We start from the raw sequence: 53,424 nt of genomic DNA, 5'->3' as shown, positions 1-53,424 counted from the left end.
GCTCTCGGACGATGGCTTCTTCCCCGGGGGCGAGGCCGGCTCGCTCGCGCTGGTCGATCCGCTGCCGATCTCGACGGCCCCGGACGCCACGCTCTACGAGGGCGCGGCGGTCAACGAGGGCAACCCGGTCCGCATCGGCCCGGTCATCGTGATCCGCGAATACGGAGCCGACGGCGTGGAGGTCGTGCGCGTCTTCACCGGGTCGGAGCCGATGCAGGAACGCCGGGTCTGCCCGGGCTAGAGAACTGACGGCCCCGCCCAAGGCGCGGGCCGGAACCAACGACAAGCGCGCGGACGGCGCGGAGGGACGACGCAATGCTTTTCGGACTGGACGGGGTCGAGATCGGCCTGATCATCGTCTTTCTCTGCCTCTTCGGCGGGATCATGTCGGGCTTCCCGGTGGCCTTCGCCATCGCGGGCGCGGGCACGATCAGCTTCGCGATCATCGCGGCGCTCGACAGCGCGGGCATCCTGATCCATCAGGCGATCGACACCTCCTCGGCCGAATATGCGGCGCTCATCGCGGAGGGCGTGGCCCGAGAAAGCATATCCACCTTCCGATACCCCGAACTTCCACGGGTCGAGGAGGCGCTTTTCCCGCAGGGCTGGGAGACGGCGCTCGACCGCAACATCGGTTTCATCGTCAACCGCATGAACGAGCGCGTCATTGCCGGGGCCTCGATCGAGACTCTGCTCGCCGTCCTCATGTTCGTGATGATGGGCATCACGCTGGAACGCTCCAAGATCGCCAACGACCTGCTCACGACCATGGCGCGGGTCTTCGGGCCCCTGCCGGGCGGCCTGGCCGTCTCCATCGTTATCGTGGGGGCCTTCCTCGCCGCATCGACCGGCATCGTCGGTGCGACCGTGGTGACCATGGGCCTCCTCGCGCTGCCGACGATGCTGCGCAACAACTATTCGCCCGAGCTCGCGACCGGCGTTATCGCCGCCTCCGGAACGCTCGGGCAGATCATCCCGCCTTCCATCGTGATCGTCCTCCTCGGGACGCTCGCGGGCGACATCTACTCAACGGCACAGGAAAGCCGCGCGGCCTCCGTCGGCTGCTCGGACGCGCTGACCTATCTGGGTGAGCCGGCCGTCGTCTCCGTCGGCACGCTCTTCCAGGCCGCGCTCTTGCCGGGGATCTTCCTCGCCTTCCTCTACGGCGCCTACGCCTTTGGCTTCGCACTCCTGAACCCCGGCAAGGCCCCGGCCGTCCAACTCGACGACGGCACCGTCTCGACGACCACGCGCAACGACGCGCTCATCTGGTTCCTCGCGGTGCCGGTCGCGCTCGTCGGCGGGGCGATCGTGCTGGGCCTCTTCGGGATCATCGGCGCGCAGGACGTGGCCATCAGCGGCTACAGCCAGGCGGGCGAGGGGGCGAGCCTGCGCACCAACGTCTCCGAGATGTGCCAGGCCGCGATGATCGAGCTGCACGGACAGGCCGCCTGGGACGCTGCCGTCGCGCAGCAGGCCGCCATCGACGCCGCCGGCGGCGTGCAGTCGGCGCGCCAGCTGACGGCGGAAGAGCTGATCGAGGCACGCAACAGCGCCATCGCCGGTGCCGCGCCCATCGGGACGGGCGTGACCGTGCTCTTCGTCGGCATGGCGCTCGTCCTCGCCGCCGCGCGGGGCGTCAACCCGCTGGCCGAGGAGAAGCCGCTCCTGATCGGGGCCGCGGGTGTCGTGCTGGCCTTCGTCCTCGATATCTTCCTGATCCGCCCGACCACCTCCGCGGGCACGACCTTCGTTATTATGGCCGTTCCGCTTGCCATCACGCTCGTCGGCGTCTGGCCGGCCTTCCGGCGGCTGGCGCAGAACGAGCTGATCCGCGTGGTCTTCCCGCCACTCGTGCTGATCGTGGCAGTTCTGGGCTCGATCCTCGGGGGCATCACCAACCCCACGCCGGCCGCCGCCCTTGGGGCCGCGGGGGCGATCATGCTGGCTGCCTACCGCAAGCTGCAGGAGGAGGGCCGCTCCGGCGCGCCGATCCTGCTCGCGTCGCTCGCCATCGTGGTGATGCTTCTTTTCGGGGTGAACTTCGACCTGCGGACGGGCGTCGGCACGACCTCGGCGGCTGACTGGATTGCCCTCGTCATCGCGCAGCTCGCCTACCACGGCGCCTTCCTCGGCCTTCTCTTCGCGTCCTGGGTGCTTCTGCGCTCGGGCGTCCTCGGCCCGGTCGTGCGCGAGACGGCCAAGGTGACCTCGATGGTCTTCACCATCCTGATCGGGTCACAGCTTCTGAACCTCGTGCTCATCTCCTTTGGGGGCGAGCACTACATCCAGCAGTTCCTCCAGAGCTTCGACAGTGAGCTCAAGGTCTTCCTGATCGTGATGCTGGTGCTCTTCATCCTGGGCTTCGTGCTCGACTTCCTGGAGATCATCTACATCGTGATCCCAATCGTCGGCCCCGTCATCTACGGCGGCACCTTCGATCCGAAGTGGGTGACGATCATGATCGCGGTGAACCTGCAGACCTCGTTCCTGACGCCGCCCTTCGGTTTCGCGCTCTTCTACCTGCGGGGCGTCGCGCCCAAGCAGGTGACGACGGGCCACATCTATCGCGGGGTCATTCCCTTCGTCCTGATCCAGGTGCTGGGCCTCGCCATCCTCTGGCTCTTCCCGTCGATCGTCACGATCGTGCCGAACCTGCTTCCGGCCGGGTAGGGGGTAGTATCGGCCCGGCGCGATACTACCTCTTCGGGTGTTACAACACCGGGAGAGAGCAGATGTCACTCAAGCGCATGGCCATGAAGATGGCCTTGGCCTTCGCGGCGGCGAAGGGCTACCAGGCGTTTCGCAACAATGGCGGCATGTCCGGCCTGAAGCAGACGCTGGCCCGGTCGAGCGCGGGCGGTGGCGGCGGCGGGCTCGGGGGGCTGCTCTCGGGCCTTGCATCGGGTAGCGGTACCGGCGGCAGATCCGGAGGGGGTCTCGGTGGTCTCCTCGGTGGCCTTTCCGGCGGGCGCGGAGCAGGCGCGGGCGGGCTGCTCGGCGGGCTTGCGGCCATGGCCGGCGGAACCGCGATGGCCGGTCAGAGCGAGGACGTCATGATGGCCCGGGCCGAGGAAGGCCCAACCGACGAAGAAACGGCGGCGGCCATGATCCGCGCCATCGGCCAGGCCGTCCGCGCCGACGGCCGGATCGACGACAAGGAGCGCGCGGCGCTGCACGACATCATGGGCGACGCGGAGACCGAAGAGGATCGGCAGGTCATCGATGCCGCTTTGAACGAGCCGATCGACCCCGAGGGCCTCGCCCGCGACGTACCGGTCGGCTCCGAGGGCCAGGTCTATGCCGCGGCGCTGACGGCGATCGACCCGGATCACCCGTCGGAACAGGCGTTCCTCGCCGATTTCGCCCGCGCGCTGCGCCTCTCGGATGACACCCGCACGCAGCTTCATGCCACCGCGGGCAAGCCCCTCTGACGGGCTTTCCCTCCGCCGCCCGATGCCCTAGCTCTGTCGGCGAAGACAGTCAGAGGAAGACCCATGGCCGAGATCAAGGATCCCGAGAACACGATCATCATCGAGCTGAAGGACGGCCCCGTCCATATCGAGCTTCTGCCCGACGTGGCCCCCGGCCACTGCGAGCGCATGAAGGAGCTGGCGCGGGAAGGGGCCTACGATGACGTGGTGTTCCACCGCGTCATCGACGGCTTCATGGCGCAGACCGGTGACGTCGAGCACGGCAAGGAGGGTGGCAACACCGCGCGCGCCGGCACCGGCGGTTCGGACAAGCCGGATCTGAAGGCGGAATTCTCGGGCGTGCCGCACGACCGCGGAACGCTCGGCGCGGCGCGCTCGGCCAACCCGGATTCGGCCAACAGCCAGTTCTTCATCAACTTCACCGACAACCATTTCCTGAACCGGCAGTATACGGTCTATGGCCGCGTCACGGCGGGTATGGAGCACGTCGACAAGATCACGCGCGGCGAGCCGCCCGCGAACCCCGACAAGATGATCTCCGTCAAGGTGGCCGCCGATGCGTAGGGCACTCGGCGGTCTCGCCCTCGCGCTTCTGGCCGGCCCCGTCGCCGCCGCCGGCCTCGAAATCGACGTCGCGGGCGAGGCGAACGGGACCGTGACCATCGACCTCTTCGAGGACGTGGCCCCGGCCCATGTCGCGCAGATCACCGCGCTGGCCGAGGCCGGAGCCTACGACGGCGTCGTCTTCCATCGCGTCATCGACGGGTTCATGGCGCAGACTGGCGACGTGCAGCATGGCCGTCTCGGCGGCGACATGTCGCTTGCCGGCACCGGCGGCAGCGACCGTCCCGACCTTCCGGCCGAGTTCTCGGAGCGCAGCTTCGAGACAGGCGTCGTCGGGATGGCCCGTTCGTCCGATCCGAATTCGGCGAACAGCCAGTTCTTCATCATGTTCGCGCCCGCGCCGCATCTGAACGGTCAATACACCGTCGTCGGCGAGGTGACCGACGGCATGGGCGTGATCGAGGAGATCAAGCGCGGGACCGGCCGCAACGGGGCCGTGGTCGGCGCACCGGACGTCATGTCCGCCGTTCGGGTGACCGAGTGACCGGCCCCGCATGACGTGCAAGAGGCCGCCCCTCGGGGCGGCCTTTTTGTCTTCAGCGAGAGGGAGAGGCCGTGGTCCCCGAAGATGTCATCGAGACCCTGAAATCCGCGACGGTCGGGGCCGACGGCATCCGTGCACTCTTCCTCGGCGGCAGCCACGGGGCGGGGCGGGCGGATGACTGGAGCGACCTCGATTTCGTCCTCGTCGCGGAGGACGGGGCCTGCGATGCCACCGCGGCCATCTGGCGGACGGCGGTCGAACAGGTGGGCGAGATCATCCTCTGGTGGGACCGCACGACCGTGCCGGTGCTCATCAACGCGATCACGGCGGACTGGACGCGCATCGACGTGCTTATGCTGACGCCCGATCAACTCGGCGGACAGACGCAGGACCGCCTGATACCGCTCTTCGACCATGACGACTTGTTCGCGGGGCTCGCCGCCGCCGCCGCGGCATCGCGTCCCGATCCGAAGAGGCTGCGTCGCAACGTGGAGGAGTTCATCCGCATCCTCGGATTGCTGCCGCTTTCGGTCGGGCGCGCGGAATACATCAACGGCGTGCTTGGCGTGTTCCACCTGCGCAATCAGCTTGTCGATTTAATGATCGCCGAGACGGCGGTGCCGGACCGGGGCGGAATGCTGACCCTCAACCGCCTTTTGACCGAGGAGCAGCGAGCGGCTCTGACGGCCATGCCGGCACCCGAAGCTACGCGCGAGGCGATGATCGCGGGCCACATGACCTACGCGGCGGAATTCCTGCCGCGGGCCCGTCGTCTTGCCCGGACGCTGCGTGTCGACTGGCCGGAGCGTTTCGAAGCCTGCACCTGGGCGCGACTGAACGAGATGCTTGCGTTGGAAAAACCGTACTCGGCCGACTAGGAGGTCGGGTGTGATGGTCGGGCTCGCCCCGACCATCCCTTACCTCCGCATGGCATGAGATCGCTGGGTCTAGCCCGGCGATGACGCGGCGAGGGTCTGAAGGGCCAGATTGCGGCTGGCGTGTCGAGGTCAGGCCGCCCCGCGTCATGCTGCGATCAGTTGCTGCTCGGGTTCTGATCCGTCTCGGCGTCTTCCTCGGTGATCGTCGCATTGCCGTCGGTCTGCACCGCTTCGCCCGTCGGCGTGGCGTCCGGGCTGTCGTCCTCGGGGGTGGCGATGAAGAAGAGGTAGGCGACGAGCATGATGCCAGCGAAGACGAGGCCGGCGGTGATGCCGATGATCGGGCCGTAGTGGTTCTTGGCTTGCTTCTCGACGTTGGTATCGGGGGCACTCATGGCGGTGATCTCCTGATGTGGCTGTGGTTGCCGGAAAAACCCGCGACCACAGACCGGAGTTCCGTCATCCCTCGATTTTCACCATCGCATGGCGCTTGCGCCCCGCCGAGAGCTTCACGGGAACGGCGAGCGTGCCCGCATCCACGACGAGGCCCGCGTCCGTCACCGCCGCATCGTTCATCCGTGCGCCACCCTCGGCGATGAGGCGTTTCGCCTCCTTGCCCGATTTGGCGAGCCCCGTTCGCACGAAGAGCTGCACGATCGAGAGCCCCTCCGCCGCCTCCACGGGGTCGAGATGCACCGTCGGCAGGTCGTCGCCCGCGCCGCCCCGCTCGAAGACCTCGCGCGCGGTGGCTTCCGCTGCCGCCGCCGCCTCGGCCCCGTGCAGGAGGGTCGTCACTTCGCTTGCGAGCCGGATCTTGGCCGCATTGATCTCCTGACCCTCGAGCGCGCCGAGCCGCTCGCATTCCTCGATCGGAAGCTCGGTATAGAGCTTCAGGAAGCGACCGACGTCGGCATCGGTCGTGTTGCGCCAGAACTGCCAGAACTCGTAGGGGCTGAGCAGGTCGGCATTGAGCCAGATGGCACCGGTCTGCGACTTGCCCATCTTCTTGCCGTCCGAGGTCGTCAGGAGCGGCGAGGTCAGGCCGAAGACCTGATCGTCGAGGATCCGCCGTGTCAGGTCGATGCCGTTGACGATGTTCCCCCACTGGTCCGAGCCGCCCATCTGCAGGAGGCACCCGTAGCGGCGATGCAGCTCCATGAAATCGTAGGCCTGCAGGATCATGTAGTTGAACTCGAGGAAGGAGAGCGACTGCTCCCGGTCGAGGCGCGACTTGACGCTCTCGAACGACAGCATCCGGTTCACCGAGAAGTGCCGTCCCACGTCGCGCAGGAACGCGAGGTAGTTGAGCCCGTCGAGCCACTCGGCATTGTTGACCATCACCGCGTCGGTCGATGCTTCGCCGAAGCTCACGTAGGGTGAGAAGGCCGCCTTGATCCCCTCGATGTTCGCGTCGATCTGCGCGGGCGTCAGCAGGGGGCGCTCGTCGGCGCGGAAGCTCGGGTCGCCCACCTTGGTCGTCCCGCCGCCCATCAGGACGATCGGCTTGTGCCCCGTCTTTTGAAGCCAGCGCAGCATCATGATCTGGATGAGCGAGCCGACATGCAGGGACGTCGCCGTCGCGTCGAAGCCGATATACCCCGGCACCACGCCGGCAATCAGCGCCTCGTCCAGCGCCTGGTAATCGGTGCAGTCGGCCAGGAAGCCGCGCTCGATCATCACGCGCATGAAGTCTGATTTGGGGTGGTAGGTCATGGGTCTTTCGGTCCATTTCTAGGGGAGTGACCCGCCTTAGCGCGGGCAGGGACCAAGGGGAACCCGCATGGAGCCGATCCGCGCACTCGGAGCGATGTCCGGCACGTCGATGGATGGCGTGGACGCGGCCGAGCTTCTGACCGACGGAGAGTCGATCGCGGGCTTCGGAACCTTTGACTACCTTGCCTATTCCGACGCCGACCGCGCCGCGATAGCCCGCGCCATGGGGCAGTGGCAGGACGGGGCTGACGTGCCCGCCGCGGCCGAGGTCGTGGAGACGGCGCACGCGCGCCTGCTGTCGCGGTTCGAGGCGCAGGTCGTGGGGTTCCACGGTCAGACGCTCGCCCACGACCCGTCGACCCGGCGCACACATCAGGCGGGGGATGGCGCGCTTCTGGCCGAGGTGCTGCAGGTGCCCGTGGTCTGGGATTTCCGCACCGCCGACGTTCGTCTCGGCGGGGAAGGGGCCCCGCTCGCCCCCGCTTATCATCACGCCTGCGCGCGCTGGATCGGGGCAACCGAGCCCTTGGCGTTCCTCAACCTCGGCGGGGTCGGCAATCTGACCTGGATCGACCCGTCGAAGCCCATGGAGGCGGCTGGCGCGCTGCTGGCGTTCGACACGGGGCCCGCGAATGCGCCGATCAACGATCTCTGCCTCGATTGGCTCGGGCAGCCCTATGATCGCGATGGCGCGCTGGCACGGGAGGGCGAGGTCCATGCCGACCTCGTGGCGCAGGTGATGAACCATCCGTATTTCTACCGGATGCCGCCGAAGTCCCTCGACCGGGACGCCTTCCGGCAGGTCGGCGCGGCGATCGACGCGCTGCCGCCGAGCCATGCCGCAGCCACCTGGGTCGCCGTGATCGCCGCGAGCGTGGCGCATGGGCTCACCCATTGCCCCGAACCGCCGGCGCGCCTTCTGGTGACGGGCGGCGGCCGGCACAACCCGGCGATCATGGCGGCCCTGGCCGATCTGCCGGTGCCCGTCGCCCCGGTGGAGGACGCGGGCCTCGACGGCGACATGCTCGAAGCGCAGGCTTTCGCATTCCTTGCCGTGCGTGTGCTACGCGGCCTGCCCACCAGCTTCCCTGGTACGACAGGTGTCTCCGCCAGCGTGGGCGGCGGCGAAATCTCGCGCCCCGGCGGCGCGTTGGACAGCCTCCCGAACAGCGCTAGACACATGGACGCGCGCCGGGTAACGAAGGCCCGTTAGCGGTAACATGAACCGAAGGAGCGACGATGGTCTCCCGCACGATTCCCACCGATCCCTTTGATCTGGTCCTCTTCGGAGCCACGGGCGACCTCGCCCGGCGCAAGATCCTGCCGTCGCTTTACCGCCGCTTCGTGGCCGGGCAGATGCCGGAGGACGCGCGCGTTATCGGGGCCGCCCGGTCGGAGTTGAGCGACGATGACTTCCGCGACCTCGTGCGCGGGGCGCTCGACGAATTCGTGAGCGATGCCAAGAAGGATGCGGGCACCATCGACGCCTTCGTCGCGCAATGCTCCTATATCGCGATAGACGCCAAGGGCGAAGGTGGCTGGAAGGAGCTGAAGAAGAGCGTGCGCGATGAGGTGGTCAAGGCGTTCTACTTCTCGGTCGCTCCCTCGATCTTCGGCGCGCTGGCCGAGAAGCTGCGCAGCCACGGCATCGCCTGCGACAACTCGCGTCTCGTCGTGGAAAAGCCCTTCGGTACCGACCTCGAGACGGCCAAGAAGCTCAACGCCGACCTCGCCGCCTCCTTCCATGAGGATCAGATCTACCGCATCGACCATTTCCTCGGGAAGGAGACGGTGCAGAACCTGATGGCCGTGCGTTTCTCGAACGTGCTCTTCGAGCCGCTCTGGAACGAGCGCTTCATCGACCACGTGCAGATCACCGTGGCCGAGACCGTGGGCGTCGGCGGGCGCGGTTCCTACTACGATACCTCGGGCGCGATGCGCGACATGGTGCAGAACCATCTGATGCAGCTTCTATGCCTCACCGCGATGGAGCCGCCCGCCGCCTTCGATCCGGACCGGCTGCGCGACGAGAAGCTCAAGGTCATCCGCGCGCTCGACCCGGTGCCGCCGTCGGACGTGGTGCGCGGGCAGTACAAGGCCGGTCCCGAGCCGTCCTACGTCGAGGACGCGGAGAACCCGGATTCGAAGACCGAATCCTACATCGCGCTCAAGATTGGCATCTCCAACTGGCGCTGGAAGCATACGCCCTTTTACCTGCGCACGGGCAAGCGGATGACCGAGCGGATGTCCGAGATCGTGGTCCAGTTCAAGGAAACGCCCCACTCGATCTTCGAGCGCGACGAGGGCTCGACCGCGAACCGCCTGACCATCCGGCTGCAACCGGACGAGGGGATGGACCTCTCGGTCACCATCAAGGAGCCAGGGCCCGGGGGCATGCGCCTCGTCAACGTACCACTCGACATGACCTTCGCCGAGGCGCTCGGCCCCGACGGGGAGGAGATGCCGGATGCCTACGAGCGGCTCATCATGGACGTGATCCGCGGCAACCAGACGCTCTTCATGCGCGGCGACGAGGTGGAGGCCGCCTGGGCCTGGACCGACCCGATCATCCGCGCCTGGGAGGAGCGGGGCGATACGCCGAAGCAATACGCGCAGGGCTCCTCCGGGCCCGAGGAGGCGTTGGCGCTGATGCTGCGTGACGGCCGCCGCTGGCGCGATCTGGAGGATTGAGCATGGACTTCCGCAGCTATCCCGACCGCGAAATGCTGGCGATGGGCCTGGCCGACGAGCTGGGCAGTCTCCTGCGCAAATGCCTGCTCGTGCACGACCATGCGAGCTTCTGCGTCCCCGGCGGCTCCTCCCCGGGCGAGACGTTCCACACGCTCTCGGGCGTCGATCTCGACTGGGGCCGGGTGCATGTCTTCCTCAACGACGAACGCTGGGTGCCCGAGGGGCACGCGCGGTCTAACACGACGCTCCTGAAATCCACGCTTCTGACCGACCGGGCCGAAAGAGCGGTGCTCGTGCCCATGGTCAACGACGCGGAGACGCCGGAGGCCGGTATTCCGGACCTCGAACCGGCTTTCTCGCCCGAGCTGCCGATCTCGCTCCTGCTGCTCGGCATGGGCACCGACATGCACACGGCAAGCCTGTTCCCCGGCGCGGACAAGCTGGAGCTTGCCATGTCCGCCGATGCGCCCACGCTGGTGCCCATGCGCGCCGACGGGGCGGGGGAGCCACGGGTGACCCTGTCGCGCCGGGTTCTGGCGACCGCGATGGACACCCATATCCTGATCATGGGCGACGAGAAACGCGCGATCCTCGAAGGCGCGCGCGGACGCGACCCGATGGAGGCCCCGATCGCCGCTTTCCTGAAAGACGCCGTGGTCCACTGGGCCCCCTGAGGAGAGAGAAGATGGACTTCTGGACCGAGATAGAGGCCCTGCGCGCCATGGCCCGGCCACGCATCACCGACGTCCTCGGCGATGGCGCGCGCAACGCTCGCCTGCGCGTCGCGACCGGTCCGTTTCTCTTCGACGCCTCGAAGACCGCGCTGACCGAAGAGACCCTCGACCGCCTCCTCGCGCTGGCCGTCGAGGTGCCCGAACGGCGCGATGCGATGTTCGAGGGCGCGAAGATCAATGAGACCGAAGGCCGCGCCGTTCTCCATACGGCATTGCGCGGCACCCGGCCGGTGACGGTCGACGGCAAAGACGTGATGCCCGGCGTGCAGCAGACGCTCGACCGGATGCGCGCCTTCGCCACCGAGGTCCGCGACGGCACGTTTCAAGGCGCAGGCGGGCGGATTACGGATGTCGTCAACATCGGCATCGGCGGTTCCGACCTCGGCCCGGCGATGGCCGTCCGGGCGCTCGCCCCGTTCCACGACGGGCCGCGCTGCCATTTCGTGTCGAACGTCGACGCGGCCGATTGGGCCGACACCGCGCGGCACCTCGACCCGGCGCGCACGCTCGTCATCGTCGCCTCCAAGACCTTCACCACGATCGAAACCCTGACCAACGCGAAGACGGCGCGCGACTGGATGGGCGAGACGCTGGCCGACCCGGCGGCGCAGTTCGCCGCGCTCTCGACCGCCGAGGACAAGACCTCCGACTTCGGCATCGACCCCGCCCGCGTCTTCGGCTTCGAGGACTGGGTGGGCGGCCGCTACTCCGTCTGGGGGCCAATCGGCCTCAGCCTGATGATCGCCATCGGACCGCGCAATTTCGACGCGTTCCTGAAGGGCGCGCGCGAGATGGACGATCACTTCCGCGAGGCACCACTCCGGGCCAACATGCCCGTCCTGCTCGCGCTCATTGGGATCTGGCACCATCAGGTCTGCGGCTTCCCGACCCGCGCGGTTCTGCCCTACGACGACCGCCTCGCCCGGCTGCCGGCCTATCTGCAGCAGCTGGAGATGGAGTCGAACGGCAAGGGCGTGACGATGGCGGGCGACCCGCTCGAAGGACCGGCCGGGCCGGTCGTCTGGGGCGAGCCCGGCACGAACGGCCAGCACGCCTTCTACCAGCTCATCCACCAGGGCAGGACGCCAGTGCCGTGCGAGTTCATGGTGGCCGCCGAAGGGGCCGACCCCGCGCTCGACCATCACCACCGGCTGCTCATCGCGAACTGCCTCGCGCAATCGGAGGCGCTCCTGAAGGGGCGCAGCCACGCGGAGGCGCGCGCGATGATCGCGGACCGCTTCACCGGCGCGGAGCTCGAACGGCAGGCGGCCCACCGCGTCTTCGAGGGCAATCGCCCGTCCTGCACGCTCGTGTACCCGCGGCTGACGCCCGAGGTCCTGGGTGGCATCATCGCGCTCTACGAACACCGGGTCTTCGTCGAGGGCGTCATGCTCGGCATCAACAGCTTTGACCAGTGGGGCGTGGAGCTCGGCAAGGAGCTTGCGACGTCGCTCGGGCCGCTCGTCGAGGGCGGGGATGCAAGCGACAAGGATGCCTCGACCCGCGCGCTTCTTGGGCAGCTTCTCGACTGGCGGACCTGAGCACTTCAGCCCTCGTAGACGGCCCCGTCACGGGTGCGGAAGGCTTCGACATAGCTCTCGGGCAGGGCCTTGCGGGTCGTGAAGTCGTTTTCCATCAGCACGATGACGGCCTCGCCGCTGGCGCAGTGCCGCCCGTCGGACCAGACGCCGTATTCCATCGTCCAGGACCGGTTGCGGTAGGCCCGCGTGCGCCCGGCCACGACGTACACCTCCTCGAGGTGCAGCGGCACCTTGTAGTCCACCGAGACGGACTTCAGCACGAGCACGGGCCTGTCCGCCGTGCCCTCGTAGGCGCTGATCCCGTAGGCGCGCAGATAGGCGATGCGCAGCGTCTCGAACCAGCTCAGGTAGCAGGCGTTGTTGACGTGATCGAGGACGTCGAGTTCGTGAAACCGCACACGGTCGGCCTGCCCGAAGGCGAACGGCTCGGGCACGCCCGCGGCGCGCAGATCATCGGTCGAGAGCGGGGCGAGGAGGGGCAGCGTCATGCCACAGGTCTACCGCGCTGACAGGACAACGCAAGTACCTGAAGTTCGGGTCGTAAGATATTGTATTTACTGGAGCGGGTAACGGGAATCGAACCCGTAACTGAAGCTTGGGAAGCTTTCGTGATACCTTTTCACCATACCCGCCAGGCCCTTGCGGGCTTTCCCCCGACTGTCTCGCGCTAGGGGATGTTGGCTCCGGCGGTAGGGATCGAACCTACGACCAATTGATTAACAGTCAACTGCTCTACCGCTGAGCTACGCCGGAACAACGAAGGCGGGATTAGCCAAGCCCGCCGGTTCGCGCAAGGGGGCAGCGCGGGTTTTTTACATTTGGACGTAACGCGCGTCGGGTCTCGGATGGGGGTCGGCGCGGACACGACCCGTCTCGACCAGATGCACGAGATGCGCCAGCACGTTGCGCGCCGCCGCCGGGTGCAGGGCGGGGGGCGTGTCGACGTATATCCGGGCGACGAGGGCGGGAATCGTCGGGGCATCGGGCAGCGCGGCAAAGATCGCCGCCTCCCGCGCAAGCCGATGCGCCCGCAGGTCGCGGCAGCGCGCGCCCGGATCGTCGACCGAAGGTCCGTGGCCCGGATGGAAGCGCCGCGCGTCGAGGTTTTCGAGCCGGTCGAGCGAGGCCATGAACTGTCCGAGGTCGCCGTCGGGCGGGGAGATCATGGTGCTGGCCCAGCCCATCACCGTATCGCCGGTGAAGACGGCGCGCGCCTCCATCCATTCGAAGCTCAGGTGGTTCGCCATGTGCCCTGGCGTGTGGTGGGCGCGGAGCGTCCAGCCGTCGCCCGCGACTGTGTCACCGGTAACGAGACGACGATCGGGGATGAAATCCGCGTCCACACCCTCGCCACCGCCCAGCCCGGCGAGGCGGCGCATCGTTCCCGAGCGTCCGGCGTCCGGGGAGCCGAAGGCAAGCACCTCGACGCCGCCCAGCCGGTCGGCGAGGTGCCGTGCCGCCGGCGAATGGTCGAGATGGGAGTGGGTGACGAGGATCGCGCGCACCGGCCGTCCCGCGACGGCCGCCAGCAGCGCGTCGAGATGCGCGGGGATCGCCGGGCCCGGGTCGATCACGGCCACGTCGCCGTGCCCCACGACGAAGCTGTTGGTTCCGGCCCCGGTCATCGGCGACGGATTCGGCGCGAGGACGCGGATCAGGCCGCTTTCCTCCGGCCGCGGCGGCGGATAGCCTTCGTCCATGTCCGTCTCCCCCGATCCGGCCCGCAGGGTGCTTGCCCGCCGCTGGCTGCCGCGCAGTTTCTACGCGCGGGCGGCGCTCATCCTGATTCTGCCCATCATCACGCTGCAGCTTGCCGTCGCGGTGATGTTCCTGCAACGGCACTACGAGGACGTGACGGTGCAGATGACACGCAACATGTCGCGCGAGATTGCCCTCGTGCGCGCCGAGCCGGAGCTCGCGTCGCGCCTCGACATCGAGATCGTCGCGCCGCCCGCGGGGATGCGCCTGCGTCCGTGGGACCTATCGGGCCGGGCCATGCGCGAGGAGCTGATGGACCGCTTTCCCGATCTCGTCCGGGTCGACACGGTGTCGCTGCGCAAGACCGTGCAACTGGGCTTCGAAGACGGCACCGGCCTGCGCTTCGACCGCGGCAACGTCTCGGCGGCCAATCCGCATCAGCTGCTCGTGCTGATGGTCGCGACGGCGCTCATCATGACCGCGGTGTCGGCGCTCTTCATGCGCGGGCAGATCCGGCCCATTCGGCGGCTGGCCCGTGCGGCGCAGGCCTTTGGACGGGGGCACGTCGCCGACTATCGCCCCTCGGGCGCGACCGAGGTGCGCGCCGCGGGGACGGCCTTTCTCGAGATGCGCGCCCGGATCGAACGCCACATCGAGCAGCGCACGCTCCTCCTGTCGGGGGTGAGCCATGACCTGCGCACGCCGCTCACGCGCATGAAGCTGGAGCTGTCGATGATGGACGTCCCCGAGGCGACGGCCCTGGCCGAGGACGTGGCCTCGATGGAGCGGATCATCGATACCTTCCTCGAGTTCTCCCGCGAGAACGCCAACGACGTTCGGCAGGCGACGGAGCTCGGCCCGCTCCTGCGAGGGGCGGTGGACATGGCCGCGCCGGGCCGGGGCATCGCCGTCGACGGGCCCGAGGTGACGGCCGACGTCTATCCCGACGGGTTGAGCCGCGCGGTTGCGAACCTCGTGAAGAACGCCTTGCGCTATGGCGAGGAGGTGCGCGTCGGGCTGCAGGTGGCGGCCTCCGCGCTCGTCATTTCGGTCGAGGACGACGGCCCCGGCATTCCCGAGACCGACCGGGAGGAGGCGATGCGCCCCTTCGCGCGCCTCGACAGCGCGCGCTCCAACACGGCAGGCAACGTCGGCCTGGGCCTCGCCATCGTGCGGGACGTCGCCCGCGCCCACGGCGGAACGCTGCGGCTCGGCGAGTCGGGGCTCGGCGGCCTCAGCGCGCAGATCGTGTTACCGCGATAGGGGAATGGTAGGCCCGGCAGGACTTGAACCCGCAACCAAAGCGTTATGAGCGCTCTGCTCTAACCAATTGAGCTACAGGCCCCCGTGGAAGACGGCCTAGCAGACCGCCCGCGCCCGTCAAGCGAGGAGCGTGCGATCGGGCTTGCCGCGCGACCCGTCGCGGTCGATGGTGCGGCGATGACAGAAGGACCGATGGACGTGACCGAGACACCCGAGCCGCCCGTGCCGTACCTGGGGCGCTACACAATGATCCTCGTCGCGGGGGTGGCCGGCCTCATCGTGCTCAACATCGTGCTGGGGATCCTGGCGCAGGTGAGCCTGCCGGCCGGGGCCGCGGCCGTGATTCCCCCGATGATCGCGGGCCTCGTCACCGGGCAGACCTGGGGACGCGAACGCGGGGCCTTGCCCGAGGGCGCGCCAGCCTGGCGTCTCTCGGTCTTCGGGGCTCTGATCTATGCCGGTCTCCAGCTTCTCCTCGCGCTCGGCGGGCTTGCCGCAACAGGGGCGGCCGGGCCGACGGCGGTGGGCATCTCGCTCGGGATCGTCCTCGTCGTCTCCGTGATCGTCGTCTTCATCAACCGCTGGTTCCTGACGGTCGGCGCGAAGGGCATCCTCAAGCAGCGTTGAAGCGCGACGGGCGGCCTGCTAGGGCGCGCGCGACGGTACAGGATCGGGGGTGAGAGCAGATGAGCGACAAGAGCGGGGGCCTGACCTACAGCGGCGCAGGCGTGGACATCGACGCGGGCAACGCGCTCATCGAGCGGATCAAACCCGCAGCCCGGGCAACGCAGAGGCCGGGTACGATGGCGGGGCTCGGCGGCTTCGGTGCGCTCTTCGACCTCAAGGCCGCCGGCTACGCCGATCCGATCCTCGTGGGTGCCACCGACGGCGTGGGCACCAAGCTGCGGCTCGCCATCGACACCGGCAAGCTCGACACGGTAGGCGTCGACCTCGTGGCGATGTGTGTCAACGACCTCGTCTGCCAGGGGGCAGAGCCGCTCTTCTTCCTCGACTACTTCGCGACGGGCAAGCTCGTGACCGAGGAGGCGGCGCAGGTGATCGAGGGCATCGCGGCGGGCTGCAGCGCCTCTGGCTGCGCCCTGATCGGGGGTGAGACGGCGGAGATGCCGGGCATGTACCACGCCGGCGACTTCGACCTCGCGGGCTTCGCCGTCGGCGCGATGGAGCGCGGCGCGGACCTGCCGGCGGGTGTCGCGGCGGGCGACGTGCTGCTGGGCCTCGGGTCGAACGGCGTCCATTCGAACGGCTATTCGCTCGTGCGCCGCGTGGTCGAGCACGCGGGCCTCGGCTGGACCGACGCCGCCCCCTTCGAGGAGGGTCCGCTGGGCGAGGCCCTACTTGCGCCGACCCGGCTCTACGTGCTGCCGGCGCTGGCGGCGGTGCGCGCGGGCGGCGTCCACGCGCTCGCCCATATCACCGGCGGGGGGCTGACCGAGAACCTGCCGCGCATCCTGCCCGAGGGGCTCGGCTGCGACATCGACCTCACCGCCTGGACCCCGCCGCCCGTCTTCGGCTGGCTGGCCGAGACGGGTGGCATCGCACGGGACGAGATGCTCAAGACATTCAATTGCGGGATCGGCATGGTCGTCGTCTGCGCGGCCGACCGGGCCGAGGCGCTGACCGAGCTGCTGGCGGGCGAGGGCGAGACCGTCAGCCGTATCGGCACCGTGACCGAGGGTGCTGGCGTCCGCTACGCTGGAACGCCGAATTGGTAATGCGTGTCGCCATCCTGATCTCGGGGAGCGGCAGCAACATGGTCACGCTCGCGCGGAGCATGACCGGCGATCACCCCGCGCGCCCGTGCCTCGTGCTCTCGAACCGGCCCGACGCAGGGGGGCTCGCGCGGGCCGCCGATCTCGGCCTTCCGACGGCCGTGGTCGATCACCGCGCCTACCCGGACCGCGCAGCCTTCGAGGCCGCGCTGCAGGAGGCGCTTCTGCCCGCGGCGCCCGACCTCCTGGCGCTCGCGGGGTTCATGCGCATTCTGACACCCGGTTTTACCGGGGCCTGGTCCGGGCGGATGCTCAACATCCATCCCTCGCTTCTGCCGAAATATCCCGGTCTCGACACCCATGCGCGGGCGATCGAGGCCGGCGATGCCGAGGCGGGATGCAGCGTTCACGAGGTGACCGCCGATCTCGATGCCGGACCGATCCTCGGGCAGGCGCGCGTTCCCGTTCTGCCGGACGACAGTGCCGAGACGCTCGCCGCCCGCGTCCTCGAACAGGAACACAGGCTCTATCCGGCGGTCCTCCGTCGCGTCGCCGCGGGCGACCGGAGCCGGCTGGATCTTCCCCCGGTGCTGCAAATCGACTAGAACCGCCCGAGTTTCACGAAGGATCACCGCCATTTCCGCCCCGACCATCAAGACGATCACCACGACCGAAGATCTGGCCGCCTTCTGCGCCGACGCCGCCCGGGCCGACTACGTCACCGTCGACACCGAGTTCCTGCGCGAGCGCACCTACTACTCCAAGCTCTGCCTGATCCAGCTGGCCTATCGCGGGGACGGCACCGACGATGCCGTGCTCGTCGACCCGCTGGCCGAAGGGATCGACCTCGCGCCGCTCTACGATCTCTTCCGCGACGCCGGCGTCGTGAAGGTCTTTCACGCCGCGCGGCAGGATCTGGAGATCTTCGCGGTCGAGGGCGATACGATCCCCGCGCCGCTCTTCGATACGCAGGTCGCGGCGATGGTCTGCGGCTTCGGCGAGCAGGTGGGCTACGAGACGCTCGTGCGCCGGGTCGCGAAGGCGCAGGTCGACAAGTCGTCGCGCTTCACCGATTGGTCGCGCCGCCCGCTGACCGATGCGCAGAAGAAATACGCGCTGGCCGACGTGACGCACCTGCGCGACATCTACGAGCACCTCGCCGCCGAGCTTGCGAAGACGGGCCGCACCCCATGGGTCGAGGAGGAGATGGACGTGCTGCGCGACCCGGCGACGTACCGGGTGGAGCCGCGCGACGCGTGGCGACGGCTCAAGATGCGCAACCCTTCGCCCCGTTACGCCGCCATCGCGCGGGAGCTTGCCGCCTTCCGCGAGGACTACGCGCAGACGAACAACGTGCCCCGCAGTCGCGTCTTCAAGGACGATGCGCTGCTGGAGCTTGCCTCGATGAAGCCCAAGACGCCCGCCGAGCTTGGCAAGGCCCGGCTTCTCCTGCGCGAGGCCCGCAAGGGCGCGATCGCCGATGGCATCCTCGCGGCGGTGGCCGCCGGACTTGCGGTCGACAAGGCGGACCTGCCGGATCTGCCGAGCCAGAAGAACCGCGATCAGATCAACGCGGCCCTCGCGGATCTGCTGCGCGTCCTCCTGAAGGCCAAGGCCGAGAAGGCCGGCGTCGCCGCCAAGCTGATCGCCACGGCCTCCGATCTCGACGACATCGCTTCGGGCACCCGCGACGGTGACTGGGCCAAGGGGTGGCGCAAGACGGTCTTCGGCACGGATGCGTTGCGCCTCTGCGAGGGCGAGATCGCGCTCGCCTGCAAGGGCCATGCCGTGCGGGTCATTGAGCTGCCGCGCGATTGATTACTTGCGACGGTCGACCACCCGGATGTCCTCTAGGGACAGCATCGTGTTTACCCCATATTCGTTCTGAACTGTGAGGTTGCACTCTAGGGTTTTAAATCTGTTGGTGTCGATGTCGGCTGTGAGCGCTCCGTAGTAAACAACCGAAATCTCTCTTTCGGATCGTCCCGAATAAAGATGCCGATTCCGCTTGGGTAGATCGAAGGAGATGTCGTCCGTGGCTGTCTCAAAATCGTTCGGAGTTGTCTTACAGGTGACGTTATCGGGAAAACGAAGGGCATTCCGGCTTCGCCCGACGTAGAGCAGGTTGAGCGCCAGGGATACATCGTCTGTGTCGCCCGACTTTACCTCGATGCTCTGCGCCCGAAGATCGAAATCCATGTCGTTCCGGGCTTCGTAGTCAGTCCATTCTCCAAAGGCAGCGAACCCCGCCGCTGCCAGAGCGGCCATGGCCGCGATCCCGACATTTGCTGCGCCCAGAAGGCGCGTGCGGCCGCTTAGCCAGATATGGCAGTTGTGGCAACGCTCCTGTTTCTCCGTTCGCATAGGCTCCGCGCATGCCCAGCAGGTCACCTGTTTCTTGGGAGGCGGTTTGATCTCCGGCATGAGCTCAGCGCGTCAGATAGGCGTCGTAGGCCCAGCCCACGGCGCCCGAGACGTGGCGCACCTGCACCCATCGGCCCTGACGGCCGAGCGCATCCAGCCGGTCGCCGGGATACATCCGACGCAGGATCTCGTGATCGGTGCCGGGGCCGGCGCGCAGGTTGAGATAGCCGTCGTCGCTGCGCGCCACGAAGAGCAGGCCCGTGGCCTCCTGGCCCCGCTCCAGGAAGTTGCCCGAGACCCAGCCCCGCGCGCCCGAAGGCAGGCGGACGTAGTACCAGCTGCCCTCCGTCTCCTGCACGTCGACGCGGTCGCCCGGCGAGAGCCGGCGCAGGACGTCGAACCGCGTGCCGGGACCGGACCGCATGTTGAGGTACCCGTCGCTCGTCTGCGCCACATAGAGCGTCTGCGCCGGCACCGGGCCGGGCAGGGCGGTGGCGAGGAGCGCGGTCAGAAAAAGAGTGGAGAAGATCGGTCGCATCGGTGCCTCGTGTTTTTCGGCGCAGGGTGGCCCGATCCGGTCGGTCGATCAAGCCGGTCGCGGAGCCGTCATCCTCGGGCTCGACCCGAGGATCTCCCGGCTACCGCCGCGCGGCTCCCGCCAGAGATGGTCGGGTCGCGCCTGACCATGACGCTTCGCCACTACCGGAACAGCGTCAGCGCACCCGGCGACCAGGCGAGCCGGGCCTCGGCACCGATGTCGAGCACGGGGCGACCGAAGACGTTGCGCATCGAAATGCGCACGGGCCGCTCGCAGCCGTCGAGGCGCACGTCATAGTAGGTCATGTCGCCATAGTAGACCACCTCGCTCACCGTCCCCCGCGCCACGCGGCCCTCGCTGTCCTGCCCGGGGAAGAGGAGGGTTGCGGTCTCCGGGCGAAACCCGACCATCGTCTCGCCGTCGGTCGTCGCTTCGGACTGCAGGTCCTCGACCACGATCTTGCCCAGCCCCTGCGCGTCCACGACGCCGTCGGCCACGGTCGCGGGCAGGAAGTTCATCACCCCGATGAACTCCGCGACGCGGCGCGAGACGGGGCGACGGTAGAGTGCCTCGGCTTCGGCCAGCTGCGCGATCTTTCCGTCGAACATCACCGCGATGCGGTCCGACATGACGAGCGCCTCCTCCTGATCGTGGGTGACGAGGATGAAGGTGATGCCGACCTGCCGCTGCAGGCGGATGAGCTCCACCTGCATCTGTTCGCGCATCTTCTTGTCGAGCGCCGAGAGCGGCTCGTCGAGCAGGAGAACCTTGGGCCGCAGCACCAGCGCCCGCGCAAGCGCCACCCGCTGCCGCTGCCCCCCCGAGAGCGCGGTCGAGGCGCGCGCCCCGAAGCCGCCGAGGCCGACCATGTCGAGCGCCTCCTCCACGAGCGTGTCCTTCGCCTGCCGGTTCAGATCGGACCGCCTGCGCAGCCCGAAGGCCACGTTCTGCGCCACCGTCAGATGCGGGAAGATGGCGTAGGACTGGAACACCATGTTCGTCGGCCGCTTGTTCGGCGGCACGCGGGTCATGTCCCGGTCCGATATCGTGACGGTTCCCTCCGAGACGCCCTCGAACCCGGCGATGACGCGCAGAAGCGTGGTCTTGCCGCAGCCCGACGGCCCGAGGAGCGAGAAGAACTCGCCCGCGCCGATGTCGAGGTCGATGCCGCGCAGGGCATGGTAGGTGCCGTAGTACTTCTCGATGCCGCGCAGGCTGATGAGGCTCACAGGAACCCTCCGCTATCGCTGCCGCCCGCCCGCGCGATGCCGCGGCGGCGGTTCCATTCGGCCAGTGTCAGGATGAGGATCGACGCGAGCACCAGAAGCGTGCCGAGCGCCATGATGATCGGCAGTTGCTTCGGGAAGCGCAGGAGCGACCAGATGTAGACGGGCAGGGTGGTGTCGCTTCCGGTCAGGAAGAAGGCGATGATGAACTCGTCGAGCGAGATCGTGAAGCAGATCAGGAGCGAGGCGATGATCCCCGGCATGACGAGCGGCAGGGTGACGAGCCGGAAGGTCGAGGCCCGTGTCTCGCCGAGGTCGATGGCCGCCTCTTCGAGCGCGGGATCGAGCGATTGGAAGCTGGCGTTCAGAATGGCGACAGCGAAGGGCGTGCAGATGAGGACATGCGCCGCGACGACGGTGACGAGCGAGAGCGACCAGCCGAAGAACTGCACGACGACGACGAGGAGCGAGGTGGCGACGATGATCTCGGGCAGGACCAGCGGGATCATCACGAGGCCCATCGCCGCCGCCTTGGCCGGGAAGCGGTAGCGTACGTTCGCCCGCGCGGCCATGAGCCCGAGGAGCACGGAGATCACCGCCGTCGTTCCGGCGACCGTGAGCGAATTGGCGAGCGCGGAATGCAGCTCCCGGTTGGTGCGCAGGGCGGCGAACCATTCGAGCGTGAAGCCGTCGAGCGGAAAGGCGATCACCGTGCCGGAATTGAACGCGAAGACGGGCAGGAGCGTGATCGGCGCATAGAGGAAGATCAGGAAGGCGATCACGTAGGTCCGCAGCATCAGGGGCGTACCCCGCTCAGCCGCCGGGCGAGCCAGATGGTCGCCAGCGCGATCACCGTGACGACCAGCATCGCGAGGACGGCCAGCGTCGCGCCCATGGGCGCGTTGTTGAGGCCGAGGAACTGCGTCTGGATCATGTTGGCGATCATCAGGCCGCCCGGCCCGCCCACCTGTGCCGGGGTCACGTAGTCGCCCACGGTGGGGATGAAGACGATGAGGAGCGCGGCGACGACGCCGGGGGCCGCAAGCGGCAGCGTCACGCGCAGGAAGGTCGTCACCGCCGTCTCGCCGAGATCACGCGCGGCTTCGAGGAGGCTGCGGTCGATCTTCTCGAGCGCGACGAAGATCGGCAGGATCGCGAAGGGCGCGAAGGCATGGCTGAGCGTCAGGACGACGGCGGAGGCCGAGTAGAGCGGCGCGCTCAGTCCCTCTTGCAGCCAGGCTATTCCGGTTGCGTTTCCAAGGGCTTCGAGCGGGATGTTGATGTAAGCGAAGATCGAATTGAGCACCCCGTTGAAGCCGAGCATCACCTTCCAGAGGAAGATGCGCAGAAGGTAGCTTGTCCAGAACGGGATGGTGATGAGGAAGAGCCAGAGCGATTTCTTCGACGGATCGACATGGAAGCTGACGAAATAGGCGACCGGGAAGGCGAGCGCGACGGTGATGAGTGTCACGAGCCCCGAGATCCAGAGGCTGCGCAGCAGGATGGCGCGGTAGATCGGATCGGAGAGCGCCTCGCGGTAGTTGGCGAGGGTCAGCGTGCGGTCGATCGTGAGGTAGTCCTGCGTCCAGAAGCTGAAGACGACGATCGCGAGGAGCGGCCCGGCCATGAGCGCCACCGCATAGAGGAGCGGCGGCGCGATGAGCGTCAGCCCGCGTGTCGTCTCCTGCTGCAACGGCACCCCCTCGTGTCGGTCCGTTCGACACTGCGCGAGGGGTCGGACCTTGGCAAGGGTCTCAGCGCCGGGTGAACGTGGGCGCGATCCGGGTGTCCGTCTTCGGGGATGCCGGCTTGACCGGCGCGTCTGTGCCCCGCTTTTCGAGGTGCGCGAGGATTGCCTGCGTCGTCTCGGCCGTGGTCACCTGCACCCGCGCGGCGAGCGTGAGCGCGACGACGAGGAGCCCCCCGATCGCAAGGCCCCCGCCCGTGCCCATCAGCACCGGGTCGGCGGCATAGAGCACGAGGCCGCGCCAGCCGATCCAGGCCCCGAACCCCACGATCCCCCAGCCGCAAACGGCGATCAGAAACAGCAGGATGCGGGTAAACAGAAAACGGATCATGGGCGCAGGCTAGCCCGATGCATCCGGTCTGTCCTTGGCACCGGCTCCCCCTGCGGCAAACACGCGGCAACCCGCCCGCGCAAAAGAAAAGGCCCGCCGGGGCGCAGGGTCGTTTTACCCAAAGCCGACTTGGCAAAAGCCGTCCCAGACCGTTGAGCCGTCTTCTGTTCTGGATACCATTTTACCAAGAACGCCTGCATCACTGCCTGCGATGTATATCTTGCCCTTTCTATGCTCCGACACGAAAAACGGTTTGCCAGTATCCAGTTGTGCAAGAAGACTGTTGTCGAGTTCGACCGACAGTTCTTCAGACATAAGGGAGAACATCGCGTTATCGGAGGGTACGCCGACCCAATTTAGCTCGGAATCAAATACGGCTCCTTCGAAGAAGTTACAGGACACCGTGGCAGCCTCGGCCTGAAATCCAATCAGGAGTGGGGGCAAAATCGACAGCCATGCTTTAGTTTTCATTAGAGTTGATCTCCGAAAAAAGATGCCCACGGATTGTATATTGCTGTTTTGAACAAAAAAAGGCCCGCACATGGCGGGCCCTTTACGAAAGTCGGCGCTCAAATCAACGCTTGGAGAACTGGAAGCTCTTGCGGGCCTTGGCCTTGCCGTACTTCTTGCGCTCGACCACGCGGCTGTCGCGGGTGAGGAAGCCGGCGGCCTTGAGCGGCGCGCGCAGGGCGGGCTCATAGAGCTGCAACGCCTTCGAGACGCCGTGCTTCACGGCCCCGGCCTGACCCGAGAGGCCACCGCCCTTGACGGTCGCCATGACGTCGAACTGGCCTTCGCGATCGGTGATCTGGAACGGCTGGCGCAGGATCATCTGCAGCACCGGACGGGCGAAGTACTTGTCCATGTCCTTGCCGTTCACGGTGACCTTGCCGGAGCCCGGCTTGATCCAGACGCGGGCGACCGCATCCTTGCGCTTGCCGGTGGCATAGGACCGGCCCAGCTCGTCGCGAACGGGCTCGCGGGGCGCGGAGGTGTCGAGGAGGACCTGTTCGCCACCCTCGGCAGGGGCGGCGGTGTCGACGGCACCCTTGAGGTCTTCGAGGGAGTTCAGTTGCTCGGCCATGATCAAGCGCTCCGCGTGTTCTTGGGGTTCATCGACTTGACGTCGAGGACTTCGGGCGACTGCGCCTCGTGCGGGTGCTCGGCCCCGGCGTAGACGCGAAGGTTCGTCATCTGCTGACGCGAGAGCTTGTTGCCCGGCAGCATCCGCTTGACGGCCTGCGTGAGCACGCGCTCGGGGTACTTGCCCTCGAGGATCTCCTGCGTGGTGCGCGACTTGATGCCGCCCGGATGGCCGGTGTGCCAGTAGTTCGGCTTCTCGCGCTTGTCGCCCGTGATCTGCACCTTCTCGGCGTTGATGACGATGACGTTGTCGCCCATGTCCATGCTGGGCGTGAAGGTGGCCTTGTGCTTGCCGCGCAGGCGCATCGCGATGATCGAGGCGAGACGACCCAGAACCACGCCCTCGGCGTCGATCAGGATCCACTTCTTCTCGATCTGGTCGGGGGTCATGGTGAAGGTCTTCACGGGGCCCACTCCTGTTGATCGGTTGAATGACGGTGGGGCAAGGCCCCGGATGGCGTGCTTATAGAGATGCCTCGGGCCGCGTCAATGGCCGTGATTTCCGAAAAACCATTGTTCATCAGAGGGTTTCAAATGGGGTTCTATTTTACCCCATATTCAGACGCCCAGATCCTCGGGCGGATGGTCGAGCAGGCCGCGCAGGCGGCCCACGGCCTCCTCGAAGCTGCGCAGCGACACGCCGGAGTTCACGGCGAAGCGGACGGCGTGGGGGGCGTTGGCCTCGCGGGCCGCGTATTCCTCGGCTGCCCGCACCTTTACGCCCACACCCTCAGCCGCGCGGCAGAAGGCGGAGGCGCGCCAGCCGTCGGGCAGCAGGAGCCAGAGGAACGAGATGTCCTCTCGCCAGTGCAGGTCGTAACCCTCCAGGATCCGCGCCGCGGCCCGCGCGTAGGTGGAGACGACCTCGCGCGTCTCGGCCATGAGCGCGGGCAGGGCCGGGTCGACGAGGAGCCGGGCGGCAAGATCGCTCATCGGCGTGGCAAGCCCGAAAGAGCTGTACTCCGCAGCCCGGCGCAGGGCGAGGCGATGCGCGCGGGGGGCCATCGCGAAGCCGAGGCGCAGGGCAGGGGTGATCGTCTTGGCGATGGAAGAGATGTGCCATGTGCGCTCCGGCGCGAGCAGGCGATAGCTCGGCAGGTCGCTGCGCACCATCTGGTAGCAGTCGTCCTCGAGGATCTGGATGTTCGCGTTGCGCGCGATCTCGACGATGGCGCGGCGGCGCGACTCGGGCGTCACCGCGCAGGTCGGGTTGTGCACGTCGGGCGATGTGCAGAGGATCTGCGCGTCCGCATTTCGCGCGGCTGCTTCGAGCGCTTCGGGCACGATTCCCGCGGCATCTGTGGTGACGGGGATGATGTCGGCGCGCAGCATCTCGGCCACGCGGCGGAAGCCGGGGTAGGTCAGATCTTCCACCAGAACGGCCGGGCGGCGGCCCGACAGGACGGTCTGGAGCACGAGGCTGATCGCGTGCTGCCCCCCGCTCGTGAGTGCGATGTCGTCCGCCTCGAGCGGTCCAAGTGTCGGATGAGACAGGAATTCCCGCGCCGCCTCCCGGGCCGGGCGCTCGCTGGCATGGTTCGGGTAGTGCATCATGCCCGACGGAGGATCGGCGGCGACCGCGCCCAGGTGCTTTCGGATGAGGCGGGCCTGGCCGACGGAGGGCAGGTGGGGGGACAGGAGGTTCACGACGTAGTTGTCGCCGCCGCTGAGGTGGGGGGTCGAATCGACTTCGAGGGCCTGGAACTCCCGGTAGATCGGGGCGGGGCCTGCGCCGGTCTCGGAGACGAAGGTGCCGCGCCCGACGGCGGCGTCGAGGGTGCCGTCCTCCGTCAGGCGGGTATAGGCGCGGGCGACGGTGCCGGGGGTCACGCCGATCCGCCAGGCGAGGTCGCGTGTTGCGGGTAACCTTTTGCCCGGTAACAGGATTCCGCGGCGGATCGCGTCGCGGATGGCGGCTTCGAGGACGAGGTACTTCGGGCGATCGTCGGCCCCGAAGTCGACCTCGATGATATTCCGATCCGTTATTGTACCCATAACAATGTATCGCTGGATTTGATGCGGGGCAGATTGTATCTATCGAATACACCCTAGCGGTGAAATTGTATCAACACAAGCAACACAAAGGTCCGCCTCGAAAGGAACATCCCATGGCCGCTCCCGCGTTCGAACATCCTGCCCTGAATGCATATGCACAAAACGCTGCATCGCCGGTCGCGACGGCGCTCCTGCAGGCCGGTTCGACGCTTGCGACATGGGAAATGCGGGCCCGCACGCGCGCGGCGCTCAAGCGCCTGGACCCTGAATTGTACCAAGACATTGGCCTGACGACCGCCGAAGTGCTGATCGAGACGGCCAAACCCTTCTGGCGCGCCTGACCGGCGCACCCCCCGATCTCTTCCCCGACTGGCCGGGCCGCCCCACGGGGCGCGTCCGGCCCCTTTTTTACGTTTTGTACAAACGTCGGAGACCCCTTTGAACGTTTTGTACAATCGTCTTCGGCGGCTCAGGCCTTCGGGATCGAGTAGGTGAGCGAAGCGCGGGCGACGGGCCGGTCGTCGCCGTCGGAGAAGAGGAGGCACTCGCCGACCGCGAGGACGCGGCCGAGCTTCAGCAGCCGCACGTGGCAGAGCAGGTCGGCGTTCGCGACGGGCTTGCGCATGAAGTCGATGGAGCAGTTCGTCGTCACGGCGAGCGCGACGGGACCGACGCGCGACAGGATGGCGAGATAGACGCCCACGTCGGCGAGCCCGAACATCGACGGCCCCGAGACCGTGCCGCCGGGTCGCAGGTGCTTGGCCGAGACGTTCAGGCGGACGGTGAGGCCGTCCTCTTCGACCCGTTCGAGGCTGAAGTCCTCGGCGACCTGCAGGAACTCGGCTGAGAGAAACTGTCCGAGGGCCGCGGCGTCCATCTTGAGCATTGCAAATCGCCTTTCGTCTTCGCAGGCTCGGACGCGGAGGTGCCCATGCCCGATATTCTGCTGCGCGACGACCGCGACGGGATCGCGACGCTGACGCTCAACGATCCGGACACGCTCAACGCGCTCTCCGATGAGATGCTGGCCGCGCTCGACGGTCAACTGCGTGAGATCGCGACCACGGAGTTACGTGTCGTCATCCTGCGGGCCGAGGGCCGGGCCTTCTGCGCCGGGCACGACCTGCGGCAGATGCAGGCGATGCGGCAGGCGGAGGATGGCGGGCGCGCGGCCTTCGCCGATCTCTTCGACCGCTGTGCCGCCGTGATGGCGCGGATCCGGGCGTTGCCGCAGCCCGTCATCGCCCGCGTCCACGGCATCGCGACCGCGGCCGGCTGCCAGCTGGTGGCGACCTGCGACCTCGCCATCGCGGAGGAGACCGCGCGCTTCGGGGTGAACGGGGTGGACATCGGTCTCTTCTGTTCGACGCCCATGGTGGCGCTGACGCGCAACGTCGGGCGCAAGCGGGCGTTCGAGATGCTGTCGACGGGCCTGCTGCTCTCGGCGGAGGAGGCGGTCGAGGCGGGGCTCGTCAACCGGGCGGTGCCGGCCGCCGAGCTCGACGCCTGCATCGAGGACTACGCGACACACCTCGCGCGGAAGCATCCGGGGAGCCTGCGCATCGGCAAGGGCATCTTCCACGCGCAGGCGGAGATGCCGGTCGACGCGGCCTATGCGCTGGCCCGGGACGCGATGGTGGAGAACCTCGCGGACGAGGGGACCGCGGAAGGGATGCAGGCTTTCCTGGAGAAGCGGTTGAAGGACTGGCGGCCTTAGGGACGGGGTGAGCGCGATAAGGCCGCGTCAGCGGCTCTGTCGACGGGCTTCGCAACACAGTGCCCGAGACGGCAGACGGGTGACAGGCCCGGGCAAACCTGCCCGTGGCGCTGGACGGCTCGGGGGCGCGCGCGTATCCGGGGCGAAAGGAGCCCTTCATGCGTATTCTCATCACCAATGACGACGGCATCTCGGCCCCCGGGCTCGAGGTGCTGGAGACCATCGCCGCCGAGGTCGCGGGCGCGGACGGCGAGGTCTGGACCGTCGCGCCGGCCTTCGAGCAATCGGGCGTCGGGCATTGCATCAACTACGTGAAGCCCTCGATGATCTCGCAGATGGGCGAGCGGCGCTTCGCGATCGAGGGCTCGCCGGCCGATTGCGTGCTCGCGGGGCTCGGCGATCTGGTGAAGGGCGAGGTCGACCTGGTGCTTTCGGGCGTGAACCGGGGCAACAACGCGGGCGAGAACACCATGTATTCCGGCACGATCGGCGCGGCGATGGAGGCGGCGCTGCAGGGCGTGAAGGGCATCGCGCTGTCGCAGTTCTACGGCCCCGGGAACGTGAAGCTCGACAATCCCTTCGAGGCGGCGGCGACGACCGGCGGCGACTGCGTGCGCCGGCTTCTGAAGGAGGCCCCCTGGGGCGGGGAGACCTACAAGCTCTTCTACAACGTCAACTTTCCGCCCGTTCCGGCGGGTAAGGTGCGCGGCATGGCCGCGGTGGCGCAGGGGTATCGCGGCGACGGGCGGATGGGGGTGCATCCGCAGACCGCACCGTCGGGACGCAAGTATCTCTGGATCCAGGGCTCGGCCCAGGGCGAGCCGACGCAGCCCGGGACCGACGTGAAGGCCAACGTGGAGGGCTGGATCTCGGTCACGCCGATGCGCTGCGACCTGACCGATCGCGCGGCGCTCGAGGGGTTGCGCGACGTGCTCGACCCCTACGGGGACTGAGGCGTGGCGACGCCCGAGGAGGTCATACGCCTGCAGCTTGCCGTCCGCGCGCGCGGCGTGACCGACCTGCGGGTGCTGATGGCGATGGAGCGCGTGGACCGTGCGCGCTTCCTGTCGGAGACCTTCGCGGCGCGCGCCTACGAGGACGTGCCCCTGCCGATCGCGGGCGGGCAGACGATCAGCCAGCCGAGCATCGTCGGGCAGATGACCCAGGCGCTCGACGTGCAGCCGCGCGACAAGGTGCTCGAGGTCGGGACGGGCACCGGCTACCAGGCGGCGGTTCTGTCGCATCTGGCGCGGCGGGTCTATACCGTCGAGCGGCATCGGGCGCTGACCCGCGCGGCGCAGGTCAACCACCAGGCGCTCGGGCTGTCGAACATCACCCAGATCACCGCCGACGGCAGCTTCGGCCTGCCCGAGCAGGCTCCCTTCGACCGCATCCTCGTGACCGCCGCCGCCGAGGACCCGCCCGGTCCCCTGTTGGCACAATTGCGCATCGGGGGTAGTATGGTGGTGCCGGTGGGCGTGTCCGATCACGTGCAGACGCTGATCAAGGTGACGCGGACCGACGGCGGGTACGAGTATGACGAGCTTTCGCCGGTGCGCTTCGTGCCGCTGGTGGAGGGGGTGGAACACGACTGAAGGACGTGCCATCCCGACATTGGGCAGTTAAGGGGGACAGCGATGTCCGGAGCAGGCAGGGCCGGCTGGGTCGGTCTATTGACGAGCGTGAGCATCCTGGCGGGATGCTCGGAATTCCAGTCGGGCAATTTCGATTTCGACCTGCGCAACACGGCGGGGACGGTCGATACGACCGACGGCGTGCGACAGGCGGCGGCGGACCGGCCGCGGCCCGACGCGAACGGGTTGATTACCTATCCGAACTATCAGGTGGTCGTCGCGCGGCGCGGCGACACGGTGCAGACGGTCGCCGACCGGATCGGCTATTCCTCGGCCGAACTCGCGCGGTTCAACGGGATCACGCCGGAGACGCGGCTGAACCAGGACGCGGTGCTTGCCCTGCCGAGCCGGGTGGTGCCGGGGGCGGCCGGATCGGACGGGCGGCCCGACATCACGCGGATCGCGGGGGCGGCCATCGACCGCGTCTCGGGCAGCGGTGCCGGGGCCGAGATCGCCGTGCAGAGCGGGGAAGAGCCGGTGCGCCACCGCGTCGCGCGGGGCGAGACGGCCTTCTCGATCGCGCGTCTCTACGGGGTGAGCCCGTCGTCGCTCGCCGAGTGGAACGGGCTCGGCAGCGATCTTGCGGTGCGCGAGGGCCAGTACCTGCTGATCCCGCTCGTCATCGGCGAGGACGGGGCGGCCCAGGTCGCGGACTCGACGCCGGGGCAGGGGACGGACACGCCGGTTCCGCCCTCGGCCAGTTCCGCGCTGCCGGAGACCGTCGAGCAGGAGCCCCTGCCGGCGAGCCCGAACCTCGACGCGTCGCGCACGGAGGCCAGCGCGCCCGAGCCCGCACCCGAACCAGCCGCAGCCCCGGCGAGCGAGGCGGCATCGCCCTCGGCGTTGCGCCGGCCGGTTTCGGGCGAGGTGCTGCGGCCCTTCTCGGCCCGCAACGAGGGAATCGACTTCCGCGCCGCGGAAGGCAGCGCCGTTCAGGCCGCCGCCGCGGGCACGGTCGCGGCCATCACCCGCGATACCGATCAGGTGCCGATCCTCGTGCTGCGCCACGAGGGCGGGCTTCTGACGGTCTATGCCAACATCAAGGACATCCGCGTGCAGAAGGGCGATTCCATCGCCGCGGGTCAGCGGGTGGCGAGCGTGGGCGGGGGCGACCCGGCATTCCTGCATTTCGAGGTGCGGCGCGGCTTCGACGCGGTCGACCCCGCTCCGCTTCTGCAATAGGACGTGCAAAATTGCGTGCGGGCGCTTTCATGTGGCCTGCGCAATGCGTAGATACACCGGGGACCAGGGTAATCGGGGCCGACGCGGACGCGCGCGCGCCCTTCAGGGAGACACATCATGCTGACCAATGCACTTCTCATCAACAACGTGGGGCCGATGGGCATCCTGCTCATCGCGATCGTCGTTCTCGTGCTCTTCGGGCGCGGCAAGATCTCGAGCCTGATGGGCGAGGTCGGGAAGGGGATCACCTCCTTCAAGAAGGGCGTCGCCGAGGGCAACAAGGACGACGAGGAAGAGACTGCAGCCGTGCAGGTGGATCCGTCGCTCAACGACTCGGCCACGGTGCGCGACATCACCCCCGAACCGTCCGAGAAGGACAAGGCCTGATCTGAGACCCGGGGGGCCGCACCCATGTTCGACATCGGCTGGAGCGAGATGATGGTCGCGGGCGTCGTCGCCCTGATCGTCGTCGGCCCGAAGGACCTGCCGCGCATGTTCCGTGCGCTGGGCGAGTTCACGGGCAAGGCGCGGCGCATGGCGCGCGAGTTCCAGTCGGCGATGAACGATGCCGCGAAGGACAGCGGGGTGGGCGACATCGCGGGCGACCTGCGCAAGATGTCGGACCCGAAGAAGTACGGCCTCGACGCGCTGAAGGATGCCGAGAAGGAACTGACCGCCTGGACGCCCGACGAGGCGGACGGCAAGGCCGCGAAACCCGATGCGGGGCTGAGCCCCGACCGGGCGGCGAACAAGGCCAAGATCGACAAGGCGATGGCCGAGGCCGCCGAGCGCCGGCAGGCAGCGGAGGCCGCCGAACTCTCGGGTGAACCGGAGATCGAACCCGCGTCGAACGAGACGGACAAGAGCGCATGAGCGACACCGAAATCGACGACAGCTCCGCGCCCCTGATCGAGCATCTGGCGGAGTTGCGGACGCGGTTGATCCGCGCCGTCGTCGCGTTCCTCGTCGGCATGGTCGCCTGCTTCTACTTCGCGCAGGACATCCTCGCGTTTCTGTTGGGTCCGATCGAGGACACGATGCGGTCCCTCGGCGATCCGAACCCCCGGATGCAGTACACGGCCCCGCAGGAGTACTTCTTCACGCAGGTCCGGGTCGCCATGGTCGCGGGCCTCGTCATCGCCTTTCCGGTCATCGCGCATCAGCTCTGGCGCTTCGTCGCGCCCGGTCTTTACAGGAACGAGAAGAGTGCCTTCCTGCCCTTCCTGATCGCGTCGCCCGCGCTCTTCACGCTGGGCGCGGCCTTTGCACATTACGTCGTGGTGCCGCTGGCGATGCAGTTCTTCCTGGGCTTTGCCGACGTGCGCGAGGTGATCGCCGGGGCCATCCCGACGGACGTGCCCGACGGCGTGGTGATCACCGAGCCGGTTGAGACCCCGGCGGACGAGGGCATCGACATCGTCTTCGACGGCAAGGTGAACGAGTCGCTCGACATCACGCTCAAGATGATCGTGGCCTTTGGGCTCTGCTTCCAGCTTCCGGTCCTGCTGACGCTGATGGGCAAGGCCGGGCTCGTCTCGTCCGAGGGGCTGGTGAACGTGCGCAAATACGCGGTCGTTGGCATCCTCGTTCTGGCCGCGCTGGTGACTCCGCCCGATGTCATCACGCAGATCATCCTCTTCGTCGTGGTCTACGGTCTCTACGAGGTGTCGATCTGGCTGGTGAAGATGGTCGAGCGCAAGCGCGAGAAGGAATTGCGCGCGCAGGGTCTCTGGGACGAGGACGAAGACGCTTGAGCGACCCGTTGGAGCGCATCGCCGTCGCGCTCGAACGGCTGGCCCCGGCGCCCTTTGCCGCGCCCGACTGGCGTGCGAGTGCCTATGTCTGGGATACCTCACCTGACCGCCTGATCCCGGTGCCGGCACCGAACCGCATCGCGCTCGATCTGCTCGTGGGCATCGACCGAGCACGCGATACGCTGCTCGACAACACGCGCCGCTTCGCCGACGGCCTGCCGGCGAACAACGCGCTCCTTTGGGGCGCGCGGGGCATGGGGAAGTCGAGCCTCGTCAAGGCGATACACGGCGAACTTGAAGCGACGGGCCTGAAGCTCGTCGAGTTGCAGCGCGAGGATATCCACAGTGTCGGCGCGCTCCTCAACGTGTTGCGCGCGGCCCCGCATCGCTTCGTGCTCTACTGCGACGACCTGAGTTTCAGCCACGACGATGCAGCCTACAAGTCGCTCAAGGCCGTGCTCGACGGCGGGATCGAAGGTCGGCCGGGCAACGTCGTGTTCTACGCGACGTCGAACCGCCGTCACCTGATGCCACGCGACATGATAGAGAACGAACGCTCCACGGCGATCAAGCCCGGCGAGGCGGTGGAGGAGAAGGTCTCGCTCTCGGACCGTTTCGGCCTCTGGCTCGGCTTCCATCCCTGCGACCAGGACGCCTATCTCGCCATGATCCGCGGCTATTGCGAGGCCTACGGCGTCGAGATCGCGGAGGAGGTGCTGCGGGCCGAAGCGGTGGAATGGCAGGCGACGCGCGGGGCGCGGTCGGGGCGCGTCGCGTGGCAGTTTTTTACCGACCTGGCCGGCCGGCGGGGAATTTCGCTGTGAAACGGCTGTTTCGCCGCGATTAAAAATCGGGAACGGCCGGATTGGACGCTTTCATCTGCGCAACACGTTCAATAACGTATCGCATCAAGGCTCGGGAAAGAGTCGGATAACAGGGAGAATATCATGAAAAAGCTTCTGATGGCTTCGGCCGCAACTCTGGCCGCGACGGCCGCCTTTGCGGATGGCCATTCGCCCGTGAAACTGGGCGTCGTGCTGGGCTTCACCGGCCCGCTTGAATCGCTTGCCCCGCAGATGGCGGCCGGGGCCGAGATGGCCATGTCGGAGGTCTCGGAGTCGGGCCTTCTGCTCGATGGCGTGACCGTGGAGCCGGTGCGCGGCGATTCCACCTGCATCGACGCGGCCGCCGCCACCTCGGCGACCGAGCGTCTCATCACCGGTGACGGTGTCGCGGGCATCGTCGGCGCGGATTGCTCGGGCGTGACGGGAGCCATGCTCTCGAACGTCGCCGTGCCGAACGGCGTCGTGATGATCTCGCCCTCGGCCACCTCGCCGGGTCTCTCGACCGCCGAGGACAACGGCCTCTTCTTCCGGACCGCGCCGTCGGATGCGCGCCAGGGCGTCATCATGACCGAGATCCTGATGGATCAGGGCATCGAGAGCGTCGCGCTGACCTATACGAACAACGACTACGGCAAAGGTCTGGCCGACGCATTCCAGACCGCCTTCGAGGAAGCGGGCGGCTCGGTCACGATCTCGGCCGCGCACGAGGACGGCAAGGCGGACTACTCGGCCGAAGTCGGTGCGCTGGCGGCGGCCGGTGGTGACCGGCTGGTCGTGGCGGGCTACGTCGACCAGGGCGGCTCGGGCATCGTGCGCGCGGCGCTCGACTCGGGGGCGTTCGACACGTTCCACTTCCCCGACGGCATGATCAGCCAGGCGCTCGTCGACAACTTCGGCTCCGAGATCGACGGCTCGACCGGCCAGAACCCGGGCACCGACAGTCCCGGCGCGCAGATCTACCAGGAGATGGCGGCGGCGGCCGACTACGACGGCTCCTCGCCCTTCTCGGCGGAGGCCTATGACGCCGCGGCGCTCATCATGCTGGCGATGCAGGCGTCGGGTTCGGCCGATCCGGCGGTCTACAAGGACGCCGTGATGGATGTGGCCAACGCCCCGGGCGAGGAGATCCTGCCCGGCGAGCTGGAGAAGGCGCTGCAGATCCTCAAGGACGGTGGCGACATCGACTATGTCGGGGCCTCGGCGGTCGAGCTGATCGGACCCGGCGAGTCGGCCGGCAACTACCGCGAGGTCAGCTTCGGCGGTGGCGAGCTGGTGGTTGAAGGCTTCCGCTAAGACCGGCACGAGAGACAGAGAACGGCCCCCGCGCGGGGCCGTTCCCACATGGGGGACAGACGCATGATCGAGGTCGAGGACCTTCATCGCCATTTCGGCGGCTTCCGGGCCGTGGACGGGGCGACGCTTCGGATCGAGCCGAAGACGATCACCGGGCTCATCGGGCCGAACGGGGCGGGGAAGACGACGCTCTTCAACGTCATTGCGGGCGTGCTGCCGCCGACCTCGGGGCGGGTCACGATGGCGGGCGAGGACATCACCGGCCTGCCGCCGCACGAGCTGTTCCACAAGGGGCTGCTCCGGACGTTCCAGATCGCGCATGAGTTCCACTCGATGACCTGTCAGGAGAACCTGATGATGGTGCCGGGCGGCCAGACTGGCGAGACGCTCTGGAACACCTGGTTCGGGCGCAAGCGCATCGCCGACGAGGAGCGGGCGCTCCGGGCGAAGGCCGACGAGGTGCTCGACTTCCTAACGATCAGTCACCTGCGCGACCAGAAGGCGGGGCAGGTCTCGGGCGGGCAGAAGAAGCTCCTTGAACTCGGGCGCACGATGATGGTGGACGCGAAGATCGTCTTCCTCGACGAGGTCGGCGCGGGCGTGAACCGCACGCTCCTCAATACGATCGGCGACGCGATCCTGCGGCTCAACAAGGAGCGGGACTACACCTTCGTCGTCATCGAGCACGACATGGATTTCATCGGCAAGATCAGCGACCACGTCATCTGCATGGCCGAAGGCAAGGTGCTGGCCGAGGGCTCGCTGGCCGAGATCAAGGCCAACGAGCAGGTCATCGAAGCCTATCTGGGCACGGGGCTGAAGAACAAGGATCAGCTGGCCGGATGATACGGACGGGCCTCATATCGGGCGTCGTCGCGATGGTGCTGTCGCAGGCGGCCGTCGCGGAGGAGTTTGCGCGGGCGACCCTGATGGGCCATGATATCGTGCTGAACGACGACATGACCTGGGCCTTCGTCGACCCGGGCATGACATTGGCCGACAGTGCGGATGGCCCGTGGTGCCTGTCGTCGTCGGACGACCGGATCAACGTCTGTCCGCCGCCTGACCTCTGGCTGGACCGCGAGATCCTCGTCGATGCCTCCTCGGAGCAGCATTTCTACTCGCGGGGGGAGGAGGCATTCTCGCTGATGGTGGTCTCGGAACGCGGCTTCGGTCACGAGGGTGATTTCGAGGGCTTCGCGGGCCTTGATGATGCAGAGGGCGGCCCGGTGCTCACGATCATCAACTGGCTGTTCGACCTGCCGCGCTACGAGATCACGGCCCGCAGGGCGGACGACGTCATCGTCACCCGCAGCGGATATGCGGAGGCGGCCGACATCTACGAGTCGACCACAATCGAGATCTTCCTGCCGTCCGAACTCGTCATGATTGACTTCATCGACCTAGGCCCGGTGGCCGGCCAGGACCTTGCGCCCCCGTCCGGAGAGCGGGCGCAGATGATCGAGGCGACCCTCGCGGGGATCACAATCGACGGTCAGCCCTATGAGACGTGGCTGGTCGCCGCGGAGGACATCGAATGACGACAGACTCCTACCAGGACGACCGGGGCAACAAGGACCGCTCGATCACCAATCCGCACGGGCGCGGCACGATGAGCCCCGGCACCACGTCCGGCGAGCGAAGCCACACCCAGGACGCCTTCCTCATCGGGGACAACATGACCGGCGGCTATGGGCAGGGCCCCGACATCCTGCACGATTGCACGATCGCGGTGAACCCGGGCGAGATCGCCGTGATCGTGGGGCCGAACGGGGCCGGCAAGTCGACGGGGATGAAGGCCGTCTTCGGGATGCTGAACCTGCGCAAGGGGGCGGTGCGGCTCGACGGGGAGGACATCACCGCGCTGAGCCCGCAGGACCGGGTGGCAAAGGGCATGGGTTTCGTGCCCCAGACCTCCAACATCTTCACGTCGATGACGGTGGAGGAGAACCTGGAGATGGGGGCCTTCATCCGCCGAGACGACATCCGCGAGACCATGGCGCAGGTCTATGACCTGTTCCCGATCCTGAAGGAGAAGCGCGGTCAGGCGGCGGGCGAGCTCTCGGGCGGGCAGCGGCAGCAGGTGGCCGTGGGCCGGGCGCTGATGACGAAACCGAAGGTCCTGATGCTCGACGAGCCGACGGCGGGCGTGAGCCCCATCGTGATGGACGAGCTATTCGACCGGATCATCGAGGTCAGCCGCACGGGCATCCCCATCCTGATGGTGGAGCAGAACGCGCGGCAGGCGCTGGAGATCGCGGATCGCGGATACGTCTTGGTGCAGGGGCGCAATGCGCATACCGGGACGGGTAAGGAGCTTCTGGCGGACGAAGAGGTCCGCCGGTCGTTCCTCGGGGGGTGAGCGATGAAGGGTCGGGACATCTTCGTCGCTGTCTGCCTGGCCGGTGCGTCCGCTGCCCTCTTGGCAACGAGTGCAGAAGCCGAAGGCCTGACTTGTGAGCTGATCTGCGACGGCGCATGCGACCGGGAGCCGGTTGCGGGACGACTTATGATACTGGATCGGCATGCGGAGCCATCACTGATGACGATGATTGGCACCGAAGGGATGATCCCCGGCGATGTGATGCCAAAACGGTTGATCGAACCCTTGGGATGGACCGGACGCGCAGTGACGCCACCGGTTCTGCAAATGTCGTTTGATGGACAGACCGGCGACACGATCATTTCAGCACCGGGCCTGAAACCCGGGGATGGCGCCGCCATCCTGCGGATTGGTCCCGAGGGGCCACGGTTTGCGGCGCGGCTGGAACATATATTGGGCCGAACGCTGTTGCGTCGCACGGATGTGACTTTGAACTATGCCGGATATTGCGAGGTGACGTCCTGATGGACCCGCTCGATGTCTTGGATCGGCCTGGAGTTTTTGGTGGACGAAAAGGTCGGCCCATCGTGTCTGGCCCTGGGGCGATAGCTGTGTTCCCGACGGTACGTGGCTCCGGCGGGGAAATCTGGCAAACGAAGATTTGGGCTGCGGTTCTTCTGGGCCTGAGCGCGGGCGCGGCCGGAGCCGGGACGGTGTGCAGCTTTACGACGGAGTGCCTGTCGGACGAGCGCTGCGCCGAAACGGACTTCGATCTGACCGTTAGCGGCACGGCCTTTGCAGACCCGGCGGGGGACACGCCCATCGTCACGGATGTGATGCTCGGCGATCTGCGCGTTCTGGTGGCCGGAACCGAGGACGGGGGAGAGACGCGGATGTTGACCATCGCGCCCGACGGCGGGGCGCTGATGACGGCGCATCTGCCGGAACCGATCCTGACGATCAGCTATATCGGCCTGTGCCGGGAGGAGGGGTGATGGACATCCTCAACGCTCTGGTCGCGCTGGCCAATTTCGTCATCGTGCCGGCCACCGCCTATGGTGCGCAGCTGGCGCTCGGGGCGCTTGGTGTCACGCTGATCTACGGGATCCTGCGGTTCTCGAACTTCGCCCATGGCGACACGATGGCCTTCGGGACGATGGCGGTCGTGCTGACGACCTGGGGGTTGCAGGCGGCGGGCATCACCGGCGGGCCGCTGCCGACCGCGCTTCTGGCGCTGCCCGTCGGGATCGCGGCGACGGCACTTCTGCTCCTCGGCACCGACCGGGCGGTCTATCGCTTCTACCGGGTGAAGAAGGCCGTGCCGGTGACCTTCGTCATCGCCTCGCTCGGGGTGATGTTCGTGATGAACGGCCTCGTCCGCTTCATCATCGGCCCCGACGACCAGCGGTTTGCCGATGGCGAGCGCTTCCTCATCACCGCGCGCGACTTCAAGGAGATGACGGGCCTCGCGGAGGGGCTGGCCCTCAAGACGACGCAGGTCATCACCGTCGTGGTCGCGGTGATCGTGGTCGCGGTGCTCTTCTGGTTCCTCAACAAGACGCGGACGGGCAAGTCGATGCGCGCCTATTCCGACAACGAGGATCTGGCGCTTCTGTCGGGCATCAATCCGGAACGGGTGGTGATGTATACCTGGCTCATGGTCGCCGCGCTCGCGACCATCGCCGGCACGCTCTACGGCCTCGACAAGAGCTTCAAACCCTTCACCTACTTCCAGCTGCTGCTGCCGATCTTCGCCGCGGCCATCGTGGGCGGTCTCGGCTCGCCGCTCGGGGCGATCGCGGGGGGCTTCGTGATCGCCTTCGCGGAGGTGACGATCACCTATCCGCTCAAGAAGGTGCTGGGCTACCTGCTGCCGGAGAGCCTCGAGCCCGACGGCCTCGTGCAGCTCCTGTCCACCGACTACAAGTTCGCGGTCAGCTTCGTGATCCTGATCATCGTGCTGCTGTTCCGTCCGACGGGTCTCTTCAAGGGGAAAGCGGTATGACGACGCAGACGCAGGGGCAGACGACGCGCGCCCTCATCCTCTTTGCGCTGGTGGCCGCGCTCCTTGTCGGGACGGGGGTGATGCAGTCGTGGAACGTGGCGCTCACGATCCTCAACATGGGTCTCATCTCGGCCGTGATGGCGCTCGGGGTGAACATCCAGTGGGGCTACGCGGGCCTCTTCAACGTCGGCATCATGGGGTTCGTGGCGCTCGGGGGCCTCGGCGCGGTCCTGATCTCGATGCCCCCCAATACGGAGGCCGCCTCTGCCGGAGGTCTGCGCATCGCGCTCGGCCTCGTCCTCGGGGCGGCCACGGTCGTGGCGGCGATCCTCGCCTACATGCGCCTGCCGAAGTTCCGGGGATGGGCGACCGCGGCGATCCTGCTGGCGGGGTTCTTCGTCTTCCGCTCGGTGCTCGATCCGGGCGTCGCGGCGGTCGAGGCGGTCAATCCGGCGAGTGAGGGCAATATCGGCGGTCTCGGCCTGCCGGTGCTGCTGGCCTGGCCGGTTGGCGGATTGCTCGCGGCGGGCGCGGCCTGGGTGATCGGGAAGACGGCGCTCGGCCTGCGCTCGGACTACCTTGCCATCGCGACGCTCGGCATCGCGGAGATCGTGATCGCCGTGATGAAGAACGAAGACTGGATGGCGCGGGGCGTCAAGAACGTCATCGGCCTGCCGCGGCCCGTGCCCTATGAGGTGGACCTGCAGCAGGCGGAGTGGTTCCGGGAACTGGTGACGGAGTTCGGCACCGACCCGGTCACCGCCTCGACGATCTTCGTCAAGCTGGCCTATGCCGGGCTCTTCGGCGTGATCCTGCTAGGCCTGATCTGGCTGACGCAATCGGCGCTTGCTTCGCCCTGGGGTCGGATGATGCGCGCGATCCGCGACAACGAGACAGCGGCGGAAGCCATGGGCAAGGACGTGACCGCGCGCCATCTGCAGGTTTTCGTACTGGGCTCGGCCGTGGTGGGCCTCGCCGGCGCGATGATGACGACGCTCGACGGGCAGCTGACGCCCGGCACGTATCAGCCCCTCCGCTTCACCTTCCTCGTCTGGGTGATGGTGATCGTCGGCGGTTCGGGCAACAACTGGGGCGCAGTCCTCGGCGGCTTCCTGATCTGGTGGCTCTGGGTGCAGGTGGAGCCGCTCGGCGCGCTCCTGATGCAGGGGATCACCGCCGGCATGGCCGACGGCAGCTGGCTGAAAGCGCATCTCCTCGACTCGGTCGCGCATATGCGGCTCTTGACGATGGGTCTCGTGCTTCTGCTCGTCCTGCGCTTCTCGCCGCGCGGTCTCCTGCCGGAACGGTGAGCGGAGGCTTGCCGGGCGTCACGGAACATTGACGGGACAGTCGGGAAATATCCTCTAGGTTGAGGGTTCACGTCCTCGACGGAAGGCCCCGCCATGATCTCTCCCGCTCCCGCGCCGCTGGCGCCGAACGATGCCCTCGATCTCTACGCGCGGACGCGGGGCCGGACGCGCGCGCTGGCCGCGCCGCTGCGGCCGGAGGACCAGATGCTGCAGTCGATGGAGGATGCTTCCCCGGCGAAATGGCATCTGGCCCATACGACCTGGTTCTTCGAGGAGTTCATCCTGCGCCCACGCGTCTCCGGCTACAGCAGCCCGGACGACCGCTTCGCCTTCCTCTTTAACAGCTACTACACCCAGGCGGGGCCGCGGCACGCGCGGGACCGGCGGGGCATGGTCTCGCGCCCCGACTGCGCCGAGGTGGCCGACTACCGCGCCCACGTCGACGCGGCGATGGATGCACTGCTCACGGGCGGGCGCGACGATGCCGAGGAGATCGCGGGGCTCGTGGAACTGGGCTGCCACCACGAGATGCAGCATCAAGAACTGCTCGTGACCGACTTGTTGCACGGGCTCTCCTTCAATCCGCTTCTGCCCGCCTACCGCGACCCGCAGCCGCTGCCGGTGACGCAGGAGGTGCCGCTTACCTTCACGCGCCACGACGGCGGGCTCGTGGAGATCGGCCACGACGGAGCCGGGTTCGCCTATGATTGCGAAAGCCCGCGCCACAGGGCCTTCACGCAGGCTTTCGAGATCGCCGACCGCCCGGTCACCAACCGCGAGTGGATCGCCTTCATGGAGGACGGCGGCTACGACGACGCGCGGCACTGGTTCATGGAAGGCCATGCCGTCGCGACACGAGAGGAGTGGCACCATCCGCTCTACTGGTGGCAACAGGACGGCGAATGGTGGACCTATACGCTGCGCGGGCCGCAGCCGGTGGCGCTCGACGCGCCGGTCGTCCACGTGAGTTACTATGAGGCCGATGCCTTCGCCCGCTGGGCCGGAGCGCGCCTACCGACGGAAGTCGAGCACGAGATCGCCTTCCGCGACCGCCCGATCGCGGGCAATTTCCTCGACGACGGGCCGCTGCGGCCCATGCCGGGGGAGGGGGTTTGGGGCGATGTTTGGGAATGGACGTCCTCGCCCTTCACGCCCTATCCGGGGTTCCGTCGGCCCGAGGGCGCGCTCGGCGAGTACAATGGCAAGTTCATGGTCAACCAGATGGTGCTGCGCGGCGGCTCCTGCGCGACGCCGCGCGACCAGATGCGCTCGACCTACCGGACGTTCTTCTATCCGCATCAGCGGTGGCAGATGATGGGGCTGCGCCTGGCGCGGGATGTGACATGAAGGACATGTGTGTGAACAGTGAGTTGCTTGCCGATGCCCGCGAGACGCTTCGTCGTCCGCAGAAGGCGCTGTCGCCGAAGTGGTTCTACGACCGACGTGGCTCGGAACTCTTCGAGGAGATCACGGAGCTGCCGGAGTACTACCCGACGCGGACCGAGGCGGCGATCCTGAAGGAGAATGCCGCGCGGCTGGCCGGGCTCGTGCCGCGGGGCGGGGCGCTCGTGGAGCTCGGCTCCGGCGCGAGCGTCAAGACGCGCACGCTCCTCGGCGCGGGCGAGCACTTCGGGGCCTATGTGCCGATCGACATCTCGGAGGATTTCCTCCTGTCGACGGCCGACGATCTGCGCGCGCGCTACCCGGGCCTGGCGATCCGGCCGGTCGTGGGGGATTTCACCGGATCGGTGAACTTGCCCGACGATGTGATCACACTGTCCAAGATCGGCTTCTTCCCGGGCTCGACGATCGGCAATCTCGATCCTTTGGAGGCCGTCGCCCTGCTCGCGCGGGCCCGCGCATGGCCTGCCGTCGAGGGGTTCATCCTCGGCGCGGATCTTGTTAAGCCGGCCCCGGACCTGATCGCGGCCTACGATGATGCCGCGGGGGTCACGGCGGCTTTCAATCTGAACGTTCTCAACCGGTTGAACGACGAAGCTCAGGCTAATTTCGACCTCTCTGAGTTTCGGCACGAAGCCCGGTGGTGCGAGGATCCGGCCCGCATCGAGATGCATCTGGTCTCCGAGCGGGCGCAGACGGTGCGGCTTGGCGAGGATGTGATCACGTTCCGGGAGGGCGAGAGCATCCACACCGAGAGTTGTCGCAAATACACCGCTGAAACGCTCGAAGCTCTGGCCGCCGCGGCGGGCTGGCGCGTTGAGGAGATGCTGACCGACGATGCGGCGCGTTTCGCCGTCGCGGTCCTTCGACCGGACGCCGGCTGACACGGCTTACCGACGCTAGACCACCGGCCCGCAACCAGATGCGTACTGCGGCGAGTCTGATGCGGGCGCTGAAGTTCTGATCGTGTTTTTGTATCGGGTCGCGATGCCCCGGGAGTGCTTGCGTTCCGAGAAGAACCGCTCGATCCGGTTGCATCTTCGGTTGGCCCCGCGGACCGGGGCCACCCTTGCAGCCTACGGTGCCCTCAGCCCACGAAGGCCTTTTCCACCACGAAGTGCTTCGGGTCGGAGTTCGCGCCCTCCTCGAGGCCGAAGCCCCCGAGGATCTCCTTCAGATCGGTGTTGAGGCCCATGGAGCCGCAGATCATGGCACGATCGGTTTCGGGCGTGATGGCCGAGACGCCGAGGTCGCGCTGCGCTTCGCCGGATTTCAGCAGATCGGTGATCCGTCCCATTTTCGGCGAGGTCTCGCGCGTCGTCGTCGGGTAGTACTTCAGCTTGGCGAGGTTCTCTTCGCCTAGGAGTTCCACCAGCATCTCGTCGGTGCGGATGCTCTCGATCAGCTGACGGCCGTACTCCAGTTCCGCCACGTCGCGGCAGGTGTGGGTGATGATGACTTCCTCGTAGTCCTCGAAGGTTTGCGGGTCGCGCAGGAGGGAGGCGAAGGGCGCGAAGCCGGTGCCGGTGGCGAAGAACCAGATCCGCCTGCCGGGCAGAAGCGCGTCGTGGACGAGCGTGCCGACGGGCTTCGGGCGCAGGATGATCTGGTCGCCGGGCCGGATGTGCTGCAGCTTGGAGGTCAGCGGGCCGTCCTGCACCTTGATCGAGTAGAACTCCAGCTCCTCGTCCCAGCTGGGCGAGGCGATGGAATAGGCGCGCAGGAGCGGCTTCTGCTTGCCCGTCTCGGGGTGCGGGTCGCCCATGAGGCCGATCATCACGAACTCGCCCGAGCGGAAGCGGAGCGAGGCCGGGCGCGTCACCCGGAAGGAGAAGAGCCGGTCGGTCCAATGCGTGACCGATGTGACGGTCTGCGCATCGGGGAGCACGGGAGCAGTGGGCGTGGCGGTCATGTCATTCATGGCAATAAAGCGGGCTGTTGCCCGCTCCTCTAATCAAGTCGGGGGGAGGTTTCTAGGCGGTCTGACGGTCGCGGGCGCGGCCGAGGCGGGCCTGGTAGTCGTGGGCCTGCCAGTCGGCGCGGGCGCGCCACTGCTCCTCTGGCTGTCGGGCGGCCAGATCATCGGAGATTTCGACTTCGTCGAAGCCCGCGCGCCGGGCCATGGCGTATTGATCGGCGAGGACATGGCCCGCGGCCCGCAACCGGCCCCGGAAGCCCGCGCGGCGCAACGCGCGCGCGATGGTGAACCCGCGGCCGTCGGCGAAGCTCGGGAAGCCGACGCGGATCACATGCGCGTCCTCAAGCCGCGCGAGCACCGGTTCGAGGTCGGCGTCCGGCGCGATGTCGATGGCGAGCGGGCCGTTCGCCGGCAAGTCATCCGAGGGGGAGAAGGCGGCATTCAGGTCTTCGGGCGCGAAGCCGCCGTCGGTGATGATGGGCATGTCAGGCCCCCTTGTGCAGGCCGGGGTAGATGCGCCCGGCGGAGAAATGGATGCCGCATTCGGTCTTGACGCGGCCGCGCCAGCGTCCGGCGCGCGCGTCCTCGCCCGGGGCGACCTTGGTAGTGCAGGGCGCGCAGCCGACGGAGGCGAAGCCCTGGGCGACAAGCGGATGACGCGGCAGGTCGTGCGCGTCCATGTGGGCGGCGATGTCCTCGCGCGTCCAATGGGCGAGCGGGTTGATCTTGAGCTTGCCCGCATCGACCTCGAAGAGCGCCATTTCGGCGCGGTCGGCCGTCTGGTGCCGCTTGCGCCCGGTGATCCAGCCATCGAACGCCTGCAGCGCCAGTTCCAGTGGCTTCGTCTTGCGCAGGGCGCAGCAGGTGTCGGCGTCGCGCTGATGCAGGTCGCCCTCGGGGTCGTGGAGGAAGAGGTCGAGGCTGTCGGGGCGGATGACGCGCACGTCCGTCAGCCCCAGCGTCTCGGCCACCTCGCGCTGGTAGGCAAGCGTCTCGGGGAAGAGCATCCCCGTCTCGAGGAAGAGGACCGGCGTGTCGGGAGCCACCCGCGACAGAAGGTGGAGCAGCACGACCGATTCCGCCCCGAAGGACGAGACCATCGCGAGATCGCCCACCTTGGCGTTGCGCAACGCCGTGTCGAGCACGACCTCCGCGTCGGCCCCCTTGAGATCGGCGTTGAGTTGCGCCGCGCGGGCGGTCAGGAGGGCAGTGAGATCAAGCGGCATCCTGTTTCTCCTCGGGATAGAGCGCGGCCTTGAAGGGCGCGGGGCCCAGCCGGCGGTAGGCGTCGATGAAGGTTTCCTCCGCGCCCTCGCGCAGGTCGAGATATGCGAGGATCAGGCGCTCGATCGCGGGCACGACCTGATCGTAGGCAAAGCCGGGGCCCGCGCGCTCGCCGATAGCCGTGCGCTCCGAGCCATCGCCGCCGAGCGTGATCTGGTAGTTCTCCACCCCCGCGCGGTCGAGGCCGAGGATGCCGATGTGCCCGACATGGTGGTGGCCACAGGCGTTGATGCAGCCCGAAATCTTGATCTTCAGGTGGCCGACGTCATGCTCGATCTTCAGCTCGTCGATCCGCTTCGCGATGCCCTGCGCGACGGGGATGGAGCGGGCCGTGGCCAGCGCGCAGTAGTCCATGCCCGGGCAGGCGATGATGTCGGAGGCAAGCCCGACGTTCGCCGTGCCGAGGCCCGCCGCCTTCAGCGCCTCGAAGAGCGCGGGCAGGGCGTCGCGGCGAACATGGGGCAAGATCACGTTCTGCTCGTGAGAGATGCGCAGCTCGCCGTAGGCATGGGCCTCGGCCAGATCGGCCATCAGCCGCATCTGATCGGCGGTCGCATCGCCCGGCGTCTCGCCGTGCTTCTTGATCGAGATCGTCACGATGGCGTGGTCGTCGCGCTTGTGGGCCGTGACGTTCGTGTCGACGAAGCTCTGCAGCACCGGGTCGAGGATCGGCGCGGGCGTGTTGTCGACGAAGTCGGGCAGGGCGAAGGAGCGCTCGATCCCGGCCAGCATCTCTTGGTCGACACCCGAAAAGAGCGGCTTCAATTCGGCGAAGCGCGCCTCGATCTTCTCGCGCATCGTATCGAGCCCGTTCTCGTGAACGGTGATCTTGATGCGCGCCTTGTACTTGTTGTCGCGCCGGCCGAGCCGGTTGTAGACCGACACGATCGCCTCGCAATAGGGCAGCAGGTCCTCGATCGGCAGGAAATCCCGCACGGTCTTGCCGACCATGGGCGTGCGGCCGAGGCCGCCACCGATGATGACTTCCACGCCCAGCGCGCCGTCCCGACGCTTGAGCACCAGGCCGATGTCATGGGCGCGTGTCACGGCGCGGTCGTTCGGCGCGCCGGTGATTGCGATCTTGAACTTGCGGGGCAGGAACTGGAACTCCGGGTGGTCGGTCGACCACTGGCGCAGAAGCTCCGCGATGGGGCGGGGGTCGGCCACCTCGTCGTCGGCGGCCCCGGCGAAGTGATCGGCCGTCACGTTGCGGATCGTGTTGCCCGACGTCTGGATGGCGTGCAGCCCGACCTCGCCCAACGCATCGAGCATGTCCGGGATGTCGGTCAGTTTCGGCCAGTTGTACTGGATGTTCTGGCGCGTGGTGAAATGGCCGTAGCCCTTGTCCCACTTTTCGGCGAGGAGCGCGAGCTGGCGCATCTGGGCCGACGAGAGCGTGCCGTAGGGAATGGCCACGCGCAGCATGTAGGCGTGCAACTGCAGGTAGACGCCGTTCATCAGGCGCAGCGGCTTGAACTCGTCCTCGGTGAGCGAGCCGTCGAGGCGACGCTCGACCTGGGCACGGAACTGGGCGTTGCGGGTCGCGAGGAAGGCGCGGTCGAAGTCGTTATACTGATACATGGGTCAGACCTCCGGGCCGGGACGTTGGCCGCTCGATTTGCCGTGGGCGTAGTTGGTGGGACCGGAGGCGCGGAAGTCCTCTCGGAAATGGCTGGGCACGGGGCCGGTCTCGGTGACCGTCACATCGGCCAGATAGACGCCGACGACGACGGCCGGCTTGTCCGCTTCCACGAGCCGCATCTGCGCATGGGCCTCGTCCTCGAGGACCTCGGCCTCGCGCAGGTCGAGCGTCCACTCGTCTCGGTCGGTGAGATAGACCACGTCGCCCTCGCGCAGGAGGTTGGCGGTGACGACCTTGGGGGTGAAGGGGCGATTGCGGCTCATAGCGCGATCTCCTGGTTGGCGACGGCAAGGGCCGCGGCGCGCGGCTCCAGCCCGAAGAGAAGGACGGCCGGACCGGTCACATCGGTCAGCGCGTCGGGAAGGGTGGCGAGGGTGGCGGGATGCACGCGCTGATCGGCGCGGCTCGCGTTCTCGATCACGGTGACGGGGGTGGAGGGGGCGGTGCCGTGCATCATCAGACGCCCCTGCATCCAGCGCGCGGCGCGCTTGCCCATGTAGATCGCGGCGACGGCCCCGGGCTTCGACAGCGCGGCCCAGTCCTGCTCGGCGAAGCCCTTCATGTCGTGCCCCGTCAGAAAGCGGACGGTACCGTTGCGGTTCCGCTTCGTCAGGCTCTGCCCGATGGTGGCGACGGCGGCGGAGGCGGCGGTGATCCCCGGCACGATGGTCCAACTGAGGCCCGCGGCATCCAAGGCTTCGATCTCCTCGTCGAGGCGGCCGAAGACCGTCGGATCACCGGCCTTCAGGCGCACCACATGCGCGCCCTTCAGCCCGTGCTCCACGATCAGCGCGTCGATGTCCGATTGCGCGGTCGAGGGGCCGAAACCCTCCTTGCCCACGTCAATGATGAGCGCCTCGCGGCGGGCGAGTTCCAGGATCTCGGGCGTGACCAGCCGGTCGTGGATCACCACGTCGGCGGCGTCGAGCGCCTTGCGCGCTTTCAGAGTCAGCAGGTCCGGGTCGCCCGGGCCGGCCCCGACCAGATCGACATGGCCGGGCCGCGCCTCGGCATTGAGGTGCTTGTCGAGGAGCGCGTCGAGCGAGGCGCGGATCGTCGCCTCGCCCTCCTCGGCGGCGCGGGGACCGGCGGTGTCGTAGTACTCCGCCCAGAAGCGGCGGCGGACGGCACCCATCGGCAGTACGTCGGCGGCCTTGCGGAATGTCTTGCCGATCCGGGCCAGCAGGCCCGTTTGCGCCGGCAGCCGCTCCTCCAGCTCCGCCTTGATCTTGCGGGCCAGTACGGGGGCCGCCCCCTCGGTGCCGATGGCCACGACGACCGGGTCGCGGTCGACGATGGCCGGCGTGATGAACTGCGACGCCTCGAGGTTGTCGACGATGTTGACGAGCGCGCCGTCGGCCGAGGCGAGGCGCAAGGTCCGCGCGTCCAGCTCGGCGTCTTCATGCGCCCCGTAGGCGACGACGCAGCAGAGCGCGTCCCCCGGCTCCTGCGCACGGCGGATCAGCGTGAGCTTGCCCGCCTCGGCCCAGCGTTCGATCACGGGATCGGCGGTCTCGGCGACAACGGTGATCCGTGCGGTCGTCTTCAGGAGCAGCCGCAGCTTGGCCACGGCCGCGTCACCGCCACCCGCGACGAGGACGCGGCGGCCTTCGAGGGCGAGGAAGACGGGAAAGTGGTTCATGGATCGCTCCGGCGTTGCGTTCCCCATATATAGAACATTGTTCTGGATATTTGGCAGGGGGGCGGCAATAACAGGGACGTTGCGGCTGAATTTCCAACTCAATCGGAAGGATGTTCCAAATGATGCAGGAAACCCGAAAGCCCGTCCGGCTCGATGAGCTGGACCGGAACATCCTCCGGGCGTTGCAATCGGATGCAGGGCAATCGCTCGACGAGATCGCCCGTCAGGTCGGCTCTTCGAAGACCCCGGTCTGGAATCGCATCCGCAAGATGCGCGAGGCGGGTGTCATGGGGCCGTCGACGGTGGTGCTCGACCCGCAAGCCATTGGTCTGGATGCGTGTTTCTTCGTGCTAATCCGCACGTCCGAGCACGAGGCGGAGTGGCAGAAGAAGTTCCTCGCCGCCTTGCGCGCGCGCCCCGAGGTGCAGGAGGCGCACCGGCTGGCCGGGGAGATCGACTATATCCTGAAGGTCCGCGTCGCCGACGCGCGGGCCTATGACGTCTTCTATCAGGCTCTCATTTCGGAGGTGCGCGTGTTCAACGTCACGGCGCTCCTGTCGATGGAGGAGATCAAATCGAGCACGGCGCTGCCGGTCTGATGGAGGCCGAGGGGCAGGTCAGCCGCCACTGGTCGCGTCAGTCGATGTCGAGTTCGCGTGGAATGGCGAAGTCGAGACAACGGCCGTCATCCGTCTCGATTACCGTGCAGGCCCCCGTGGGGTAGCGCGGAAAGTCCGGGTGGTCGCAGTCGGTCAGCCGGTCCGCGACGTCGGCGATGCCGGGATTATGGGCGATAACCATCAGCGCGGGCGCGGCATGTTCGTCCACGAGTTTCAGGATCGTTTCCGGATCGGCGAGGTAGAGCGCGTCGAGACAGAGCGTCTCGGCCTCGATGCCGAGGCGATCCCGCGTCTCGCGCGTGCGTGCCGCGCCGGAGCAGAGGATGCGGTCCGGCAAATGTCCCCGCGCGCGCAGCCAGGCACCGATCCGTGGCGCATCGCGTCGACCGCGCTTGTTGAGGGGGCGGTCACGATCCTCCTGCATGGGGTCGCCCCAGTCGGACTTGGCGTGGCGCAGAAGGATCAGTTTCATCGCTCTCTCCGATGGAAATGCGCCATATGATGCGCCGACTGGGCATCCGGTCGGGCGGGCGAGACGGGGCAGACCCGGCGCACGGCGCAGCCGCGGGCCATGCAGTCGTTGGCCGGATCGTCGAGCCAGCCGTGACAGGCGTGGAGGTCGTAGCCGGCGGGTCCGAGCGCGCCCACCGGGCAGGCGGTGAGGCACGGCGCGGCGCAGCTGTCGCAAGGGCTCGGCGGAGCCGGGGGCAGGGGCAGTGCGTGGCCGAAGACGAGCGCGCCGCGAAAGCTGACCATCAGCCCCTGCGTGTCATGCACAAGGAGGCCGACCGGCGAGATATGGCAGCGTCCCGTCTTCGTCGCCCAGGTGACGAAGGGTTGCAGCGGTCGCGTGAAGGGGAAGCGCGCCTCGGCCCCGAGCGCCGCCGCCAATTCGCCCACGACGCGCCGTGACCACGCATCGACCGGGTGCGGCCCGCCAGACTCGGGCGCGGATCGAAGCGCGGACCAGAAGGTCGCGGGATCCGGGCCGAGCAGAACGGTCGTGCCGCCGTTCGCGTCGAAGCCGCCGAGCGGAATCAGGGCACGGGAGCGGGCGGCGGTGTCGAGCGCGGCCCAGGTCGTCATCCCCCGGTATGGCTCATATGACGGGAAACCTGACCCGCGATCTCCTGACGGGAATAGTCGAAATCGTGCCCTTTGGGCTTGCGCGAGATCGCTTCGCGGATGGCCGCCTCCAGCCCGGCATCGGCCTCGGAGGCGCGCAGTGGCGCGCGCAGATCGGCGCGGTCCTCCTGCCCAAGGCACATGTAGAGCTCGCCCGTGCAGGTGACGCGCACGCGGTTGCAGCTTTCGCAGAAGTTGTGCGTGAGCGGCGTGATGAAGCCGAGGCGCTGACCCGTTTCGCCCACCTCGAAATAGCGCGCGGGGCCGCCGGTGCGGTAACTCAGCTCCGACAGGGTAAACCGCTCGGCCAGCGTCGCGCGCAGATCCTTCAACGGCCAGTATTGGTCGAGGCGGTGGACGTCGCCCATATCGCCCATCGGCATGACCTCGATGAAGGTCAGGTCCAGATCCTCGCGCGCGGCCCAGTCGAGCAGGTCGAAGAGTTCGACGTCGTTGAAGTTCTTGAGCGCCACCGCGTTGATCTTGACGCGCATCCCGACCGATTTGGCCGCCGCGATGCCGCGCAGCACCTTGTCGAGGCTTCCCCAGCGGGTGATCTCCTTGAATTTCGTCGCATCGAGCGTGTCGAGCGAGACGTTCACCCGTCGCACGCCCGCGTTCCAGAGTGGCTCCGCGAAGCGCTCCAGCTGGCTCCCGTTCGTCGTGAGCGTCAACTCGTCCAGGCCGTTGCCCAGATGGCGCGACATGCCCTCGAAGAACGTCATGATCCCCTTGCGGACCAGCGGTTCTCCTCCCGTGATCCGCAACTTGCGCACGCCCATCCGCACGAAGGCCGAGCACATACGGTCCAGTTCCTCGAGCGTGAGCAGGTCGCGCTTGGGCAGGAAGGTCATGTGTTCCGCCATGCAATAGGTGCAGCGGAAGTCGCAGCGGTCCGTTACCGAGACGCGTAGGTAGTCGATGGTGCGGGCATAGGGGTCGATCAGGGGGGCGGTCATATGCCGAAGCTACGCGGGCGGCTGCCGGGTCACAAGTGGGGACGGCCCGGGGCTGACAGCGGCGTGAGCGGCGCTAGTATGGCCGCAGGACACTTTGGGGGCCGTCATGACTCGTTTCGCTCTTTTCCTGCCGCTTGCGGTGCTCGTCGGCTGCGCGGACCTGCCGCTTCTGAACCGCGTCGGCGGTGGCGGTTCCGTGCCCGAGGCGGTGCCGGATGCGCCCGCTCCGCTCCCGCAAGGGGCGACGGTCAACTCGCCGCTCGCCGGCCCGTCGAGCTCGGCCGCATCGCTCGATACCGTCTCGGACGAGGAAAAGGCGGCGGCGCGCGCGGCCGCCGAGACCAATTCCGCGGGTGGGGAGCTCGGGACGGTGACCGTCGCGCTCGGCAGCCCGGCGGAGCAGGGGCTCTGGGTCAAATCGGCCCTCGTCACCGAGGACACGCCGGGCACCGTGCGCACCGGCAGCGGCGATGCGATCGCGGTGACGCTGCGCCCGCTCGGGGGCGCGGGCGGTCCGCAGATCTCGCTCTCGGCGCTGCAGGCGCTCGGCCTGCCGCTGGCCGGGCTGCATCCGGTGACGCTCGCCCGCGCGGGTTAGGGTGCACCGCCGCACCATCCCGCGGCTCGCCCCCTGGGCCGAGATGCGCGCGGCCTTCCGCTGGGACATCCCGGCACGCTTCAACATCGCCGCGGGCTGCTGCGACAGCCGGGCGGCGGAAGAGCCAGAGCGCGTGGCCATCGTCGATCTCTCGGCGGAGCGCCGCGTCTGGACCTACGGTGCGCTGAAGGACGCCTCCGACCGGCTCGCCGGGGTGCTGGCCCGGGCCGGCGTCGGGCGAGGCGATCGGGTCGCGATCCTGCTGCCGCAGCGGGCGGAGGTCATGGTCGCGCATTTCGCGGTGATGAAGCTCGGTGCCGTCTCCTTGCCGCTCTTCACGCTCTTCGGGCCGGAGGCGCTCGACTATCGCTTGCGGGATTCGGGGGCGGTCGCCGTGATCGCCGACGCGGAGGGGCTGGCCAAGATCGGGGGGCTCGACCTGCCGGCCCTGAACCTCCGTCTCGACGTCGACGACTGGGATCTCTCGGGGCCGCCGGCGGTCGCGGTGGAGACGACCGCCGACGACCCGGCGATGATGATCTACACCTCCGGGACGACGGGCACGCCCAAGGGCGTCCTGCACGCGCACCGCTTCCTGCTGGGGCACTTGCCCTGCGTCGAGACCGCGCTCGAAGGCTTTCCGGTTTCAGGCGACGTCGGCTGGACGCCCGCCGACTGGGCTTGGATCGGCGGTCTGATGGACCTTGCCCTGCCATGCCTCTGGTTCGGTGTGCCGCTCGTGGCGAAGCGCTTTGGGAAGTTCGAGGCTGAGGCGGCCTGGCATCTCATGGTCGGGGAGGGGGTGACGACGGCCTTCCTGCCGCCGACGGCGCTCAAGCTCCTGCGGCGGAGCGAGGCTCCGCCCGGCCTGCGCCTGCGCGCGGTGCTTTCCGGCGGCGAGGCGCTCGGTTCGGGCCTTCTGACCTGGGGGCGTGAGACGCTTGGCGTGCCGATCAACGAGATCTACGGCCAGACCGAATGCAACCTCGTCATGGCCGCTTGCGCAGGGACGCAGGACGTGACGCCTGGCACGCTCGGCCGTCCGGTGCCGGGCATAGAAGTCGAGGTGCAGGATGGCGAGGGACGACCGGTCGCGGTCGGCGGGACCGGCGAGATCTGCACGCGCGGCTCGCCCGCGACCTTCCTGCGCTACTGGGACAAGCCGGACGAGACGGAAGCGAAATGGCGGAACGGCTGGCTGCGCACCGGCGATCTGGGGCGGGTCGAGGGCGATGGTGTGATCACATACGTCTCGCGCGACGACGATGTGATCACATCCGCCGGCTACCGCATCGGCCCGACCGAGATCGAGACCTGCCTGACGGCGCATCCGGCGGTCGTGATGTGCGCGGTCGTCGGCCTGCCGGATGTGGCGCGGGGCGAGGTGGTCACGGCCTTCGTCGTCGCGCCCGATCGGACGGAGACGCTCGAGGCGGAGTTGATCGGCTGGGTCCGCGCCCGCCTCTCGCCCCATATGGCCCCGAGGTCCGTGCGCTTCGTCGAGGGCCTGCCGATGACGGCGACCGGCAAGATCCTGCGGCGGGCGCTGCGCGAGGCATGAGAGCCGCGCGCAGGCCGTTGCGCGGGCGTGGCCGTCAGAGCCGGAAGTCTCCGTTCCCGAGCGACAGCCTCATCCGCTGCGCCCCGACACCGGCGGGCAAAGCCGTGCAATTGGCCATCGTTCCGACCATGGCGTCCTCCGACCGCGCGCGGACCCGATTGAAGAACTTGAGGTTCCTCAAGAGGTCCCGATCTTCGGCCGTCACCGCGCCCTCGCGCAGCATGTTGTCGATCGCCGGTCGCAGACGGATGTTGTCGAAGGCATAGGCCCCGCAAACCATCGGCCGACCCTCGACGACGATCGGACGCCAGGCGATGAAGAGGCGACCGGCGATGGCGGCCCCCGTCCAGCCGGACGACCCGATGGCGAAGTCATCGGTGACCTGGACCTTCGCGTTCACGGGGTTGGCGGCGGCCGGCGCGGCGGTCAGCGCGAGAAGGCCGGCGGCCAGAAGGGTGCGGATCATGGGGAGCT

General features: G+C 67.8%; 62 protein-coding genes and 3 tRNA genes (1 of these 65 running past the window's edge). 37 read left to right on the top strand and 28 right to left on the bottom strand.

The window, feature by feature from the left end:
* The 6 genes from HSX43_RS12070 to HSX43_RS12045 form a co-directional block, all read left to right on the top strand.
* Positions 1–241, top strand: the 3' portion of a protein-coding gene (locus tag HSX43_RS12070) for a hypothetical protein (protein ID WP_179380390.1). 113 nt of this gene lie to the left of the window's left edge; 241 of the gene's 354 nt are visible here — the last part of the coding sequence; the start codon falls outside the window, past its left edge; the stop codon is at positions 239–241.
* 74 nt (positions 242–315) lie between these two features.
* Positions 316–2,673 carry a TRAP transporter large permease gene (locus HSX43_RS12065; protein ID WP_179380389.1) on the top strand — a complete coding sequence of 786 codons (2,358 nt, stop codon included), beginning with the start codon at positions 316–318 and terminating at the stop codon, positions 2,671–2,673.
* A gap of 62 nt (positions 2,674–2,735) precedes the next feature.
* Positions 2,736–3,434 (top strand): DUF533 domain-containing protein, encoded by a 699-nt coding sequence (locus HSX43_RS12060; protein WP_179380388.1) that lies wholly within the window; start codon positions 2,736–2,738, stop codon positions 3,432–3,434.
* A 63-nt stretch (positions 3,435–3,497) separates the two neighbouring features.
* Positions 3,498–3,998, top strand: coding sequence for a peptidylprolyl isomerase (locus tag HSX43_RS12055; protein WP_179380387.1), 501 nt, complete (start codon positions 3,498–3,500; stop codon positions 3,996–3,998).
* On the top strand, positions 3,991–4,542 hold the full coding sequence (locus tag HSX43_RS12050; protein ID WP_179380386.1) for a peptidylprolyl isomerase: 552 nt from the start codon (positions 3,991–3,993) through the stop codon (positions 4,540–4,542). Before HSX43_RS12055 ends, HSX43_RS12050 begins: the two co-directional genes overlap by 8 nt.
* Positions 4,543–4,613: 71 nt before the next feature.
* A complete protein-coding gene (locus HSX43_RS12045) occupies positions 4,614–5,420 on the top strand; it encodes a nucleotidyltransferase domain-containing protein (protein WP_179380385.1) in 807 nt (268 codons plus the stop codon).
* A 155-nt stretch (positions 5,421–5,575) separates the two neighbouring features.
* Here HSX43_RS12045 and HSX43_RS12040 read toward each other — a convergent pair whose 3' ends face one another.
* Both HSX43_RS12040 and tyrS read right to left on the bottom strand, forming a co-directional pair.
* Complete coding sequence (locus HSX43_RS12040) at positions 5,576–5,815, bottom strand: DUF2273 domain-containing protein (protein WP_179380384.1); 240 nt, start codon at positions 5,813–5,815, stop codon at positions 5,576–5,578.
* A 64-nt stretch (positions 5,816–5,879) separates the two neighbouring features.
* Positions 5,880–7,133, bottom strand: a complete 1,254-nt coding sequence (gene tyrS / locus HSX43_RS12035; RefSeq protein WP_179380383.1) for a tyrosine--tRNA ligase — start codon at positions 7,131–7,133, stop codon at positions 5,880–5,882.
* 67 nt (positions 7,134–7,200) lie between these two features.
* On the opposite strand from tyrS, the gene HSX43_RS12030 reads away from it, so the two are divergent.
* The 4 genes from HSX43_RS12030 to pgi are packed head-to-tail and all read left to right on the top strand — an operon-like array spanning position 7,201 to position 12,099.
* On the top strand, positions 7,201–8,346 hold the full coding sequence (locus tag HSX43_RS12030; RefSeq protein WP_179380382.1) for an anhydro-N-acetylmuramic acid kinase: 1,146 nt from the start codon (positions 7,201–7,203) through the stop codon (positions 8,344–8,346).
* Positions 8,347–8,372: 26 nt separating this feature from the next.
* The gene (gene zwf, locus HSX43_RS12025) at positions 8,373–9,824 is read left to right on the top strand and encodes a glucose-6-phosphate dehydrogenase (RefSeq protein WP_179380381.1); all 1,452 of its coding nucleotides are present in this window, start codon (positions 8,373–8,375) and stop codon (positions 9,822–9,824) included.
* Between the two features lie 2 nt (positions 9,825–9,826).
* Positions 9,827–10,498, top strand: coding sequence for a 6-phosphogluconolactonase (gene pgl / locus HSX43_RS12020; protein WP_179380380.1), 672 nt, complete (start codon positions 9,827–9,829; stop codon positions 10,496–10,498).
* An 11-nt stretch (positions 10,499–10,509) separates the two neighbouring features.
* Positions 10,510–12,099, top strand: a complete 1,590-nt coding sequence (gene pgi, locus HSX43_RS12015) for a glucose-6-phosphate isomerase (protein ID WP_179380379.1) — start codon at positions 10,510–10,512, stop codon at positions 12,097–12,099.
* Between the two features lie 5 nt (positions 12,100–12,104).
* On the opposite strand, the gene HSX43_RS12010 is transcribed toward pgi, so the two are convergent.
* The 4 genes from HSX43_RS12010 to HSX43_RS11995 form a co-directional block, all read right to left on the bottom strand.
* Positions 12,105–12,587, bottom strand: coding sequence for an acyl-CoA thioesterase (locus HSX43_RS12010; protein WP_179380378.1), 483 nt, complete (start codon positions 12,585–12,587; stop codon positions 12,105–12,107).
* A gap of 70 nt (positions 12,588–12,657) precedes the next feature.
* Positions 12,658–12,731, bottom strand: a tRNA-Gly gene (locus HSX43_RS12005).
* A 46-nt stretch (positions 12,732–12,777) separates the two neighbouring features.
* A tRNA-Asn gene (locus HSX43_RS12000) sits at positions 12,778–12,852 on the bottom strand.
* A 59-nt stretch (positions 12,853–12,911) separates the two neighbouring features.
* Positions 12,912–13,799, bottom strand: a complete 888-nt coding sequence (locus HSX43_RS11995) for an MBL fold metallo-hydrolase (protein ID WP_179380377.1) — start codon at positions 13,797–13,799, stop codon at positions 12,912–12,914.
* Here HSX43_RS11995 and HSX43_RS11990 point away from each other — a divergent pair.
* On the top strand, positions 13,798–15,060 hold the full coding sequence (locus HSX43_RS11990; protein WP_179380376.1) for an ATP-binding protein: 1,263 nt from the start codon (positions 13,798–13,800) through the stop codon (positions 15,058–15,060). The genes HSX43_RS11995 and HSX43_RS11990 overlap by 2 nt on opposite strands.
* A 5-nt stretch (positions 15,061–15,065) precedes the next feature.
* On the opposite strand, the gene HSX43_RS11985 is transcribed toward HSX43_RS11990, so the two are convergent.
* Positions 15,066–15,142, bottom strand: a tRNA-Ile gene (locus HSX43_RS11985).
* A gap of 95 nt (positions 15,143–15,237) precedes the next feature.
* On the opposite strand from HSX43_RS11985, the gene HSX43_RS11980 reads away from it, so the two are divergent.
* From HSX43_RS11980 to rnd, 4 genes are read left to right on the top strand one after another with little or no spacing between them, the layout of a single operon-like run.
* Positions 15,238–15,687, top strand: a complete 450-nt coding sequence (locus HSX43_RS11980) for an ABZJ_00895 family protein (protein ID WP_179380375.1) — start codon at positions 15,238–15,240, stop codon at positions 15,685–15,687.
* 59 nt (positions 15,688–15,746) lie between these two features.
* Complete coding sequence (purM, locus tag HSX43_RS11975; protein ID WP_179380374.1) at positions 15,747–16,796, top strand: phosphoribosylformylglycinamidine cyclo-ligase; 1,050 nt, start codon at positions 15,747–15,749, stop codon at positions 16,794–16,796.
* The gene (gene purN / locus HSX43_RS11970; protein ID WP_179380373.1) at positions 16,796–17,398 is read left to right on the top strand and encodes a phosphoribosylglycinamide formyltransferase; all 603 of its coding nucleotides are present in this window, start codon (positions 16,796–16,798) and stop codon (positions 17,396–17,398) included. The genes purM and purN overlap by 1 nt, the downstream gene beginning before the upstream one ends.
* Positions 17,399–17,444: 46 nt before the next feature.
* Positions 17,445–18,611, top strand: a complete 1,167-nt coding sequence (gene rnd / locus HSX43_RS11965) for a ribonuclease D (RefSeq protein ID WP_179380482.1) — start codon at positions 17,445–17,447, stop codon at positions 18,609–18,611.
* On the opposite strand, the gene HSX43_RS11960 is transcribed toward rnd, so the two are convergent.
* The 10 genes from HSX43_RS11960 to HSX43_RS11915 form a co-directional block, all read right to left on the bottom strand.
* Positions 18,612–19,217, bottom strand: a complete 606-nt coding sequence (locus tag HSX43_RS11960; RefSeq protein ID WP_179380372.1) for a hypothetical protein — start codon at positions 19,215–19,217, stop codon at positions 18,612–18,614.
* Between the two features lie 4 nt (positions 19,218–19,221).
* Positions 19,222–19,695 (bottom strand): SH3 domain-containing protein, encoded by a 474-nt coding sequence (locus tag HSX43_RS11955; protein ID WP_179380371.1) that lies wholly within the window; start codon positions 19,693–19,695, stop codon positions 19,222–19,224.
* Positions 19,696–19,856: 161 nt separating this feature from the next.
* Entirely contained in the window at positions 19,857–20,924 is a 1,068-nt protein-coding gene (locus HSX43_RS11950; RefSeq protein ID WP_179380370.1) for an ABC transporter ATP-binding protein, read from the bottom strand.
* Positions 20,921–21,718, bottom strand: a complete 798-nt coding sequence (locus HSX43_RS11945; RefSeq protein WP_179380369.1) for an ABC transporter permease — start codon at positions 21,716–21,718, stop codon at positions 20,921–20,923. Before HSX43_RS11945 ends, HSX43_RS11950 begins: the two co-directional genes overlap by 4 nt.
* A complete protein-coding gene (locus HSX43_RS11940; protein ID WP_235962640.1) occupies positions 21,718–22,614 on the bottom strand; it encodes an ABC transporter permease in 897 nt (298 codons plus the stop codon). The genes HSX43_RS11945 and HSX43_RS11940 overlap by 1 nt, the downstream gene beginning before the upstream one ends.
* Positions 22,615–22,675: 61 nt before the next feature.
* Complete coding sequence (locus tag HSX43_RS11935; RefSeq protein ID WP_179380368.1) at positions 22,676–22,999, bottom strand: hypothetical protein; 324 nt, start codon at positions 22,997–22,999, stop codon at positions 22,676–22,678.
* A gap of 114 nt (positions 23,000–23,113) precedes the next feature.
* Positions 23,114–23,470 (bottom strand): hypothetical protein, encoded by a 357-nt coding sequence (locus HSX43_RS11930; protein WP_179380367.1) that lies wholly within the window; start codon positions 23,468–23,470, stop codon positions 23,114–23,116.
* A gap of 103 nt (positions 23,471–23,573) precedes the next feature.
* The gene (rpsI, locus tag HSX43_RS11925) at positions 23,574–24,083 is read right to left on the bottom strand and encodes a 30S ribosomal protein S9 (RefSeq protein ID WP_179380366.1); all 510 of its coding nucleotides are present in this window, start codon (positions 24,081–24,083) and stop codon (positions 23,574–23,576) included.
* 2 nt (positions 24,084–24,085) lie between these two features.
* Positions 24,086–24,547 (bottom strand): 50S ribosomal protein L13, encoded by a 462-nt coding sequence (gene rplM, locus HSX43_RS11920; protein WP_179380365.1) that lies wholly within the window; start codon positions 24,545–24,547, stop codon positions 24,086–24,088.
* 153 nt (positions 24,548–24,700) lie between these two features.
* Positions 24,701–26,137, bottom strand: a complete 1,437-nt coding sequence (locus HSX43_RS11915) for an aminotransferase-like domain-containing protein (RefSeq protein WP_179380364.1) — start codon at positions 26,135–26,137, stop codon at positions 24,701–24,703.
* Positions 26,138–26,250: 113 nt separating this feature from the next.
* On the opposite strand from HSX43_RS11915, the gene HSX43_RS11910 reads away from it, so the two are divergent.
* Positions 26,251–26,478 (top strand): DUF1127 domain-containing protein, encoded by a 228-nt coding sequence (locus HSX43_RS11910; RefSeq protein ID WP_179380363.1) that lies wholly within the window; start codon positions 26,251–26,253, stop codon positions 26,476–26,478.
* A 128-nt stretch (positions 26,479–26,606) separates the two neighbouring features.
* Here the strand turns inward: HSX43_RS11910 and HSX43_RS11905 are convergent, their stop codons facing one another.
* A complete protein-coding gene (locus HSX43_RS11905) occupies positions 26,607–27,023 on the bottom strand; it encodes a PaaI family thioesterase (protein ID WP_235962639.1) in 417 nt (138 codons plus the stop codon).
* A gap of 45 nt (positions 27,024–27,068) precedes the next feature.
* Here HSX43_RS11905 and HSX43_RS11900 point away from each other — a divergent pair, with 45 nt between their 5' ends.
* From HSX43_RS11900 to egtD, 18 genes are all read left to right on the top strand, one after another.
* Positions 27,069–27,854 (top strand): enoyl-CoA hydratase, encoded by a 786-nt coding sequence (locus HSX43_RS11900; protein WP_179380362.1) that lies wholly within the window; start codon positions 27,069–27,071, stop codon positions 27,852–27,854.
* 158 nt (positions 27,855–28,012) lie between these two features.
* Positions 28,013–28,807 (top strand): 5'/3'-nucleotidase SurE, encoded by a 795-nt coding sequence (gene surE, locus HSX43_RS11895; protein ID WP_179380361.1) that lies wholly within the window; start codon positions 28,013–28,015, stop codon positions 28,805–28,807.
* A 3-nt stretch (positions 28,808–28,810) separates the two neighbouring features.
* Positions 28,811–29,449 carry a protein-L-isoaspartate(D-aspartate) O-methyltransferase gene (locus HSX43_RS11890; RefSeq protein WP_179380360.1) on the top strand — a complete coding sequence of 213 codons (639 nt, stop codon included), beginning with the start codon at positions 28,811–28,813 and terminating at the stop codon, positions 29,447–29,449.
* Between the two features lie 42 nt (positions 29,450–29,491).
* The gene (locus HSX43_RS11885; RefSeq protein WP_179380359.1) at positions 29,492–30,670 is read left to right on the top strand and encodes a M23 family metallopeptidase; all 1,179 of its coding nucleotides are present in this window, start codon (positions 29,492–29,494) and stop codon (positions 30,668–30,670) included.
* A gap of 117 nt (positions 30,671–30,787) precedes the next feature.
* Positions 30,788–31,057 carry a twin-arginine translocase TatA/TatE family subunit gene (locus tag HSX43_RS11880; protein ID WP_179380358.1) on the top strand — a complete coding sequence of 90 codons (270 nt, stop codon included), beginning with the start codon at positions 30,788–30,790 and terminating at the stop codon, positions 31,055–31,057.
* Between the two features lie 24 nt (positions 31,058–31,081).
* Positions 31,082–31,543, top strand: a complete 462-nt coding sequence (gene tatB, locus HSX43_RS11875; protein WP_179380357.1) for a Sec-independent protein translocase protein TatB — start codon at positions 31,082–31,084, stop codon at positions 31,541–31,543.
* Positions 31,540–32,424: a twin-arginine translocase subunit TatC gene (tatC, locus tag HSX43_RS11870; protein ID WP_179380356.1), complete on the top strand. Its 885-nt coding sequence runs from the start codon at positions 31,540–31,542 to the stop codon at positions 32,422–32,424. Before tatB ends, tatC begins: the two co-directional genes overlap by 4 nt.
* On the top strand, positions 32,421–33,248 hold the full coding sequence (locus HSX43_RS11865) for an ATP-binding protein (RefSeq protein WP_179380355.1): 828 nt from the start codon (positions 32,421–32,423) through the stop codon (positions 33,246–33,248). The genes tatC and HSX43_RS11865 overlap by 4 nt, the downstream gene beginning before the upstream one ends.
* A 123-nt stretch (positions 33,249–33,371) precedes the next feature.
* Positions 33,372–34,562, top strand: coding sequence for an ABC transporter substrate-binding protein (locus tag HSX43_RS11860; protein WP_179380354.1), 1,191 nt, complete (start codon positions 33,372–33,374; stop codon positions 34,560–34,562).
* Between the two features lie 63 nt (positions 34,563–34,625).
* On the top strand, positions 34,626–35,408 hold the full coding sequence (locus tag HSX43_RS11855; protein WP_179380353.1) for an ABC transporter ATP-binding protein: 783 nt from the start codon (positions 34,626–34,628) through the stop codon (positions 35,406–35,408).
* Entirely contained in the window at positions 35,405–36,103 is a 699-nt protein-coding gene (locus HSX43_RS11850) for a hypothetical protein (RefSeq protein WP_179380352.1), read from the top strand. Before HSX43_RS11855 ends, HSX43_RS11850 begins: the two co-directional genes overlap by 4 nt.
* Entirely contained in the window at positions 36,100–36,924 is an 825-nt protein-coding gene (locus HSX43_RS11845; RefSeq protein WP_179380351.1) for an ABC transporter ATP-binding protein, read from the top strand. The genes HSX43_RS11850 and HSX43_RS11845 overlap by 4 nt, the downstream gene beginning before the upstream one ends.
* A gap of 180 nt (positions 36,925–37,104) precedes the next feature.
* Positions 37,105–37,410: a hypothetical protein gene (locus HSX43_RS11840; protein ID WP_179380350.1), complete on the top strand. Its 306-nt coding sequence runs from the start codon at positions 37,105–37,107 to the stop codon at positions 37,408–37,410.
* 188 nt (positions 37,411–37,598) lie between these two features.
* The gene (locus HSX43_RS11835; RefSeq protein ID WP_179380349.1) at positions 37,599–37,880 is read left to right on the top strand and encodes a hypothetical protein; all 282 of its coding nucleotides are present in this window, start codon (positions 37,599–37,601) and stop codon (positions 37,878–37,880) included.
* Complete coding sequence (locus tag HSX43_RS11830) at positions 37,880–38,890, top strand: branched-chain amino acid ABC transporter permease (RefSeq protein WP_179380348.1); 1,011 nt, start codon at positions 37,880–37,882, stop codon at positions 38,888–38,890. The genes HSX43_RS11835 and HSX43_RS11830 overlap by 1 nt, the downstream gene beginning before the upstream one ends.
* Positions 38,887–40,200 (top strand): branched-chain amino acid ABC transporter permease, encoded by a 1,314-nt coding sequence (locus HSX43_RS11825; RefSeq protein WP_179380347.1) that lies wholly within the window; start codon positions 38,887–38,889, stop codon positions 40,198–40,200. The genes HSX43_RS11830 and HSX43_RS11825 overlap by 4 nt, the downstream gene beginning before the upstream one ends.
* A 93-nt stretch (positions 40,201–40,293) precedes the next feature.
* Complete coding sequence (gene egtB, locus HSX43_RS11820; RefSeq protein WP_179380346.1) at positions 40,294–41,547, top strand: ergothioneine biosynthesis protein EgtB; 1,254 nt, start codon at positions 40,294–40,296, stop codon at positions 41,545–41,547.
* An 11-nt stretch (positions 41,548–41,558) separates the two neighbouring features.
* Complete coding sequence (egtD, locus tag HSX43_RS11815; RefSeq protein WP_407929378.1) at positions 41,559–42,485, top strand: L-histidine N(alpha)-methyltransferase; 927 nt, start codon at positions 41,559–41,561, stop codon at positions 42,483–42,485.
* A 203-nt stretch (positions 42,486–42,688) separates the two neighbouring features.
* Here egtD and HSX43_RS11810 read toward each other — a convergent pair whose 3' ends face one another.
* From HSX43_RS11810 to cysG, 6 genes are read right to left on the bottom strand one after another with little or no spacing between them, the layout of a single operon-like run.
* The gene (locus HSX43_RS11810) at positions 42,689–43,522 is read right to left on the bottom strand and encodes a ferredoxin--NADP reductase (RefSeq protein WP_179380344.1); all 834 of its coding nucleotides are present in this window, start codon (positions 43,520–43,522) and stop codon (positions 42,689–42,691) included.
* 52 nt (positions 43,523–43,574) lie between these two features.
* A complete protein-coding gene (locus HSX43_RS11805; protein ID WP_179380343.1) occupies positions 43,575–44,003 on the bottom strand; it encodes a DUF934 domain-containing protein in 429 nt (142 codons plus the stop codon).
* A 1-nt stretch (position 44,004) separates the two neighbouring features.
* A complete protein-coding gene (locus HSX43_RS11800) occupies positions 44,005–44,745 on the bottom strand; it encodes a phosphoadenylyl-sulfate reductase (protein ID WP_179380342.1) in 741 nt (246 codons plus the stop codon).
* Positions 44,735–46,384 (bottom strand): nitrite/sulfite reductase, encoded by a 1,650-nt coding sequence (locus HSX43_RS11795; protein ID WP_179380341.1) that lies wholly within the window; start codon positions 46,382–46,384, stop codon positions 44,735–44,737. Before HSX43_RS11795 ends, HSX43_RS11800 begins: the two co-directional genes overlap by 11 nt.
* A gap of 3 nt (positions 46,385–46,387) precedes the next feature.
* Positions 46,388–46,708 (bottom strand): DUF2849 domain-containing protein, encoded by a 321-nt coding sequence (locus HSX43_RS11790; RefSeq protein ID WP_179380340.1) that lies wholly within the window; start codon positions 46,706–46,708, stop codon positions 46,388–46,390.
* Positions 46,705–48,087 carry a siroheme synthase CysG gene (gene cysG / locus HSX43_RS11785; protein WP_179380339.1) on the bottom strand — a complete coding sequence of 461 codons (1,383 nt, stop codon included), beginning with the start codon at positions 48,085–48,087 and terminating at the stop codon, positions 46,705–46,707. Before cysG ends, HSX43_RS11790 begins: the two co-directional genes overlap by 4 nt.
* 119 nt (positions 48,088–48,206) lie before the next feature.
* Here cysG and HSX43_RS11780 point away from each other — a divergent pair, with 119 nt between their 5' ends.
* Positions 48,207–48,686, top strand: a complete 480-nt coding sequence (locus HSX43_RS11780; protein WP_235962638.1) for an Lrp/AsnC family transcriptional regulator — start codon at positions 48,207–48,209, stop codon at positions 48,684–48,686.
* Between the two features lie 37 nt (positions 48,687–48,723).
* Here HSX43_RS11780 and HSX43_RS11775 read toward each other — a convergent pair whose 3' ends face one another.
* The 3 genes from HSX43_RS11775 to moaA are packed head-to-tail and all read right to left on the bottom strand — an operon-like array spanning position 48,724 to position 50,791.
* Entirely contained in the window at positions 48,724–49,179 is a 456-nt protein-coding gene (locus HSX43_RS11775; RefSeq protein ID WP_179380338.1) for a SixA phosphatase family protein, read from the bottom strand.
* A complete protein-coding gene (locus HSX43_RS11770) occupies positions 49,176–49,793 on the bottom strand; it encodes a ferredoxin (protein ID WP_179380337.1) in 618 nt (205 codons plus the stop codon). Before HSX43_RS11770 ends, HSX43_RS11775 begins: the two co-directional genes overlap by 4 nt.
* Positions 49,790–50,791 (bottom strand): GTP 3',8-cyclase MoaA, encoded by a 1,002-nt coding sequence (gene moaA, locus HSX43_RS11765; RefSeq protein WP_179380336.1) that lies wholly within the window; start codon positions 50,789–50,791, stop codon positions 49,790–49,792. The genes HSX43_RS11770 and moaA overlap by 4 nt, the downstream gene beginning before the upstream one ends.
* 106 nt (positions 50,792–50,897) lie before the next feature.
* On the opposite strand from moaA, the gene HSX43_RS11760 reads away from it, so the two are divergent.
* On the top strand, positions 50,898–51,389 hold the full coding sequence (locus HSX43_RS11760) for a hypothetical protein (RefSeq protein WP_179380335.1): 492 nt from the start codon (positions 50,898–50,900) through the stop codon (positions 51,387–51,389).
* A 43-nt stretch (positions 51,390–51,432) separates the two neighbouring features.
* A complete protein-coding gene (locus HSX43_RS11755; protein WP_179380478.1) occupies positions 51,433–52,950 on the top strand; it encodes an AMP-binding protein in 1,518 nt (505 codons plus the stop codon).
* Between the two features lie 34 nt (positions 52,951–52,984).
* Here the strand turns inward: HSX43_RS11755 and HSX43_RS11750 are convergent, their stop codons facing one another.
* On the bottom strand, positions 52,985–53,416 hold the full coding sequence (locus HSX43_RS11750) for a hypothetical protein (RefSeq protein ID WP_179380334.1): 432 nt from the start codon (positions 53,414–53,416) through the stop codon (positions 52,985–52,987).
* Between the last annotated feature and the right edge of the window lie 8 nt (positions 53,417–53,424).

Origin of the sequence: Jannaschia marina (genome assembly GCF_013404595.1) — a bacterium.
Lineage (GTDB): Bacteria > Pseudomonadota > Alphaproteobacteria > Rhodobacterales > Rhodobacteraceae > Jannaschia > Jannaschia marina.
Note: the sequence above shows the minus strand (reverse complement) of the source record. Positions and strands in the feature narration are given on the sequence as shown.

Excerpts from the sequence above, each read along its gene's own strand:
- zwf (WP_179380381.1), top strand. The coding sequence starts at position 8,373 with ATGGTCTCCCGCACGATTCCCACCGATCCCTTTGATCTGGTCCTCTTC.
- HSX43_RS12065 (WP_179380389.1), top strand. The coding sequence starts at position 316 with ATGCTTTTCGGACTGGACGGGGTCGAGATCGGCCTGATCATCGTCTTT.
- HSX43_RS11755 (WP_179380478.1), top strand. The coding sequence starts at position 51,433 with ATGCGCGCGGCCTTCCGCTGGGACATCCCGGCACGCTTCAACATCGCC.
- HSX43_RS11980 (WP_179380375.1), top strand. The coding sequence starts at position 15,238 with ATGACAGAAGGACCGATGGACGTGACCGAGACACCCGAGCCGCCCGTG.
- HSX43_RS11945 (WP_179380369.1), bottom strand. The coding sequence starts at position 21,718 with ATGCTGCGGACCTACGTGATCGCCTTCCTGATCTTCCTCTATGCGCCG.
- HSX43_RS11800 (WP_179380342.1), bottom strand. The coding sequence starts at position 44,745 with ATGCCGCTTGATCTCACTGCCCTCCTGACCGCCCGCGCGGCGCAACTC.
- HSX43_RS11880 (WP_179380358.1), top strand. The coding sequence starts at position 30,788 with ATGCTGACCAATGCACTTCTCATCAACAACGTGGGGCCGATGGGCATC.
- tatC (WP_179380356.1), top strand. The coding sequence starts at position 31,540 with ATGAGCGACACCGAAATCGACGACAGCTCCGCGCCCCTGATCGAGCAT.
- pgl (WP_179380380.1), top strand. The coding sequence starts at position 9,827 with ATGGACTTCCGCAGCTATCCCGACCGCGAAATGCTGGCGATGGGCCTG.
- surE (WP_179380361.1), top strand. The coding sequence starts at position 28,013 with ATGCGTATTCTCATCACCAATGACGACGGCATCTCGGCCCCCGGGCTC.
- HSX43_RS11750 (WP_179380334.1), bottom strand. The coding sequence starts at position 53,416 with ATGATCCGCACCCTTCTGGCCGCCGGCCTTCTCGCGCTGACCGCCGCG.
- HSX43_RS11795 (WP_179380341.1), bottom strand. The coding sequence starts at position 46,384 with ATGTATCAGTATAACGACTTCGACCGCGCCTTCCTCGCGACCCGCAAC.
- HSX43_RS11845 (WP_179380351.1), top strand. The coding sequence starts at position 36,100 with ATGACGACAGACTCCTACCAGGACGACCGGGGCAACAAGGACCGCTCG.
- tatB (WP_179380357.1), top strand. The coding sequence starts at position 31,082 with ATGTTCGACATCGGCTGGAGCGAGATGATGGTCGCGGGCGTCGTCGCC.
- HSX43_RS11840 (WP_179380350.1), top strand. The coding sequence starts at position 37,105 with ATGACGATGATTGGCACCGAAGGGATGATCCCCGGCGATGTGATGCCA.
- HSX43_RS11780 (WP_235962638.1), top strand. The coding sequence starts at position 48,207 with ATGATGCAGGAAACCCGAAAGCCCGTCCGGCTCGATGAGCTGGACCGG.
- HSX43_RS11760 (WP_179380335.1), top strand. The coding sequence starts at position 50,898 with ATGACTCGTTTCGCTCTTTTCCTGCCGCTTGCGGTGCTCGTCGGCTGC.
- HSX43_RS11990 (WP_179380376.1), top strand. The coding sequence starts at position 13,798 with ATGTCCGTCTCCCCCGATCCGGCCCGCAGGGTGCTTGCCCGCCGCTGG.
- HSX43_RS11830 (WP_179380348.1), top strand. The coding sequence starts at position 37,880 with ATGGACATCCTCAACGCTCTGGTCGCGCTGGCCAATTTCGTCATCGTG.
- HSX43_RS11885 (WP_179380359.1), top strand. The coding sequence starts at position 29,492 with ATGTCCGGAGCAGGCAGGGCCGGCTGGGTCGGTCTATTGACGAGCGTG.
- HSX43_RS11960 (WP_179380372.1), bottom strand. The coding sequence starts at position 19,217 with ATGCCGGAGATCAAACCGCCTCCCAAGAAACAGGTGACCTGCTGGGCA.
- purN (WP_179380373.1), top strand. The coding sequence starts at position 16,796 with ATGCGTGTCGCCATCCTGATCTCGGGGAGCGGCAGCAACATGGTCACG.
- HSX43_RS12055 (WP_179380387.1), top strand. The coding sequence starts at position 3,498 with ATGGCCGAGATCAAGGATCCCGAGAACACGATCATCATCGAGCTGAAG.
- HSX43_RS12010 (WP_179380378.1), bottom strand. The coding sequence starts at position 12,587 with ATGACGCTGCCCCTCCTCGCCCCGCTCTCGACCGATGATCTGCGCGCC.
- HSX43_RS11910 (WP_179380363.1), top strand. The coding sequence starts at position 26,251 with ATGGCCGCTCCCGCGTTCGAACATCCTGCCCTGAATGCATATGCACAA.
- HSX43_RS12040 (WP_179380384.1), bottom strand. The coding sequence starts at position 5,815 with ATGAGTGCCCCCGATACCAACGTCGAGAAGCAAGCCAAGAACCACTAC.
- HSX43_RS11770 (WP_179380337.1), bottom strand. The coding sequence starts at position 49,793 with ATGACGACCTGGGCCGCGCTCGACACCGCCGCCCGCTCCCGTGCCCTG.
- HSX43_RS11810 (WP_179380344.1), bottom strand. The coding sequence starts at position 43,522 with ATGAATGACATGACCGCCACGCCCACTGCTCCCGTGCTCCCCGATGCG.
- HSX43_RS11790 (WP_179380340.1), bottom strand. The coding sequence starts at position 46,708 with ATGAGCCGCAATCGCCCCTTCACCCCCAAGGTCGTCACCGCCAACCTC.
- HSX43_RS11805 (WP_179380343.1), bottom strand. The coding sequence starts at position 44,003 with ATGCCCATCATCACCGACGGCGGCTTCGCGCCCGAAGACCTGAATGCC.
- egtB (WP_179380346.1), top strand. The coding sequence starts at position 40,294 with ATGATCTCTCCCGCTCCCGCGCCGCTGGCGCCGAACGATGCCCTCGAT.
- purM (WP_179380374.1), top strand. The coding sequence starts at position 15,747 with ATGAGCGACAAGAGCGGGGGCCTGACCTACAGCGGCGCAGGCGTGGAC.
- cysG (WP_179380339.1), bottom strand. The coding sequence starts at position 48,087 with ATGAACCACTTTCCCGTCTTCCTCGCCCTCGAAGGCCGCCGCGTCCTC.
- HSX43_RS11905 (WP_235962639.1), bottom strand. The coding sequence starts at position 27,023 with ATGCTCAAGATGGACGCCGCGGCCCTCGGACAGTTTCTCTCAGCCGAG.
- HSX43_RS11860 (WP_179380354.1), top strand. The coding sequence starts at position 33,372 with ATGAAAAAGCTTCTGATGGCTTCGGCCGCAACTCTGGCCGCGACGGCC.
- moaA (WP_179380336.1), bottom strand. The coding sequence starts at position 50,791 with ATGACCGCCCCCCTGATCGACCCCTATGCCCGCACCATCGACTACCTA.
- HSX43_RS11850 (WP_179380352.1), top strand. The coding sequence starts at position 35,405 with ATGATACGGACGGGCCTCATATCGGGCGTCGTCGCGATGGTGCTGTCG.
- HSX43_RS11775 (WP_179380338.1), bottom strand. The coding sequence starts at position 49,179 with ATGAAACTGATCCTTCTGCGCCACGCCAAGTCCGACTGGGGCGACCCC.
- HSX43_RS11955 (WP_179380371.1), bottom strand. The coding sequence starts at position 19,695 with ATGCGACCGATCTTCTCCACTCTTTTTCTGACCGCGCTCCTCGCCACC.
- HSX43_RS11935 (WP_179380368.1), bottom strand. The coding sequence starts at position 22,999 with ATGATCCGTTTTCTGTTTACCCGCATCCTGCTGTTTCTGATCGCCGTT.
- HSX43_RS12050 (WP_179380386.1), top strand. The coding sequence starts at position 3,991 with ATGCGTAGGGCACTCGGCGGTCTCGCCCTCGCGCTTCTGGCCGGCCCC.
- HSX43_RS11900 (WP_179380362.1), top strand. The coding sequence starts at position 27,069 with ATGCCCGATATTCTGCTGCGCGACGACCGCGACGGGATCGCGACGCTG.
- HSX43_RS12030 (WP_179380382.1), top strand. The coding sequence starts at position 7,201 with ATGGAGCCGATCCGCGCACTCGGAGCGATGTCCGGCACGTCGATGGAT.
- HSX43_RS12060 (WP_179380388.1), top strand. The coding sequence starts at position 2,736 with ATGTCACTCAAGCGCATGGCCATGAAGATGGCCTTGGCCTTCGCGGCG.
- rpsI (WP_179380366.1), bottom strand. The coding sequence starts at position 24,083 with ATGGCCGAGCAACTGAACTCCCTCGAAGACCTCAAGGGTGCCGTCGAC.
- HSX43_RS11825 (WP_179380347.1), top strand. The coding sequence starts at position 38,887 with ATGACGACGCAGACGCAGGGGCAGACGACGCGCGCCCTCATCCTCTTT.
- tyrS (WP_179380383.1), bottom strand. The coding sequence starts at position 7,133 with ATGACCTACCACCCCAAATCAGACTTCATGCGCGTGATGATCGAGCGC.
- pgi (WP_179380379.1), top strand. The coding sequence starts at position 10,510 with ATGGACTTCTGGACCGAGATAGAGGCCCTGCGCGCCATGGCCCGGCCA.
- HSX43_RS11915 (WP_179380364.1), bottom strand. The coding sequence starts at position 26,137 with ATGGGTACAATAACGGATCGGAATATCATCGAGGTCGACTTCGGGGCC.
- HSX43_RS11995 (WP_179380377.1), bottom strand. The coding sequence starts at position 13,799 with ATGGACGAAGGCTATCCGCCGCCGCGGCCGGAGGAAAGCGGCCTGATC.
- HSX43_RS11855 (WP_179380353.1), top strand. The coding sequence starts at position 34,626 with ATGATCGAGGTCGAGGACCTTCATCGCCATTTCGGCGGCTTCCGGGCC.
- HSX43_RS11930 (WP_179380367.1), bottom strand. The coding sequence starts at position 23,470 with ATGAAAACTAAAGCATGGCTGTCGATTTTGCCCCCACTCCTGATTGGA.